48 protein-coding genes (1 of these 48 only partly in view) are annotated in these 45,253 nt (G+C 72.6%); 43 read left to right on the top strand and 5 right to left on the bottom strand.

The window, feature by feature from the left end; genetic code table 11:
* The 18 genes from ACFQPP_RS14110 to dapF form a co-directional block, all read left to right on the top strand.
* A protein-coding gene (locus ACFQPP_RS14110) for a dihydrofolate reductase (RefSeq protein ID WP_376917279.1) crosses the window boundary here: on the top strand, positions 1-340 show its 3' portion. It extends 191 nt beyond the left edge of the window; only the last 340 of its 531 coding nucleotides appear in the window; the start codon falls outside the window, past its left edge; the stop codon is at positions 338-340.
* A gap of 99 nt (positions 341-439) precedes the next feature.
* Positions 440-1,411 carry a 4-hydroxy-tetrahydrodipicolinate synthase gene (dapA, locus tag ACFQPP_RS14115; RefSeq protein WP_376917280.1) on the top strand — a complete coding sequence of 324 codons (972 nt, stop codon included), beginning with the start codon at positions 440-442 and terminating at the stop codon, positions 1,409-1,411.
* A 16-nt stretch (positions 1,412-1,427) separates the two neighbouring features.
* A complete protein-coding gene (locus ACFQPP_RS14120; RefSeq protein WP_376917281.1) occupies positions 1,428-3,101 on the top strand; it encodes a ribonuclease J in 1,674 nt (557 codons plus the stop codon).
* A 119-nt stretch (positions 3,102-3,220) separates the two neighbouring features.
* On the top strand, positions 3,221-4,465 hold the full coding sequence (locus ACFQPP_RS14125; RefSeq protein ID WP_376917282.1) for a hypothetical protein: 1,245 nt from the start codon (positions 3,221-3,223) through the stop codon (positions 4,463-4,465).
* Positions 4,462-5,166 carry an ABC transporter ATP-binding protein gene (locus ACFQPP_RS14130; RefSeq protein ID WP_376917283.1) on the top strand — a complete coding sequence of 235 codons (705 nt, stop codon included), beginning with the start codon at positions 4,462-4,464 and terminating at the stop codon, positions 5,164-5,166. The genes ACFQPP_RS14125 and ACFQPP_RS14130 overlap by 4 nt, the downstream gene beginning before the upstream one ends.
* Positions 5,163-6,371 carry an ABC transporter permease gene (locus tag ACFQPP_RS14135; RefSeq protein WP_376917284.1) on the top strand — a complete coding sequence of 403 codons (1,209 nt, stop codon included), beginning with the start codon at positions 5,163-5,165 and terminating at the stop codon, positions 6,369-6,371. Before ACFQPP_RS14130 ends, ACFQPP_RS14135 begins: the two co-directional genes overlap by 4 nt.
* A gap of 96 nt (positions 6,372-6,467) precedes the next feature.
* Positions 6,468-9,197 carry a DNA translocase FtsK gene (locus ACFQPP_RS14140; protein ID WP_376917285.1) on the top strand — a complete coding sequence of 910 codons (2,730 nt, stop codon included), beginning with the start codon at positions 6,468-6,470 and terminating at the stop codon, positions 9,195-9,197.
* A gap of 33 nt (positions 9,198-9,230) precedes the next feature.
* On the top strand, positions 9,231-9,839 hold the full coding sequence (pgsA, locus tag ACFQPP_RS14145; protein ID WP_376917286.1) for a CDP-diacylglycerol--glycerol-3-phosphate 3-phosphatidyltransferase: 609 nt from the start codon (positions 9,231-9,233) through the stop codon (positions 9,837-9,839).
* Entirely contained in the window at positions 9,836-10,348 is a 513-nt protein-coding gene (locus ACFQPP_RS14150; protein ID WP_376917287.1) for a CinA family protein, read from the top strand. The genes pgsA and ACFQPP_RS14150 overlap by 4 nt, the downstream gene beginning before the upstream one ends.
* 107 nt (positions 10,349-10,455) lie before the next feature.
* Positions 10,456-10,785, top strand: coding sequence for a helix-turn-helix domain-containing protein (locus ACFQPP_RS14155; RefSeq protein WP_376917288.1), 330 nt, complete (start codon positions 10,456-10,458; stop codon positions 10,783-10,785).
* Between the two features lie 69 nt (positions 10,786-10,854).
* Positions 10,855-11,076 carry a DUF3046 domain-containing protein gene (locus ACFQPP_RS14160; RefSeq protein WP_376917289.1) on the top strand — a complete coding sequence of 74 codons (222 nt, stop codon included), beginning with the start codon at positions 10,855-10,857 and terminating at the stop codon, positions 11,074-11,076.
* 247 nt (positions 11,077-11,323) lie between these two features.
* Positions 11,324-12,379 (top strand): recombinase RecA, encoded by a 1,056-nt coding sequence (recA, locus tag ACFQPP_RS14165; protein ID WP_376917290.1) that lies wholly within the window; start codon positions 11,324-11,326, stop codon positions 12,377-12,379.
* Between the two features lie 2 nt (positions 12,380-12,381).
* On the top strand, positions 12,382-12,888 hold the full coding sequence (locus tag ACFQPP_RS14170; protein WP_376917291.1) for a regulatory protein RecX: 507 nt from the start codon (positions 12,382-12,384) through the stop codon (positions 12,886-12,888).
* Between the two features lie 57 nt (positions 12,889-12,945).
* A complete protein-coding gene (locus ACFQPP_RS14175) occupies positions 12,946-13,392 on the top strand; it encodes a hypothetical protein (RefSeq protein WP_376917292.1) in 447 nt (148 codons plus the stop codon).
* 151 nt (positions 13,393-13,543) lie between these two features.
* Complete coding sequence (locus tag ACFQPP_RS14180; protein WP_376917293.1) at positions 13,544-14,029, top strand: hypothetical protein; 486 nt, start codon at positions 13,544-13,546, stop codon at positions 14,027-14,029.
* Between the two features lie 61 nt (positions 14,030-14,090).
* Complete coding sequence (gene miaB, locus ACFQPP_RS14185) at positions 14,091-15,551, top strand: tRNA (N6-isopentenyl adenosine(37)-C2)-methylthiotransferase MiaB (RefSeq protein ID WP_376917294.1); 1,461 nt, start codon at positions 14,091-14,093, stop codon at positions 15,549-15,551.
* Entirely contained in the window at positions 15,551-16,447 is an 897-nt protein-coding gene (gene miaA, locus ACFQPP_RS14190) for a tRNA (adenosine(37)-N6)-dimethylallyltransferase MiaA (RefSeq protein WP_376917295.1), read from the top strand. Before miaB ends, miaA begins: the two co-directional genes overlap by 1 nt.
* 39 nt (positions 16,448-16,486) lie before the next feature.
* Positions 16,487-17,335, top strand: coding sequence for a diaminopimelate epimerase (dapF, locus tag ACFQPP_RS14195; RefSeq protein WP_376917296.1), 849 nt, complete (start codon positions 16,487-16,489; stop codon positions 17,333-17,335).
* A gap of 15 nt (positions 17,336-17,350) precedes the next feature.
* On the opposite strand, the gene ACFQPP_RS14200 is transcribed toward dapF, so the two are convergent.
* Positions 17,351-17,950, bottom strand: coding sequence for a class I SAM-dependent methyltransferase (locus ACFQPP_RS14200; protein WP_376917297.1), 600 nt, complete (start codon positions 17,948-17,950; stop codon positions 17,351-17,353).
* A 26-nt stretch (positions 17,951-17,976) separates the two neighbouring features.
* Here ACFQPP_RS14200 and hflX point away from each other — a divergent pair, with 26 nt between their 5' ends.
* Positions 17,977-19,461 (top strand): GTPase HflX, encoded by a 1,485-nt coding sequence (gene hflX, locus ACFQPP_RS14205; protein ID WP_376917298.1) that lies wholly within the window; start codon positions 17,977-17,979, stop codon positions 19,459-19,461.
* Positions 19,462-19,554: 93 nt separating this feature from the next.
* Here hflX and lexA read toward each other — a convergent pair whose 3' ends face one another.
* Positions 19,555-20,184: a transcriptional repressor LexA gene (gene lexA, locus ACFQPP_RS14210; protein WP_376917299.1), complete on the bottom strand. Its 630-nt coding sequence runs from the start codon at positions 20,182-20,184 to the stop codon at positions 19,555-19,557.
* A 240-nt stretch (positions 20,185-20,424) separates the two neighbouring features.
* On the opposite strand from lexA, the gene ACFQPP_RS14215 reads away from it, so the two are divergent.
* From ACFQPP_RS14215 to ACFQPP_RS14240, 6 genes are all read left to right on the top strand, one after another.
* The gene (locus ACFQPP_RS14215; protein ID WP_376917300.1) at positions 20,425-20,787 is read left to right on the top strand and encodes a LysM peptidoglycan-binding domain-containing protein; all 363 of its coding nucleotides are present in this window, start codon (positions 20,425-20,427) and stop codon (positions 20,785-20,787) included.
* Between the two features lie 98 nt (positions 20,788-20,885).
* The gene (locus ACFQPP_RS14220) at positions 20,886-21,974 is read left to right on the top strand and encodes a histidinol-phosphate transaminase (protein WP_376917301.1); all 1,089 of its coding nucleotides are present in this window, start codon (positions 20,886-20,888) and stop codon (positions 21,972-21,974) included.
* Between the two features lie 10 nt (positions 21,975-21,984).
* Positions 21,985-22,581, top strand: coding sequence for an imidazoleglycerol-phosphate dehydratase HisB (hisB, locus tag ACFQPP_RS14225; protein WP_376917302.1), 597 nt, complete (start codon positions 21,985-21,987; stop codon positions 22,579-22,581).
* The gene (gene hisH, locus ACFQPP_RS14230; protein WP_376917339.1) at positions 22,578-23,216 is read left to right on the top strand and encodes an imidazole glycerol phosphate synthase subunit HisH; all 639 of its coding nucleotides are present in this window, start codon (positions 22,578-22,580) and stop codon (positions 23,214-23,216) included. Before hisB ends, hisH begins: the two co-directional genes overlap by 4 nt.
* A 34-nt stretch (positions 23,217-23,250) precedes the next feature.
* Positions 23,251-24,000, top strand: coding sequence for a bifunctional 1-(5-phosphoribosyl)-5-((5-phosphoribosylamino)methylideneamino)imidazole-4-carboxamide isomerase/phosphoribosylanthranilate isomerase PriA (priA, locus tag ACFQPP_RS14235; RefSeq protein ID WP_376917303.1), 750 nt, complete (start codon positions 23,251-23,253; stop codon positions 23,998-24,000).
* Positions 23,997-24,836 (top strand): SseB family protein, encoded by an 840-nt coding sequence (locus ACFQPP_RS14240; RefSeq protein WP_376917304.1) that lies wholly within the window; start codon positions 23,997-23,999, stop codon positions 24,834-24,836. Before priA ends, ACFQPP_RS14240 begins: the two co-directional genes overlap by 4 nt.
* Here ACFQPP_RS14240 and ACFQPP_RS14245 read toward each other — a convergent pair.
* On the bottom strand, positions 24,829-25,164 hold the full coding sequence (locus ACFQPP_RS14245; protein ID WP_376917305.1) for a DUF1844 domain-containing protein: 336 nt from the start codon (positions 25,162-25,164) through the stop codon (positions 24,829-24,831). The two genes, ACFQPP_RS14240 and ACFQPP_RS14245, sit on opposite strands and share 8 nt — an antisense overlap.
* A gap of 158 nt (positions 25,165-25,322) precedes the next feature.
* On the opposite strand from ACFQPP_RS14245, the gene infC reads away from it, so the two are divergent.
* The 17 genes from infC to argH all read left to right on the top strand — a co-directional run bounded on the left by infC (position 25,323) and on the right by argH (position 42,213).
* Positions 25,323-26,486 (top strand): translation initiation factor IF-3, encoded by a 1,164-nt coding sequence (infC, locus tag ACFQPP_RS14250; RefSeq protein ID WP_376917306.1) that lies wholly within the window; start codon positions 25,323-25,325, stop codon positions 26,484-26,486.
* Between the two features lie 8 nt (positions 26,487-26,494).
* Positions 26,495-26,689: a 50S ribosomal protein L35 gene (rpmI, locus tag ACFQPP_RS14255; RefSeq protein ID WP_376917307.1), complete on the top strand. Its 195-nt coding sequence runs from the start codon at positions 26,495-26,497 to the stop codon at positions 26,687-26,689.
* A gap of 25 nt (positions 26,690-26,714) precedes the next feature.
* On the top strand, positions 26,715-27,101 hold the full coding sequence (gene rplT / locus ACFQPP_RS14260; RefSeq protein WP_376917308.1) for a 50S ribosomal protein L20: 387 nt from the start codon (positions 26,715-26,717) through the stop codon (positions 27,099-27,101).
* An 8-nt stretch (positions 27,102-27,109) separates the two neighbouring features.
* Positions 27,110-27,895 (top strand): TrmH family RNA methyltransferase, encoded by a 786-nt coding sequence (locus ACFQPP_RS14265; protein WP_376917309.1) that lies wholly within the window; start codon positions 27,110-27,112, stop codon positions 27,893-27,895.
* Between the two features lie 102 nt (positions 27,896-27,997).
* Positions 27,998-28,735: an amino acid ABC transporter ATP-binding protein gene (locus ACFQPP_RS14270; protein ID WP_376917310.1), complete on the top strand. Its 738-nt coding sequence runs from the start codon at positions 27,998-28,000 to the stop codon at positions 28,733-28,735.
* 44 nt (positions 28,736-28,779) lie between these two features.
* The gene (locus ACFQPP_RS14275) at positions 28,780-29,676 is read left to right on the top strand and encodes a glutamate ABC transporter substrate-binding protein (protein ID WP_376917311.1); all 897 of its coding nucleotides are present in this window, start codon (positions 28,780-28,782) and stop codon (positions 29,674-29,676) included.
* 69 nt (positions 29,677-29,745) lie between these two features.
* Complete coding sequence (locus tag ACFQPP_RS14280; RefSeq protein ID WP_376917313.1) at positions 29,746-30,399, top strand: amino acid ABC transporter permease; 654 nt, start codon at positions 29,746-29,748, stop codon at positions 30,397-30,399.
* Complete coding sequence (locus ACFQPP_RS14285) at positions 30,396-31,343, top strand: amino acid ABC transporter permease (RefSeq protein ID WP_376917314.1); 948 nt, start codon at positions 30,396-30,398, stop codon at positions 31,341-31,343. Before ACFQPP_RS14280 ends, ACFQPP_RS14285 begins: the two co-directional genes overlap by 4 nt.
* A gap of 22 nt (positions 31,344-31,365) precedes the next feature.
* On the top strand, positions 31,366-32,400 hold the full coding sequence (gene pheS / locus ACFQPP_RS14290) for a phenylalanine--tRNA ligase subunit alpha (protein WP_376917316.1): 1,035 nt from the start codon (positions 31,366-31,368) through the stop codon (positions 32,398-32,400).
* The gene (gene pheT / locus ACFQPP_RS14295; RefSeq protein ID WP_376917317.1) at positions 32,400-34,862 is read left to right on the top strand and encodes a phenylalanine--tRNA ligase subunit beta; all 2,463 of its coding nucleotides are present in this window, start codon (positions 32,400-32,402) and stop codon (positions 34,860-34,862) included. Before pheS ends, pheT begins: the two co-directional genes overlap by 1 nt.
* Positions 34,863-34,910: 48 nt before the next feature.
* Complete coding sequence (locus ACFQPP_RS14300) at positions 34,911-35,558, top strand: SIMPL domain-containing protein (protein ID WP_376917318.1); 648 nt, start codon at positions 34,911-34,913, stop codon at positions 35,556-35,558.
* Between the two features lie 53 nt (positions 35,559-35,611).
* Entirely contained in the window at positions 35,612-36,655 is a 1,044-nt protein-coding gene (argC, locus tag ACFQPP_RS14305) for an N-acetyl-gamma-glutamyl-phosphate reductase (RefSeq protein WP_376917319.1), read from the top strand.
* Positions 36,652-37,809, top strand: coding sequence for a bifunctional glutamate N-acetyltransferase/amino-acid acetyltransferase ArgJ (gene argJ / locus ACFQPP_RS14310; protein ID WP_376917320.1), 1,158 nt, complete (start codon positions 36,652-36,654; stop codon positions 37,807-37,809). The genes argC and argJ overlap by 4 nt, the downstream gene beginning before the upstream one ends.
* Positions 37,810-37,817: 8 nt before the next feature.
* Positions 37,818-38,729 (top strand): acetylglutamate kinase, encoded by a 912-nt coding sequence (gene argB / locus ACFQPP_RS14315; RefSeq protein ID WP_376917321.1) that lies wholly within the window; start codon positions 37,818-37,820, stop codon positions 38,727-38,729.
* The gene (gene argF / locus ACFQPP_RS14320; RefSeq protein WP_376917322.1) at positions 38,726-39,649 is read left to right on the top strand and encodes an ornithine carbamoyltransferase; all 924 of its coding nucleotides are present in this window, start codon (positions 38,726-38,728) and stop codon (positions 39,647-39,649) included. The genes argB and argF overlap by 4 nt, the downstream gene beginning before the upstream one ends.
* Positions 39,650-39,717: 68 nt before the next feature.
* Positions 39,718-40,800, top strand: coding sequence for a heparan-alpha-glucosaminide N-acetyltransferase domain-containing protein (locus ACFQPP_RS14325; RefSeq protein ID WP_376917323.1), 1,083 nt, complete (start codon positions 39,718-39,720; stop codon positions 40,798-40,800).
* Between the two features lie 9 nt (positions 40,801-40,809).
* Positions 40,810-42,213, top strand: a complete 1,404-nt coding sequence (gene argH, locus ACFQPP_RS14330) for an argininosuccinate lyase (protein ID WP_376917325.1) — start codon at positions 40,810-40,812, stop codon at positions 42,211-42,213.
* Between the two features lie 57 nt (positions 42,214-42,270).
* Here the strand turns inward: argH and ACFQPP_RS14335 are convergent, their stop codons facing one another.
* Together ACFQPP_RS14335 and ACFQPP_RS14340 are read right to left on the bottom strand one after the other, a co-directional pair.
* Complete coding sequence (locus ACFQPP_RS14335; RefSeq protein ID WP_376917326.1) at positions 42,271-42,786, bottom strand: hypothetical protein; 516 nt, start codon at positions 42,784-42,786, stop codon at positions 42,271-42,273.
* On the bottom strand, positions 42,779-43,378 hold the full coding sequence (locus tag ACFQPP_RS14340) for a DNA-binding protein (RefSeq protein ID WP_376917327.1): 600 nt from the start codon (positions 43,376-43,378) through the stop codon (positions 42,779-42,781). Before ACFQPP_RS14340 ends, ACFQPP_RS14335 begins: the two co-directional genes overlap by 8 nt.
* 93 nt (positions 43,379-43,471) lie before the next feature.
* Between ACFQPP_RS14340 and tyrS the strand changes: the two genes are divergently transcribed.
* Entirely contained in the window at positions 43,472-44,806 is a 1,335-nt protein-coding gene (gene tyrS, locus ACFQPP_RS14345; protein ID WP_376917328.1) for a tyrosine--tRNA ligase, read from the top strand.
* The last annotated feature ends 447 nt before the right edge of the window (positions 44,807-45,253 follow it).

Raw genomic sequence — 45,253 nt, forward strand, 5'->3', positions numbered from 1 at the left:
GAACGTCGTCGTCACGCGCGACGCCGACTACGACGCACCGGGGGCGACCGTCGTGTCGACGCTCGAGACCGCGCTCGACGTCGCGCGCATCGTCGCGGAGGAGGACGGCGCCGAGACCGTGTGGGTCATCGGCGGCGGCGAGGTGTACCGCCAGGCGCTCGCGATGGCCGACGCCGTCGAGCTCACCGAGATCGACGCGGACCTCGAGGGCGACACGACGGCGCCCGCGCTCGGCGACGAGTGGGCGACGATCGTGCTCGACCCCGAGGCGGGGTGGCACGTCTCCGACGGTGGGCTGCGCTACCGCTACCGCACGCTCGTGCGGGTGGCAGGCGCCTGACCCGCGAAGCGTCCGAGCCGACGCGGCTCGGCAGGGCGCTCACGGCGCCCGCGACGCGGGCGGTCACGACGCCGGGGTGCCCCGGCTAGGCTGGGGGCCGTGATCCACAACCCCTTCGGCCAGGTCCTGGTCGCCCTCGTGACGCCGTTGCTGGCCGACGGCGAGGTCGACTGGCCGGGCGTCGAGCGCCTCATCGACGACGTCGTGACGCACGGGGCCGACGGCATCGTGGTCTCGGGCACGACGGGGGAGACGTCGACGCTCACCGACCCCGAGAAGATCCGCCTCGTGGAGGTCGCGAAGGACGTCGCGGGCAGCCGAGCGAAGATCATCCAGGGCGGCGGCTCGAACGAGACCGCTCACGCCATCGATCTCTACCGGCAGGCCGAGCGCGCAGGCGCCGACGGCGTCATGATCGTCACCCCGTACTACAACAAGCCCACGCAGGCGGGCCTGCTCACGCACTTCCGCATGATCGCGGACGCCACCGACCTGCCCGTCATCCTCTACGACATCCCCGGCCGCACGGGCGTGCCCATCCGGTACGAGACCATCGTGCGCGCCGCGAAGCACCCGAACATCCTCGCCGTGAAGGACGCCAAGGGCGACCTCGCCGAGGTGAGCCGCGTGCTCAACCAGACCGACCTGCTCTACTTCTCCGGCGACGACGCGATGGTGCTCCCGCACCTCGCCGTCGGAGCGGTGGGCCTCATCGGCGTGACGGCGAACATCGCCCCGCGCCCCTACCGCACGATCGTCGACGCCGTGAACGCTGGCGACCTGCACACGGCGCAGGCGCAGCACAAGGCGCTCGAGCCGCTCGTGCGGGCGACCATGACGCACGTGCCGGGCACGGTCGCGACCAAGTACATCCTGCACGCGCTCGGCCGCATCGGCAGCCCGCGCGTGCGCCTGCCGCTCGTCGGTCCCGAGGACTCCGAGGCAGCGCTCATCGAGGACGAGATCGCGCTCGTGCGCGACATCGACGGCCTCGACCTCTCCCGCTTCCGGCCCGACCGGAACGCGGCTGCGGGTGGCGCGCTGCCGAAGGTCCACGGCACGACGCGCTGACACCACGAGGAGGCCCATGACGGCCATCGCACAGCCGGCTCCGCTCGAGCCCGGCACCCTTCGCATCATCCCGCTCGGCGGCCTCGGCGAGGTCGGCCGCAACATGACGGTCTTCGAGATCGACGGCCGCCTGCTGGTCGTCGACTGCGGCGTGCTGTTCCCCGAGGAGCACCAGCCGGGCGTCGACCTGATCCTGCCCGACTTCGCGCCCATCCGGGATCGCCTGGACGACATCGAGGCCGTCGTGCTGACGCACGGTCACGAGGATCACATCGGCGCCGTCCCGTACCTGCTGAAGCTGCGGCAGGACATCCCGCTCATCGGCTCGCAGCTCACGCTCGCGCTCGTCGAGGCGAAGCTCAAGGAGCATCGCATCAAGCCGTACACGCACACGGTGCGCGAGGGCGGCGTCGAGCAGCTGGGCCCGTTCGGGCTCGAGTTCATCGCGGTGAACCACTCGATCCCGGATGCGCTGGCCGTCGCCATCCGCACCAAGGCGGGCCTCGTGCTCGCCACGGGCGACTTCAAGATGGACCAGCTGCCGCTCGACGACCGCATCACCGACCTGCGCGCCTTCGCACGGCTCGGCGAGGAGGGCGTCGACGCGTTCCTCGTCGACTCGACCAACGCCGACGTGCCGGGCTTCACGGCGCCCGAGCGCGGCATCGGGCCCGTCCTCGAGCAGGTCATCGCGAAGACCGAGGGCAAGGTCGTCGTCGCGTCGTTCTCGAGCCACGTGCACCGGGTGCAGCAGGTGCTCGACGCGGCGCACGCGCACGGTCGCCGCGTCGCGTTCATGGGTCGCTCGATGGTGCGCAACATGGGCATTGCCGCCGACCTCGGCTACCTCACGGTGCCGGAGGGCGTCCTCATCGACGCGAAGAAGGCGCACGACCTGCCCGAGTCGAAGATCGTCTTCATGTCGACGGGATCGCAGGGCGAGCCGATGGCCGTGCTGTCGCGCATCGCGAACGGCGAGCACCAGATCGTCGTCGGCGAGCGCGACACCGTCATCCTCGCCTCGAGCCTCATCCCGGGCAACGAGAACGCCGTCTTCCGCGTCATCAACGGGCTCATGAAGCTCGGCGCGAACGTCGTGCACAAGGGCAACGCCAAGGTGCACGTCTCCGGGCACGCGTCGGCCGGCGAGCTGCTGTACTGCTACAACATCCTCGGCCCGCGCAACGTGATCCCCGTGCACGGCGAGTTCCGCCACCTGCACGCCGCGGCGTCGCTCGCGCGGCAGACGGGCGTCGCGCACGAGCGGGCGTTCGTGGGCGAGAACGGCACCGTGTGGGATCTGCGGGCGGGCGACATCCGCGTGGCGGGCCAGCTCGAGATCGGCTTCGTGTACGTCGACGGCTCGTCGGTGGGTCGCATCGACGACGCCGACCTCAAGGATCGCCGGATCCTCGCCGAGGAGGGCTTCATCTCGATCTTCATCGCGATCGAGGCGCAGACCGGCAAGTGCGTCGTCGGCCCCGAGATCCATGCGCGCGGCTTCGCCGAGGACGACTCGATCTTCGACGAGATCCGCCCGAAGATCGTGCGGGCGCTCGAGGAGGCTGCCGGGCAGGGCGTGCGCGACACGCACCAGTTCTCGCAGACGGTCCGTCGCACGGTGGGTCGCTGGGTCGGCACGCGCATCCGCCGCCGCCCCATGATCGTGCCGGTCGTCATCGAGGCGTGACGACGCGGCCGTGACCGAAGCGTGACCCGACCTCGTCCATGCGGATGAGGCGGGCTCGCAGTCGTCGCGCATAGCCTCGCTCCGGGTCGACGCACGAGGTCGCCCGGAGCGAGGCGAGCATGGGCACGGACGACGGACGCATCGAGGGCGCGGAGGGTGCTGCGGCGCCCGGCGGTGGGCAGACGCCGCCCGCGCGCACGACGGCTCCGGCGACGCCCGCCCCGGATCGTCCGCAGCACGCGGCAGGAGGCGACGAGCGTCGCGCCGCCGCGGCGCAGCATCGCCTCGAGGCCGCGGAGCGCGCGGCCGCCCGGCGCGCCGAGCGGCAGTCGCGCGGCCCCGGCCCGTGGCGCACGGTCGTCTGGCCCGCGCTGCGCCTCGTGGTGTTCGCGATCATCGCCGTCGCGCTCGTGAAGCTCGCGTTCTTCCCCGACGTCGCGACCGAGGCTGCCGGCGAGCTGCCGCCGACGGCGACGATGCAGGAGCCGCTCGTGGCCGCGTCCGTCGGCACCGTGCGCAACGACCTCGCCCTCGAGGGCCAGGTGCTGCCCGACGAGCCCGTCTCGGTGCGCTCGACGCAGACGGGCACGGTCACGCGCATCCTCGCGACCGACGGCCAGGCCGTCGAGGCGGGCACCGAGCTCTACGTCGTGCGGGTCGAGACGCCCGCGACCCGACCGGCAGAGGACGGCTCGGTCCCGCCGCCGACCGTGCGGCTCTTCACGATCGCGTCGCCCGCGGCCGGGGTGCTGACGGGCTTCGAGGTGCTGCCGAACCAGGAGGTGCAGGTCGGCACGCAGACGGGGGCGGTGCAGCCCTCGACGTTCCACGTCGACGCGCCGCTCACGGCGCAGGAGCAGTACCGGCTCACGACGCAGCCCACCGAGGCGCAGGTGCAGATCCCCGGCGGCCCCGCCCCCTTCGCGTGCACGGGTCTCGCGGTGCTGCAGCCGTCGACGACCGCGCCGGGCGCACAGGGGACGGATGGCCAAGGCGCCACGGGCGTCTCGACGGCGACGATGCGATGCCAGGTGCCGGGCGACGTCCGCGTCTTCTCGGGGCTCGCCGCCGACGTGACCATCGCGGGCGGCATCGCCGAGGGCGTCCTCGTGCTGCCGACGACCGCGGTGCTCGGCAGCGCCGACACCGGCATGGTGATGCGCCAGGGTGCCGACGGGATGCAGGAGGAGGTGCAGGTCGAGCTCGGCCTCACCGACGGCCAGCAGATCGAGATCCGCTCCGGGCTCGCCGACGGCGACCAGGTGCTGCAGTTCGTGCCCGGCGGCGAGCCGCTCGGCGATCCGTGCCTCGACCCGTTCGCGCCGACCTACGACCCGATGGCGTGCGGCGAGGTGGCGCCGTGACGCTGCTGACGCTCGAGGCCGTCACCCGCCACGTCGCGCTGCCCGATCGGCCGCCGCTCGAGATCCTCCGCGGCATCGACCTCGTCGTCGACGCGGGCGACCGCGTGTCGATCGTGGGACGCTCGGGCTCCGGCAAGTCGACCCTCCTCAACATCCTCGGGCTCCTCGACCAGCCCACGACGGGCAGGATGCGCTTCGACGACGAGCCCGTGCTGCTCATGTCCGCGCGCCGCCGCGACCGCGTGCGCGCGCTCTCGGTGGGGTTCGTCTTCCAGCAGTTCCACCTCATCGAGGGGCTCTCGGCGCTCGAGAACGTGCAGATGCCGCTGCTGTACGGCTCGAGCGCGCACTTCTGGCGCCGCGAGCGGCTCGCGCGGGCGATGCTCGACCGCGTCGCGCTCGGTCACCGCGCCGACGCGCCCGTCACGACGCTCTCCGGCGGCGAGCAGCAGCGCGTCGCGATCGCGCGCGCGCTCGTGCGGTCGCCGCGCCTCATCCTCGCCGACGAGCCGACGGGTGCGCTCGACCTCGAGACGGGTGCGCGGATCATGGATCTGCTCGAGGACGTCGCGCGCGACTCGCGCGCCGCGCTCGTCACCATCACGCACGACGTGAACGTCGCGGCGCGCTCCGAGCGCATGCATCGCCTCGACGCCGGCGTGCTGGCACCCGCGGAGCACGTCGCCGAGGTCGCCGCGTGAGCCTCGTGGCGGCGACGTTCGCCGAGGCGATCTCGCAGCTGCGCATCCATCGCGTCCGTGTGCTGCTGAGCCTCGTGGGGGTCGCGGTCGCGGTCGCGGCGCTCACGGCGTCGGTCGCGCTCGGCGACATCGTGCGGCAGGCGAACGTCCTGTCGCTCGAGCAGTCGTCAGGCAGGCCCGCGACGTTCTCGTTCTCCCTGACGTCGACGACGGGCGCGCAGCCGAGCGCCGACGCCGTCATCGACGAGGCCGAGGCGATCGCCGAGCGCTACGACATCCGCTACATGAGCCCCGTGCTGTACCTCGGCGGGCAGGTCGACCTCGCGAACGTGCGCACGGAGACGCAGATCATGGGCGTCGGGCCCGACTACCTCACGATGCACCGCATGGAACTCGCCGACGGCCGGTGGTTCGTCGAGTCCGACGATGAGCGCCTCGCGCCCGCGATCGTCGTCAACCGCGACGTCATGGACCTCCTCGGGGCCTCGAGCGTGGCCGAGCATCCCACGATCACGATGGCCGACGGTCGCACGGCCGTCGTCGTCGGCGTCGTCGAGGGCGGCATGCACTCGGGGTATCCCTCGCTCTTCGCCCTGCCTGGCACCGCCATCGACCTCGCGGGGCCCGAGGCGGCCCAGTACGCGCAGCCGTCGATCGAGGTGTGGGTGCCGGAGGGGTCGGCTGCCGACGTCGAGCGCATGGTCGTGCGCGACCTGCAGGGCGCGTTCCCCGACGCGGAGGCGTCGGGCGCGCAGCAGGACTACACCGTGTACTTCGACCAGATGGGCGACCCCACCGAGCTGCTGCGCACCATCCTGCTGGGCATCTCGGGCGTCGTGCTGCTGCTCGGGGCGCTGAGCCTCGTGAACATCGCCGTCATCACGGTGCGGCATCGCGTGCGCGAGCTCGGCATCCGGCGGGCGTTCGGCGCGAGCCTGTCGCGCGTCTTCGTCGGCGTCATGCTCGAGTCGGTCGTGGGCACGGTCGTCGCGGGCGTCGTCGGCATCATGCTCGTCGTGCTGGCGTACCGCATCCTGCTCGTCGACGGCCTCGTCGACCTCGGTATGCCCGGCGACCTGCCGCCCTTCCCCGTCGCGGCCGCGATCGTGGGGCTCGTCGTCGCGACGGGCGTCGGCGCGCTCGCCGGCGTCATCCCGGCGGTCGTCGCCGTGCGCTCGAAGGTGATCGACGCCATCCGCTTCTGACGCCGTGGCCGCGGATGCCGTGCGGGGCTCCGCGAGTCCGGCGGCGGCACGGTGCGCCTGACGGGTGCGCGCGGTGGTCGCGGATACCGTGTCGGCATGGCCACCACGAAGCCGACGCGCACGCCTGCCGCGAAGCGCGCGACCTCGAAGTCGGAGGGCTCCGCGAGGGGCTCGCGCACCTCGACGTCGACGCGCGCGCAGACGAAGGTGCTGACCGCCCCCGAGGAGCAGCCGAACGCGCTCGTGCGCGGCTGGATCGGCCTCGCGCACCTCGCGGGCGGCGCCGCGCGCGTCTTCGGCCGCGAGTCGCTCGCGAAGGACGAGCGCCGCGACGGCGTGCCCTTCCTCTTCACGCTGCTCGCGGTCGCGGGCGCCGTCGTCGAGTGGATCCTGCCGTCGAGCCCCGTGAGCCAGGTCCTCTCCGACGTCACGTTCGGCGGCCTCGTCGGCCAGGTCGCCCTCGCGCTGCCCGTCGTGCTCGCGCTCCTGGCGCTGTGGATGTTCCGCCACCCGGCCTCGGTGGTCGACAACGGCCGCATCGGCGTCGGCCTCGCGATGCTGCTCGTGTCCATCGCGACGCTGTGCCACGTCATGCTCGGTCGCCCCGAGGCCTCGCAGGGCCTCGGCGCCGTCGCCACCGCGGGCGGCATCCTCGGATGGGTGCTGGGCGCGCCGCTGTCGGCGCTCATCACGCCCGTCGGCGCCGGCATCGTCGCGGGCCTCCTCGTGGTCGTCGCGCTCCTCGTCCTCACGGCGACGCCGCCCAACCGCATCGTGCAGCGCGTCGGCGACCTCTACCGCTACCTCTTCGGCCTCGATCCCGAGACCGAGGAGGATCGCGCGCGGCGTCGCGCCGACCGCGACGCGGCGAGGGCCGAGCGAGCCGACGAGGGCGAGGGCGACGAGTCGCTGCCGTTCTGGCGTCGCAACGCCACGGGTCGCGAGGTCGACCCTGCGTACGACACCCCCGTGCTCGTCGACCACGACGACGCACCCGCCGCGACGGCCACGGGCCCCGCCCCGATCGCGGCGTCCGACGACGCGACGAGCGTGCTCGAGCAGTGGGCCGACCAGGACGCCTACGAGACCGAGGTGCTCGGCCACCTCGAGCACGCCGAGGAGGCCGTGCGCCGCATCACGGGGGAGGCGCCCGCGCTCGAGCCCGAGCCGGTCGAGCCCGAGGGCATGCAGCCCCTCGCGGGGCCGCCGACCGACCGCCCCTACCGGCTGCCGAGCATCCAGTCGCTCAACCAGGGGGAGCCGGGCAAGGCCCGCTCGCAGGCGAACGACGACATGGTCGCCGCCATCACCGGCGTGCTCGACAACTTCAAGGTCGACGCCCGGGTGACGGGCTTCAGCCGCGGCCCCACCGTCACCCGCTACGAGATCGAGGTCGGCCAGGGCGTCAAGGTCGAGCGGGTCACGGCGCTGTCGAACAACCTCGCCTACGCCGTCGCGTCGAACGAGGTCCGCATCCTCGCGCCCATCCCCGGCAAGAGCGCGATCGGCGTCGAGATCCCGAACCCCGACCGCGAGACGGTGAAGCTCGGCGACGTGCTGCGCTCGAAGCGCGCGACGCAGTCGACGCACCCGATGACGATCGGCATCGGCAAGGACGTCGAGGGCGGCTACGTCGTCGCGAACCTCGCGAAGATGCCCCACCTCCTCGTCGCCGGCTCGACGGGCTCCGGCAAGTCGTCGTTCGTGAACTCGATGATCACGAGCCTGCTGATGCGCGCGAAGCCGTCGGAGGTGCGCATGGTGCTCGTCGACCCCAAGCGCGTCGAGCTCACGGCGTACCAGGGCGTGCCGCACCTCATCACGCCCATCATCACGAACCCGAAGAAGGCGGCCGAGGCGCTGCAGTGGGTCGTGAAGGAGATGGACATGCGGTACGACGACCTCGCGTCGTTCGGCTTCCGCCACATCGACGACTTCAACGCCGCCGTGCGCGAGGGCACGCTCGCGCTGCCTCCCGGCAGCGAGCGCACCCTGAAGCCGTATCCGTACCTGCTCGTCGTCGTCGACGAGCTCGCCGACCTCATGATGGTCGCGCCGCGCGACGTCGAGGACTCGATCGTGCGCATCACGCAGCTCGCCCGCGCCGCCGGCATCCACCTCGTGCTCGCGACGCAGCGTCCGTCGGTCGACGTCGTCACGGGTCTCATCAAGGCCAACGTGCCCTCGCGGTTCGCGTTCGCCGTCTCGTCGGTCACCGACTCGCGCGTCATCCTCGACCAGCCGGGCGCCGACAAGCTCATCGGCCAGGGCGACGGCCTCTTCCTGCCGATGGGCTCGTCGAAGGCCATGCGCGTGCAGGGCGCGTGGGTCGACGAGGCCGAGATCGCACGGGTCGTGCAGCACGTCACGGGGCAGGCGCAGCCCGAGTACCGGCCGGACGTCGCGGAGGTGGCGGCGAAGAAGGAGATCGACGCCGACATCGGCGACGACCTCGACGACCTGTGCGCCGCCGCCGAGCTCGTCATCACGACGCAGTTCGGGTCGACGTCGATGCTGCAGCGCAAGCTGCGCGTGGGCTTCGCGAAGGCCGGCCGGCTCATGGACCTCATGGAGAGCCGCGAGATCGTCGGTCCGTCCGAGGGGTCGAAGGCGCGCGACGTGCTCGTGCCGCCGGATGGCCTCGCGGCCGTGCTCGCGTCGTTGCGCGGCGAGACGCCGCCCGCGGCCTCCGCGCCCGCGCCCTCCGCGCCCGCGCCGCAGCGCGACCTCGTCGCCGAGGCGGAGGCGGAGGCGAACCGCGGGCTCGAGGTCGTCGACGCCGACGGCGACGGCGAGGACGCATGGGGGCTCACGGGTCGGGACTGATCCGCGCGCGACCGACGCGGGTAGCCTGAGGGCATGAGCATCCTGAGCCCGTGGCGCGGACGCGTGTGGGCTCGCGGCGAGACGCCGGCGTCGGTCGCGAGCGTCCCGAACGTCATCTCGGTCGTCCGCGTCGTGCTGACGCCCGTGTTCGTCTGGCTCGTGCTCGTCGACGGCGGCGAGATGGGCGCGACGCGAGTCGTGGCCGCCGTCCTCTTCATGGTCCTCATCGCGACCGACTTCGTCGACGGCTGGATCGCCCGCAGCCGCAACCTCGTCACCGACTTCGGCAAGCTCTTCGATCCGATCGCCGACAAGGCGATCACGGGAGCCGGCCTCGTCGTGCTGTCGATCCTCGGCGAGCTGCCCTGGTGGGTCACGATCCTCGTGCTCGTGCGCGAGATCGGCATCACGGTGCACCGTCTGGCGATCGCGAGCGACGTCGTCATCCCGGCGACCTGGCCCGGCAAGGCGAAGACGTGGGCGCAGGCCGTGGCGCTGTCGGCCGCGCTCCTGCCGCTGTCGGCGTGGATCGGTGCGGACGCCGCGGGCGTCCTGCACGTCGCGACGATGACGATCGCCGTGATCCTCACGATCGTGTCGGGCCTCGAGTACCTCTGGCACGTGCGGCCGCGCCGCCGATGACGGCGGCCGAGGTCGTGCGCGTCGCGCGCGAGACGGGCGCGACGATCGCCGTCGCGGAGTCGCTCACGGGCGGCGCGCTCGCGAGCGCCATCGTCGACGTGCCGGGTGCCTCCGCCGTGCTGCGTCTCGGCGTCGTCGCCTACGACACCGCCATGAAGGCCTCGGTGCTGGGGGTGGACTCGCGGCTGCTCGCCGAGCGCGGCCCCGTCGACGCGGAGGTCGCACGGCGCATGGCCGAGGGCGTGCGCACGCTGGCCGTGACCGATGGCCCTGCGACGCTCGGCGTCGCGACGACGGGGGTGGCGGGGCCGAGCCCGCAGGGTGGGCACGCCGTGGGCGAGGTGCATGTGGGGATCGCGACGGCCGCCGGCGCGCGGTCGGTCCGCCTCGACCTCGACGGCGATCGTGCGAGCATCCGTGCGCAGGCGGTGCAGGCGGCGCTCGCCGAGGCGCTCGCGACGCTGGCGCGCGCAGCCGAGGCCCCGTCCGCAACCACAGGCCATCCATAGGTGGCGAGGGGTCCGAACTGGAATACGAGATGTGACGCTTGCGTTGTCAGATCTTGGCGGCGCAGCAGCAGTAGGCTGGTGGCCCGCCGAGGGTGAAGGGGGATCCCATGGTGTTGCTGAGACAGGAGCTGGGCGACGTGCTGCGCGACGTACGCCTGCAGCAGGGGCGCACGCTGCGCCAGGTCGCGTCGCGCGCTTCGGTGGCGCTCGGCTACCTCTCCGAGGTGGAGCGCGGCCAGAAGGAGGCGTCGAGCGAGATCCTCGCCGCCGTGGCAGAGGCGCTCGAGGTGTCGCTGTCGAGCATCCTGCGAGAGGTGGGGGACCGTCTCGCCGTGCTCGAGGGCATCGACGTGCCGGCGCTCGACCCGGCGCTGCAGCGCATCCCGGACGCCGTGCCGGACGAGCTCGTGCGCGAGCTGTCGACCATGTCGCGCTGAGCGCGCTCGATCAGACCGACCCGACGAGGGGCCGCAGGTGCGGCCCCTCGTCGCATATCGTGAGGGACCATGCGCACGAGCGAGCTGCAGCGAGCGGTCGACGAGGAGTTCGGCGGCATGGGTGCCGTGCTGCTCGCCGATCAGGTGCTGCCCGGGCTCGATGGCCGCACGGGCGCCGAGGCCCTCGCAGACGGCGTGCCGCCGCGCGCGGTGTGGCTCGCGCTCTGCGAGGCGCAGGAGGTGCCGCAGGCCAGGCGCCACGGCGCCGGCCGCAGAGCGCCGCTGCGCTGACGCCGACGCTCGCGGCGTCCGCGACACGCCGCATGCGCGTTCGAAGATGCGTTCGAACCCGGCGTACGCTGGCCGCGCAGCGTTCCACAGCCCGGCGCTCTGCACAGGCGGTGCCGAGATCGACCCCGTGTCGGTGGTCCCGCCTAGCGTGAGCCGGGTCAGGAACGCCGCCGGTCACCGGTGGTGGACGCGCCCGGCCAGTCATGGCTGCCTGTGGGCGAGTGGTCACGAAACGAAGGGTTCCAGCATGCCTACGCAAGCAGATCGCGAGAAGTCGCTCGAGGCGGCGCTCGCTCAGATCGACAAGCAGTTCGGCAAGGGCACGGTCATGCGGCTCGGCAGCGACGAGCGCGCGCCGGTCGCCGTCATCCAGACGGGCTCGATCGCCCTCGACGTCGCGCTCGGCATCGGCGGGCTCCCGCGTGGCCGCATCATCGAGATCTACGGGCCGGAGTCGTCCGGCAAGACGACGCTGACGCTCCATGCCATCGCCAACGCGCAGCGCAACGGCGGCATCGCGGCGTTCATCGACGCCGAGCACGCGCTCGACCCCGAGTACGCCAAGAAGCTCGGCGTCGACATCGACGCCCTGCTCGTGTCGCAGCCCGACACGGGTGAGCAGGCCCTCGAGATCGCCGACATGCTCGTGCGCTCGGGCTCGATCGACCTCGTCGTCATCGACTCCGTCGCGGCGCTCGTGCCGCGTGCCGAGATCGAGGGCGAGATGGGCGACAGCCACGTCGGCCTCCAGGCCCGCCTCATGTCGCAGGCGCTCCGCAAGCTCACGGGTGGCCTGAACCAGACGCAGACGACGATGATCTTCATCAACCAGCTGCGCGAGAAGATCGGCGTGTTCTTCGGCAGCCCCGAGACCACCGCCGGTGGCAAGGCGCTCAAGTTCTACGCGTCGGTGCGACTCGACATCCGTCGCATCGAGACCCTGAAGGACGGCACGGACGCCGTCGGCAACCGCACGCGCGTCAAGGTCGTGAAGAACAAGATGGCGCCGCCCTTCAAGCAGGCCGAGTTCGACATCCTGTACGGCGTCGGCATCTCGCGCGAGGGCAGCCTCATCGACTTCGGCGTCGATCACGGCATCGTGAAGAAGTCGGGCGCCTGGTACACGTACGACGGCGACCAGCTCGGGCAGGGCAAGGAGAAGGCGCGCGAGTTCCTGCGCACCAACCCCGACGTCGCTGCCGAGATCGAGGGCAAGATCCTCACGAAGCTCGGCGTCGGCCGAGCCGGTGCAGCGCCCGTCGAGTCGCTCGACGAGCGTCGCGCGGAGCGCAAGGGCGCGTAGGGATGCGTGTCGTCGACCTCGCCGAGGTGCGCGCCGCGAAGGAGCTCGCCTCGGCCGAGGCGCTCGACGTCGCCCGTCGCGCGCTCGGGCGTCGCGCCCTCAGCCGGGCAGAGGTCGCGCGTCGGCTCGACGAGCACGGCGTCGAGGCGCAGGATCGTGACGCCGCGCTCGACCGGCTCGAGGAGGAGGGCGCGATCGACGATCGCGCCCTCGCCGAGTCGGTCGCGGAGCGCGTGCGCAGCCGCCGCAAGGCGGGCGCACGCGTCGTCGAGCAGGAGCTCGCGCGCCGCGGCATCGCCGACGAGCACCGCACGCCTGCGCCGTCCGACGACGACGAGCTCGAGCGCGCGGTCGGCCTCGCCGAGCAGCGTCTGCGGCGCGCGCCGATCGACGAGGGCGCCGAGCGTCGCGTGGCCGGCATGCTGGCGCGCCGCGGCTTCGCCTCGGGCATCTGTCGCCGTGCCATCGAGGCGGCGAAGGCTCGGCTCGACGGCTCCGACGAGGGCTGAGCCCGGATTCAGCGCGCGTCCACCGGACGCGCGGGATCCCGGGTCTATGGTTGCCCCATGAAGACCTCGCGCCTCCTTGCGGTCCCCGCCATCGCGGCTGCCGCGCTGCTGACCATGACCGGCTGCTTCCAGCTGCCCGGGGCACCCACCACGAATCCCGGCACGACGACGGCGCCCACCTCCGATGGTGGCAGCGGTGGCGGCGGCGAGCAGGCGGGCGTCGAGCTCTCCGGCACGAGCTGGAGCGGTTCGGACGGGTTCAACTCGATGTCGTTCACGCTCAACGCCGACGGCACGATCGACTTCACCGAGTGGAACGAGCAGGGCGGCTTCGACGTGCCCGAGGACACCTGGGCCGTGTCGGGCTCCGAGGTGACCATGACGATCACCACGACCGACGGCGACCTCGTGTTCACGGGTCCCGCAGCGACCGGCAGCATGAGCCTGCCGGGCACGGGCGGCCCCGCGGTCGGGCAGACGCTCTCCATCACGCAGGACTCCTGATCCAGGGCTGACGCGCCACGGGACGGCGGCTGACGGCCGCCCTCTCGTGGCGCGTTCGCATGTCACCTGCGCGTCGTCAGCCTGCGGCGAGTCCAGCGGCCATCCACTCCGCTTCCAGGCTGAGCCGTCCGGTCGGGCGTACGCTCGATGCATGACGACCTCTCGCATCGCAGGCGCAGCCGCCGCCGGCATCGCAGCGATCCTCGCCCTGACGGGATGCATCCAGCTGCCGAGCCCTGGCCAGCCGCAGAGCCCCGGGCAGCCGCAGACCCCCACGGCCACGCAGCCGCAGAGCCCTGCCACGAGCGAGCCGGCCGCGAGCGAGGGCGACGAGCTCATCGACACGCAGTGGACGGGCACGGTCGAGGGCCCCGAGCTCTTCATCGATCTCGAGTTCACGTTCGAGGCCGACGGCACCCTCTACATCACGCGCTGGAGCGACGAGACGGGCGTGCCGTTCGACGTCGCGAGCGACACGTGGTCCGTCTCGGGCGGCACGCTCTCGATGACCCTCTCCGACATCCAGGAGATCGAGCGCATCGATCTGTCGGGGCCGGTCTCGACGGGCACGCTCACGCTCAGCGGCTCCGACGGCGTCGGCACCGCCGGCTACGCGGTCACCTTCACGCAGGGCTGACGGCCCGCGGCACGACGGGGACGGCGCGAGGCGCCGTCCCCGTCGTCGTACCCTGGACGGCATGACCAGGACGTTCGAGGTGCGCACCTTCGGCTGCCAGATGAACGTGCACGACTCCGAGCGTCTGCGCGGCTCGCTGCTGGACGCGGGCTACGCCGAGGCCGAGGGCGACGAGCCGGACCTCATCGTGATCAACACGTGCGCGGTGCGCGAGAACGCCGACTCGCGCCTCTACGGCACGCTCGGCCACCTCGCGAAGACGAAGCGCGAGCGCGACGGGTTCCAGATCGCCGTCGGAGGCTGCCTGGCGCAGAAGGATCGCGGCACCATCCTCGACAGGGCGCCATGGGTCGACGTCGTCTTCGGCACGCACAACCTCGGCTCGCTGCCGACCCTGCTGGAGCGCGCACGGCACAACGACGCCGCGCAGGTCGAGATCCTCGAGTCGCTCGAGACCTTCCCGTCGACGCTGCCCACGAAGCGCGAGTCGACCTACTCGGGCTGGGTCTCGATCTCGGTCGGCTGCAACAACACGTGCACGTTCTGCATCGTGCCTGCCCTGCGCGGCAAGGAGCGCGACCGGAGGCCGGGCGAGATCCTCGCCGAGCTCGAGGCGCTCGCCGCCGAGGGCGTCATGGAGGTGACGCTCCTCGGCCAGAACGTGAACTCGTACGGCGTCGAGTTCGGCGACCGCCTCGCGTTCGGCAAGCTGCTGCGGGCGGCGGGGGAGATCGACGGCATCGAGCGCATCCGGTTCACGAGCCCCCACCCCGCTGCGTTCACCGACGACGTCATCGACGCGATGGCCGAGACCGACGCCGTCATGCCGCAGCTGCACATGCCGCTGCAGTCGGGCTCGGACCGCATCCTGAAGGCGATGCGCCGCTCGTACCGCTCGGCGCGCTTCCTCGGGATCCTCGACCGGGTGCGCGACCGCATCCCGGACGCTGCGATCACCACCGACATCATCGTGGGCTTCCCCGGCGAGACCGACGAGGACTTCGAGGACACGCTGCGCGTCGTCGAGCAGTCGCGGTTCTCGTCGGCCTTCACGTTCCAGTACTCGATCCGGCCCGGCACGCCTGCGGCGACGATGCCCGACCAGGTGCCGAAGGCCGTCGTGCAGGAGCGCTTCGAGCGTCTCGTCGCGGTGCAGGACCGCATCTCGGCGGAGGAGAACCAGCGGCAGGTGGGTCGCACGGTCGACGTGCTCGTCGCGTCGGGCGAGGGCAGGAAGGATGCGGAGACCCATCGCGTCTCCGGTCGCGCGCCGGACCATCGGCTCGTGCACCTGGCTCCGGGCGAGCACGCCCTGCGCCCGGGCGACGTCGCCACCGTGACGATCACGCGTGCAGCGGCCTTCCATCTCGAGGCGGACGCCGGGCCCGTCGCGGTGCGACGCACGCGCGCGGGCGACGCGTGGGATCTCGCGCAGGCGGAGTCGTGCGGGGTCCCTGTGAGCCCCGGCACCCCGCGCGACGCCGTGCCTGTGCGCCTCGGCATGCCGACGCTGCGCGCCTGATGCTCGCGATCGTCGGCGCGACGGGCACCGGCAAGTCGCAGCTCGCGCTCGACGTCGCCGCGGCGCTCGCCGAGGGCGGTCGCGCGGCCGAGGTCGTGAACGCCGACGCCATGCAGCTCTACCGGGGCATGGACGTCGGCACCGCGAAGCTGTCGCTCGCCGAGCGCCAGGGCGTGCCGCATCACCTCATGGACGTGCTCGACGTCACGGACGATGCGAGCGTCGCGTGGTACCAGCCGCGGGCGCGCGCGGCGGTGACGGCGATCGAGGCGCGCGGCGCCGTGCCGATCCTGGTCGGCGGCAGCGGCCTGTACGCCTCGAGCGTGCTCGGGCCGCTCGACTTCCCCGGCACCGATGAGCGGCTGCGCGCGGCGCTCGAGGCCGATCTCGAGCGCGATGGCGCCGCGGCGATGCATGCGCGGCTCGCGGCCGTCGACGCGCGCGCCGCCGAGGCGATCGGTCCGTGGAACGGTCGCAGGCTCGTGCGCGCGCTCGAGGTGGTGACGTCGACGGGCGAGCCCTTCCCCGTCGGCCTGCCGGACGTCGCGCCCGGCACGACGATCGTGCACGTGCGGCGCGAGCGAGCGACGCTCGTGGAGGCCCTCGACGCGCGGGTCGAGGGGATGTGGCAGCGCGGCATGCTCGACGAGGTGCGCGCGCTCGTCGACGCCGGGCTCGAGCGCGGCACGACGGCGCAGGCGGCGATCGGCTACCGGCAGGCGCTCGACCAGCTGCACGGCCGCGTCGATCGCGACGCCGCGGTCGCCGAGACGCAGCGGCTCACGCGCCGCTACGCACGCAGGCAGGTGTCGTGGTTCCAGCGCTATCCCGCGATCGACGTCGATGGGCCCGTGGGCGCGGAGCGCATCGCGGCGGGGCTCCTCGCCGACGGCTGAGCGCGTCGCCGGGCGGCGTGCGCGGCTACGCTCGTCACCATGGTGGCGTTCGCGAAGGGTCATGGCACGGGCAACGACTTCGTGCTGATCGTCGACCCCGACGGCGAGCTGCAGCCCACGCCGGAGCAGGTGGCGGCGCTGTGCGATCGTCGGTTCGGCATCGGTGGCGACGGCCTCATCCTCGCGACGCGCACGGCGGCGATGCCGGAGCGCGAGCGCGCCCTCGGCCGCGGCGCCGAGTGGTTCATGGACTACCGCAACGCCGACGGCAGCATCGCCGAGATGTGCGGCAACGGCGTGCGCGTGTTCGCGCGGCTGCTCGAGGAGGAGGGGCTCGCCGACGTTCGCGAGCTCGTCGTCGGCACCCGCGCAGGCATCCGCCGCGTCCGCTCGATCGACGGCGGCTTCTCGGCGGATCTCGGCGCCGTGCGGCTCGTCGAGGGCGAGCCCCTCGTGCGTGCGCGCGGCCTCGAGGTGCCCCGGCCGGGCCAGCGCGTCGACGTCGGCAACCCCCACGTGGTCGTCGCGGTCGCCGACGACGACGAGCTCGCGGGCATCGACCTGCACGAGGCTCCCGTGCTCGAGCCCGTGGCCCCCGACGGCGCGAACGTCGAGCTCGTCGTCCCTCAGGGCATCTCCGGCGACGAGGGGCGCATCCGCATGCGCGTCCACGAGCGCGGATCGGGCGAGACCCTCTCGTGCGGCACGGGCGCGGTCGCCGCGGCGTTCGCCACGCGGCACTGGGCGGGTGGCGCGCCCGACCGCTGGCGCGTCGAGGTCCCGGGCGGCGTCGTGCACGTCGACGTCGACGTGCAGGCTGGCGGCGAGCACGCGTGGCTCTCCGGTCCTGCCGAGATCGTCTTCCGCGGGCAGACCGCGATCGTCTGACGATCGCCCGCCGCGTCAGTCCTCGACGCGCGTGACCTGCAGGATGCGGAACGTCTTCTTCGAGGTCCACCGCTCGGCGGCGAGACCCTCCTGCTCGTCGAGCCAGCGCAGCAGCGAGTCCGAGCCCAGGTGCTTCTGCACGACGAGCCATGCCGAGCAGCCGATCTCGAGCCGGGGGAGCCACTCGAGCAGCAGCGCGTGCAGGGCGGGCTTGCCGATGCGGATGGGCGGATTCGACCAGATCCCCTGGAAGCGAACGCCGGGCATCTCGTCGGGCAGCGACGCGGTCACGTTTGCTACGCTGACACGCTCGGCATTGCGCCGGACGAGGTCGACCGCCCTCGGATTCACATCCACCGCCCACACTCGCGCATCCGGTGCGCGGAGCGCGAGCGAGAGGGCGATCGGGCCCCAGCCGGCGCCGAGGTCGAGCAGGTCGCCGGACTGCGGTGGCTGCGGCGTCTCGTCGAGCAGCACGCTCGTGCCGACGTCGAGGCCGTCGCCGGAGAACACCCCGGGTGCCGTGAGCAGCGAGCGCTCGGCGCCGGCGAGCGCCACGCGCACCTCGCGCGTGGGGGCGTCGCCCTCGGCGGCGGAGAAGTAGTGGTCGGTCACGCACCGACCGTAGTGGAGGGAACAGCATGGCTGACGGCACCTCGCGCGTGGACCGCATCCTCGAGTGGGCGGATCCCGGTGACGAGCGGCTGCTCGAGCGCTCGGCGCAGGCGCTGCAGGCGGACGGCGCCGACGGCGAGTTCGACGGCGAGCAGCTCGACCGCGCCGACCGCGCCGCGCTGCGACGCGTCGGCGGCCTCCGCACCGAGCTCGAGGACGTCACCGAGGTCGAGTACCGGCAGCTGCGACTCGAGAACGTCGTGCTGGTGGGCGTGCACGCGGGTGGCGTCGTCGACGCCGAGAACTCGATGCGCGAGCTCGCGGCGCTCGCCGAGACCGCGGGCGCCGTGGTGCTCGACGGCGTGCTGCAGCGCAGGCCGACGCCCGACCCGGCGACGTACGTGGGGCGCGGCAAGGCTCAGGAGCTCGCCGCGCTCGTGCAGGAGACCGGCGCCGACACCGTCATCGCCGACACCGAGCTGGCGCCGAGCCAGCGCCGTGCCCTCGAGGACGTCGTGAAGGTCAAGGTCATCGACCGCACGGCCGTCATCCTCGACATCTTCAGCCAGCATGCGAAGAGCCGCGAGGGCAAGGCGCAGGTCGAGCTCGCGCAGCTCGAGTACCTGCTGCCGCGCCTGCGAGGCTGGGGCGAGTCGATGTCGCGCCAGGCGGGCGGTCAGGTCGGTGGCCAGGGTGCCGGCATGGGCTCGCGCGGACCGGGTGAGACGAAGATCGAGCTCGATCGTCGCCGCATCCGCAACCGCATGGCGCGCCTGCGCACGCAGATCAAGGGCTTCGCGCCGGCGCGACAGGCGAAGCGCGCGAATCGCGACCGCTTCGAGGTGCCGTCGGTCGCGATCGCCGGCTACACGAACGCCGGCAAGTCGAGCCTGCTCAATCGCCTGACGAACGCGGGCGTGCTCGTCGAGAACGCGCTGTTCGCGACGCTCGACGCGACCGTGCGTCGCACCGAGACCCCGGACGGCCGCCTGTACACGCTCGCCGACACCGTCGGCTTCGTGCGCAACCTGCCGCACCAGCTGGTCGAGGCGTTCCGCTCGACGCTCGAGGAGGTCGCGGAGTCGGACGTCATCGTGCACGTCGTCGACGCGAGCCACCCCGACCCGGCAGCCCAGCTCGCGACGGTGCGCGAGGTGATCGGCGAGACCGGGGCGCGCGACATCCCGGAGATCGTCGCCTTCAACAAGGCCGACCTCGTCTCGGACGACGACCTGCTCGTGCTGCGCGGTCTCGTGCCGACGGCGGTGTTCGTCTCGGCGCGCACGGGCATGGGCATCGACGAGCTGCGCGCGCGCATCGCCGAGGTGCTGCCGCGTCCGAGCGTGGCGATGTCGCTGCTCGTGCCCTTCGACCGCGGCGACGTCGTCTCGCGGCTGCACGACCGCTTCACGGTCGAGCACGAGCGCTACGAGGCCGAGGGGACGCGGCTCGACGTGCTCGTGACGCCGGACGTCGTCGACGGCCTCGAGGAGTTCTCGGTCGCCGGGTGAGGGCCGTCGCCGGGTGGGGCGACGCGACGCACGACGAGAGGGCCGCGCCCGGGACGAGTCCCCGGCGCGGCCCTCTCGCGTGGCGGCGGCAGATCAGACGGAGCGGAGCACGGCGACGACGCGACCGAGGACGACGGCCTGGTCGCCGAGGATGGGCTCGAAGGCCGAGTTGCGCGGCAGCAGCCACGTGTGGCCGTCGCGCTGCCGGAAGACCTTGACCGTCGCCTCCTCGTCGAGCATTGCGGCGACGATGTCGCCGTTCTCGGCGGTGGCCTGCTGGCGGACGACGACCCAGTCGCCGTCGCAGATGGCCGCGTCGATCATCGACTCGCCGACGACCCGCAGCATGAAGAGGTCGTCGCCGCCGCCGACGAGCGAGCGGGGGAGGGGGAAGACCTCCTCGACCTGCTGCTCGGCCGTGATGGGCACGCCGGCGGCGATGCGACCGACGAGGGGCACGTAGGCGGCGGCGTCGGTGTTGGCGGCGTCCGCGGGGTCGTCGGACTCGACGAGCACCTCGATGGCGCGGGGGCGCGCGGGGTCTCGACGGATGGCGCCCGCGAGCTCGAGCTGCCCGAGCTGGTGCGTGACGCTCGAGAGCGACGAGAGGCCGACGGCGTCGCCGATCTCGCGGTAGCTCGGCGGGTAGCCGCGCTGCTTCACGGACTGCTGGATGCAGCGCAGGATCGATGCCTGCTTCTCGGTGAGCTGTCGCTGTGCCATCGCCATCGTCCTCTCAACGGGACCGTGTCGGTGGTCACCGGTTGACTCTGTCCTGTTCGAAAGCGTATCCGACGGAGTCCTCCGAGGGGTACGAGTGTTCGAGCGTGTCGTCCGTGCTTTCGGGGCCATTGGGCCTCTTGACGAACGGATGATCCGAAGGTACGTTCGAATCATGGAACGCGGGTGCGACGCTCCCGGCCGAGCGCCGCACCCGCGATCCGATCCGAGAGGAACGAAGTCATGACCGCGATCGCCATGCATGTCCCGGCAGCCCGCTCGATGCCCGCCGTCGGTGCGAGCCGCCTCCGCCTCACCGTGCGCGGCCGCCGCGCCCTCGCCGTGCTCGTCGCAGCCCCCGTGCTCGCGCTCGGCGCGCTGGGCGTGCTGCAGTCGGCGACCGCGACCGCGGGCCAGCAGTCCGCGCCCGTCTCGTACGAGACGGTCGTGGTGCAGCCGGGCGAGACCCTCTGGTCCATCGCAGCCGTCGTCGCCCCCGAGATCGACCCGCGCGAGGTCATCGCCGACATCCAGCAGCTCAACGGCGTGGGCGGGGCGATCCAGCCCGGGCAGCAGCTCACGATCCCGGCCGAGTACACCCGCTGACGCCGAGCCCATCCGCTCCCGAGCGCCCCACCCCGTGCAGGGGTGGGGCGTTCGTCGTCTCGTCCGCGCGCACGCGTGCGCGCGCCTAGGCTTGACGCGTGGCCTCGCTCGACGACCTCCCGCTCCGCGCCGACCTCGTCGGACGCGTCCCGTACGGTGCCCCGCAGCTCGACGTGCCCGTGCGTCTCAACGTCAACGAGAACGCCTTCCCCGTCGATGACGCGGTGCTCGAGGACGTCGTCGCCTCGGTGCGTCGCGCGCTCGGCGACGTGCACCGCTACCCCGACCGCGAGTTCACCGAGCTGCGCGAGGCCTTCGCCGCGTACCTGGGCCACGGGCTCGGCCCGGAGTCGATCTGGGCTGCGAACGGGTCGAACGAGGTGCTGCAGAACGTGCTGCAGGCGTTCGGCGGCCCCGGCCGCTCGCTGCTGTCGTTCGCGCCCACCTACTCGATGTACCCGCTGCTCGCGCAGGGCGTGGGTGCGCACTACGTCGCGGAGCCCCGCGCCGCCGACTTCACCCTCGATGCCGAGACGGTCGTGCGCGCGATCGAGGAGCACGACCCCGACGTCGTGTTCCTCTGCGCCCCGAACAACCCGACGGGCACGTCGCTCGCCCTCGACGTCGTCGACGCCGCGTGCGAGGCGGCGCGCGGCATGGTGCTCGTCGACGAGGCGTACGCGGAGTTCGCGCACGACCGGTCGCAGACGGCGCTCGGCCTGCTCCCGCGCCACGACCGCCTCATCGTCTCGCGCACCATGAGCAAGGCCTTCGCGTACGCGGGCGTGCGGGTGGGCTACCTCGCCGCCGACCCCGCGGTCGTCGACGCGCTGCGGCTCGTGCGGCTGCCCTACCACCTGTCGGCGCTCACGCAGGCCGCCGCCCTCGCGGCGTTGCGCCACGCGCCGACCATGCTCGCGCGCGTCGACGAGCTCCGCGCGCAGCGCGATCGCATCGTCGCCGAGCTCTCGGCGATGGGGTTCGAGCCGTACCCCTCCGATGCGAACTTCGTCCTGTTCGGCGGGCTCGAGGATCCGCACGCCGCGTTCGAGGGGATGCTCGCCGACGGCGTGCTCGTCCGCGACGTCGGCATCCCGCACACCCTGCGCGTGACGGCGGGCACGCCGGCCGAGACCGACGCGTTCCTCGCCTCCGTGGTGCGCTTCGCGCCCTCCGCGCGACCGTAGGATCGTAGGCATGCGCACCGCACGCATCGCTCGCACGACGAGCGAGTCCTCCATCGAGCTCGAGCTCGACCTCGACGGCACGGGCACGAGCGAGATCTCGACCACCGTGCCGTTCTACGACCATCTGCTGACGGCCCTGTCGAAGCACTCGCTCATCGACCTGCGCGTCACCGCCTCGGGCGACACCGACATCGACGCCCACCACACCGTCGAGGACACCGCGATCTGCCTGGGCCTCGCGCTCGGCGAGGCGCTCGGCGACAAGGCGGGCATCCGCCGCTACGGCGACGCGACGGTGCCGCTCGACGAGGCGCTCGCGCGCGCGGTGGTCGACCTCTCGGGTCGACCGTTCCTCGTGCACTCGGGCGAGCCCGCCGGGTTCGAGCTGCACCGCATCGGCGGGCACTTCACCGGCTCGCTCGTGCGGCACGTCTTCGAGGCCATCGCCTTCAACGCCCGCATCACGATGCACGTCGAGGCGCTCGGCGGCCGCGACCCGCACCACGTCGCCGAGGCCGAGTTCAAGGCGGTCGCGCGCGCGTTGCGCGTCGCGGTCGAGCCCGACCCGCGCGTCTCGGGCATCCCCTCCACCAAGGGGGCGCTCTGAACCCCTCGGTCGCCCTGCTCGACTACGGCATGGGCAACGTGCACTCCGCCGCGAAGGCCCTCGAGGCCGCAGGTGCACGGGTGACCCTCACGGCGGACCGCGCGACGATCATGGAGGCCGATGGGCTCGTCGTGCCGGGCGTCGGCTCGATCGCGTCGTGCATGGCGGGCATCGATGCCGTGCGCGGTGGCGAGCTCGTCGGCAGGCGCCTGTCCGGGGGACGCCCGGTGCTGGGCATCTGCGTCGGCATGCAGGTGCTGTTCGAGACCGGTCTCGAGGGCGGTCAGGAGACGCAGGCGCTCGGCGAGTGGCCGGGCACGGTGCGCAGGCTCGAGGCCGACGTGCTGCCGCACATGGGCTGGAACACCGTCGAGGCGGGGGAGGGCTCGCAGCTGTTCGCGGGCATCGAGCACGAGCGGTTCTACTTCGTGCACTCCTACGCAGCGACGGAGTGGCTCATCGACCCGCATCCGCGCATCCGGCGTCCGATCACGACGTGGGCCGAGCACGGCGAGCGCTTCCTCGCGGCCGTCGAGAACGGCCCGCTGACGGCGACCCAGTTCCATCCCGAGAAGTCGGGCGAGGCGGGCGCGCGCCTGCTCGCGAACTGGGTGCGCACGCTCGGCAGCGAGTAGCATCCACGCGTCGCACGACCTACGAAAGCGAGCCATGACCGACTTCTCCCAGGCACCTCACCTGACGCTGCTCCCCGCCGTCGACGTCGCGGGCGGCAAGGCCGTGCGCCTCACGCAGGGCAAGGCGGGCACCGAGCAGTCGTTCGGCAGCCCCGTCGACGCCGCGCTCGACTGGGTGCGCCAGGGTGCCGAGTGGATCCATCTCGTCGACCTCGACGCCGCATTCGGCCGCGGCGAGAACCGAGCGTCGATCCGCAAGGTGATCAAGGCCGTGCGCGGCGACGCGCAGATCGAGCTGTCGGGCGGCATCCGCGACGACCGCTCGCTCGAGGCGGCGCTCGCCACCGGTGCGAAGCGCATCAACCTCGGCACCGCGGCGCTCGAGAACCCGGAGTGGACGGCGCACGTCATCGCCGAGTACGGCGACCAGATCGCCGTCGGCCTCGACGTCCGCGGCACGACGCTCGCCGCGCGCGGCTGGACGCAGGACTCGGGTGACCTCTGGGAGGTGCTCGAGCGTCTCGAGGAGGCCGGCTGCAGCCGCTACGTCGTGACCGACGTCACGAAGGACGGCATGCTGAACGGCCCGAACGTCGCGCTGCTCCAGCAGATCGCCGAGCGCACCGATCGGCCGATCGTCGCCTCCGGCGGCGTCTCGAGCCTCGACGACATCGCCGCGCTGCGCGAGCTCGTGCCGGTGGGGATCGAGGGCGCCATCGTCGGCAAGGCGCTCTACGCGGGCAACTTCACGCTCGCCGCGGCGCTCGACGTCGCCGGGAAGTGACGCCCGAGGGCGACTCCGCCGGGCGGCCGTGGGCCGGCCGCACGTTCCAGCATCACGACACGGCGTACGCGGGCGACGACGGCAGCGCACCTGAGGTGTTCCTCGCGGCGTCGGCGGCGCTGCGAGACGGCTCGGGCGATCTCGCGGGCGTCGTCGAGGCGCTGCGCGGGTCGCGCCTGCTCGTGCCGCTCGTGGCCGAGGCGGGGGAGACCGGCGTCGTCGACGGCCGCACCGTCGACAAGAGCCAGGAGCTCTCGATCGTGGCCGTCGCGGGCCCGGACGGCGCGCCCATCCTGCCGATGACGTCGAGCGCCGACGCCATGCGGGCGTGGCGCCCGGACGCGAGGCCCGTGCCGGCCTCCATCGAGCGCTGCGCGGCCGCGGCGCTCGAGGATGCGGGCCGCGTCGTCGTCGATCCCGGGTCGCCGACCGAGGTGGTGCTGCGTCGCAGCGCGCTCGCGGCGCTCCTGTCGGGTGAGGCGTGGATCGCGCCGCACCGGCATCCGCTCGTGCAGGCCGAGCTCGTCGCGCCGCTGCTGGCGATCGGCGGCGTCGAGGCCGTGGCGCTCGCCGACGCCGACCCCACGGCGAGGCTGCTCGGTCGTGAGCTCGAGGTGCGCGCGGTCGCGTCGCCCGGCGTGGACAGGGCGGCGGTGCAGGCCGCGTTCGAGCGCGTGGTCGCCGGCATCGGCGCGCGCCGGGATGCGTGGCAGGACGCCGTGACCGACGTCGCGATCGAGGTGGTGTGGCTCGCGCAGCCCACGCGCATCGCGTCGGGGCCTCATGTCGCGGTGTACCGGGCGCATCGACCTGCGCCCGGCGCGCCCATCAGGTGACGGGGCCGGTGTAGCGCTCGCCCGGGCCCTTGCCGGGCGCGTCGGGGATGGTGGAGGCCTCGCGGAAGGCGAGCTGCACCGAGCGCAGGCCGTCGCGCAGGGGGGCCGCGTGCACGCCGCCCACCTCGGGTGCCGCAGCGGTGACGAGGCCGGCGAGGGCGTTGATGAGCTTCCGCGCCTCGTCGAGGTCGAGCTCCCGCGCCGCGTCCGGGCCGTCGCCGAGCCCCAGCTTGACCGCGGCCGCGCTCAGCAGGTGGATCGCCACCGTGTTGATGAGCTCGACGGCGGGCACCTCTGCGATGTCGCGCGTCAGGTCGTCGTCCTGCACCGATGGTCTCCCTCGTGATGGAGGGCCCGTCGAGGACGGGCCTCTGCTATGCTGGCGGTTGGTCTGGGTTCGCCCAGGCCCATGGAAGTGGAGTCTCTCCCACCCGCAGCCGACTTCGAGGCTATCGGGTCCAGGTGCCCCGCCGGTGACGGCCGTGGGTGCCGAGCCGGTGCGCATGCGCGTTCCGAAGGCTCCTCCTCCGTGCCATCGATTCGAGCACCCAGGAGCTTCACATCAGCGATCCCCGCATCAACGAGCGCATCCGCGTCCCCGAGGTCCGACTCGTCGGCCCCAACGGCGAGCAGGTGGGCATCGTCGGCGTCGACGCAGCGCTGCGCCTCGCGCGGGAGGCGGACCTCGACCTGGTCGAGGTCGCTCCCGAGGCACGGCCGCCCGTCGCGAAGATCATGGACTTCGGCAAGTTCAGGTACGAGCAGGCGCAGAAGGCCAAGGAGGCGCGTCGCAACCAGGCGAACACGGTCCTCAAGGAGGTCCGCTTCCGCCTGAAGATCGACGAGCACGACTACGAGACCAAGCGCAAGCGCGCCGAGGGCTTCCTGCAGGACGGCGACAAGGTCAAGGCCATGATCCTGTTCCGCGGTCGCGAGCAGTCGCGTCCCGAGATGGGCGTGCGTCTGCTGCAGCGCTTCGCGGAGGACATCGCCGAGTGGGGCACCGTCGAGAACCGTCCGACGCAGGACGGCCGCAACATGACGATGATCGTCGGTCCGGTGCGGTCGAAGTCCGACGCGAAGGCCGAGCAGAACCAGGCCCGCCAGGAGCTCCGTCAGGCCGAGCAGGAGAAGCGTCGCGCCGCGGCCGAGGAGCAGGCTGCGCACCAGGCTGCCATCGAGGCGGCGCGTCCGGCTCGCGCTGTGGAGCCGGTGCGCGAGACGCGCGCCGCGCGCATCGCCAACCAGCAGGCTGCGTCGCGTCCGTCGCGCGGTCGTGACCGCGATCGCGATCGCGACGATCGTCCGCCGCGTCGCGACCGCGAGGACCGCGAGCAGCGGTCGTCCGAGCCGCGCGAGCCCCGCCCGCCCCGTTCGGGCTCGGGGGCGCCGGCGAGCGCGCCGCGCACGCCCGCTGCACGTCCGGGTGCCGCAGCCTCGGCTGCTGCCCGCATGCTCGCGGCGAAGCCCGCATCCGCTCCGGCAGCCACGCCGGACAGCGACTCCGCCGCTGCCAAGCCGGCAGCGGCCAAGAAGCCAGCCGCGACCCCTGCGAAGCCCGCAGGCCCCGCGGCGAAGCCGGCAGCGCCCGCTGCCGCCAAGCCCGCGGCCAAGCCGGCATCCCCTGCCGCCAAGCCCGCATCGAAGTAGGAGCATCCATGCCCAAGCAGAAGACGCACTCCGGTGCGAAGAAGCGCTTCAAGGTCACCGGCAGCGGCAAGATCCGCAAGCAGCAGGCCGGCATGCGCCACAACCTCGAGGTGAAGTCGTCGGTCCAGACGCGCCGCCTCAACAAGGACAAGGTGCTGGCGCCGGCCGACGCCAAGGTCATCAAGAAGCTGCTCGGCAACTGAGCCGGAAGACCCAAGGAGAACAGCAATGGCACGTGTCAAGCGGGCAGTCAACGCCCACAAGAAGCGTCGGGTCATCCTCGAGCGCGCCGAGGGCTACCGCGGCCAGCGGTCGCGGCTCTACCGCAAGGCGAAGGAGCAGGTCACCCACTCCCTCGTCTACTCGTACCGCGACCGTCGCGCCAAGAAGGGCGAGTTCCGTCGCCTCTGGATCCAGCGCATCAACGCCGCGTCGCGCCAGAACGGCCTCACGTACAACCGCCTCATCCAGGGTCTGAACCTGGCGGGCGTCGAGGTCGACCGCCGCATCCTCGCCGACCTCGCGGTCAACGAGCCGGCGACGTTCGCGTCGCTCGTCGCGACGGCGAAGGCGGCCCTGCCGGCCGACACGTCGGCTGCGAAGACGGCCGAGTAGACACCGACGTGATCGAGAGTCCGCGCCACGAGCGAGTGCGTGCGGCGTCGAGACTCCAGCAGCGAGCAGCCCGGTCCGAGACCGGGCTGTTCCTGTTGGAGGGCCCGAACGCCCTGCGCGAGGCGATCGCGGCGGATGCCGTCGTCGAGGCATTCGCGACCGAGGCGTTCATCGCGCGCCACCCGGAGCTCGTCGACGCCCTCGGCGCCGCGCTCGAGCCGGTGGGGGAGCGGGCGCTCGCCGCGATGAGCGACACCGTGCGGCCGCAGGGGGTCGTGGCGGTGTGCAGGCAGCAGCCGGCCTCGCTCGAGCGCGTGCTCGCGGGGGCATCCCTCGTCGCGATCCTCCACGAGGTGCAGGATCCCGGCAACCTCGGCACGATCCTGCGCGTCGCGGACGCCGCGGGTGCGGACGCCGTGGTCGTGACGCGCTCGAGCGTCGACCCCTACAACCCGAAGGTCGTGCGCGCGACGACGGGCTCGATCCTGCACGTCCCGCACGCGGTGGGCGTCACGACGGAGGATGCCGTGGCCGCGGCGCGCATCGCCGGCCTGCAGGTGCTCGCCGCCGACGTCTCGGGCGACGAGCTGACGTCGCCGGCGATCGCCGGGCGCCTGGGCGAGCCGACGGCGTGGCTGTTCGGCAACGAGGCACGCGGTCTCGACGACGCGACGCTCGCGCTCGCCGATGCCGCGGTGCGCGTGCCGATCTTCGGCCGCGCGGAGTCGATGAACCTCGCGACGGCTGCGTCTGTGTGTCTCTACCAGTCGGCCTTCGCTCGCCCTCGCGGCTGATCGGGCACGGCCGCCGCACGGCATGCAACGAAATCATCACCTTTCGGTGACGATCGCTCGCCTGCGTCCTGGGCGGTGCGTGGCGTGCGCTTGACTGAGTGCATGCAGCCCCTGGTCGAGATCGAGCACGTCGACAAGCACTACGGCGAGTTCCACGCGCTCAAGGACATCACCCTCACGGTCGACAAGGGCCAGGTCGTCGTCGTCATCGGCCCCTCGGGCTCCGGCAAGTCGACCCTGTGCCGCACGATCAACCGCCTCGAGACGATCACGTCCGGCGACATCCGCATCGACGGCACCACGCTGCCGAAGGAGGGCAAGGCCCTCGCGGCGCTGCGCTCCGACGTCGGCATGGTCTTCCAGTCCTTCAACCTCTTCGCGCACATGACGATCCTCGAGAACGTCACGCTCGGGCCCATCAAGGTCCGCAAGGTCGCGCGCAAGCAGGCCGAGGAGGAGGCGATGGCGCTGCTCGACCGCGTGGGCGTCGCGCACCAGGCCTCGAAGTACCCGGCGCAGCTCTCCGGCGGTCAGCAGCAGCGCGTCGCGATCGCACGCGCCCTCGCGATGAAGCCCAAGGTCATGCTCTTCGACGAGCCGACGTCGGCGCTCGACCCCGAGATGATCAACGAGGTCCTCGACGTCATGATCGGCCTCGCGAAGGACGGCATGACGATGATCGTCGTCACGCACGAGATGGGCTTCGCCCGCAAGGCCGCCGACCGCGTCGTGTTCATGGCCGACGGCGAGGTGCTCGAGGACCGCACGCCCGAGGAGTTCTTCACGAACCCGCAGACGGATCGTGCGAAGGACTTCCTCTCCAAGCTCATCACCCACTGACACCCCCTCGTACCACGCACCACGAAACAGCAAGGAGACGCGCCATGCGCATGACTCGCACCACGTCCGTGCTCGCCCTGACGGCAGCCGCGGCGATGCTCGTCGGCTGTGCCTCGGGCACGCCGGACAACCCCGGAGGATCGGGCGACGAGGGCGACGCACCGCTCTTCGAGGTCGCGGAGTCGGTCGAGCTCGAGGGCTCGCCCACGTACGACGCCATGGTCGAGGCCGGCGGCATCACCATCGGCGTCAAGGAGGACCAGCCCGGTCTCGGCTACCTCGACCCCGCGTCGGGCGAGCGCACGGGCTTCGACGTCGACATGGCCCGCTGGATCGCGGCGTCGCTCGGCTTCTCGGAGGACGAGATCACGTTCGAGTCCATCGCCTCCGCGAACCGCGAGCAGGCGATCGTGAACGGCGACATCGACTACTACGTCGGCACGTACTCGATCACCGACTCCCGCAAGGAGCAGATCGACTTCGCCGGCCCGTACTTCGTCACGGGCCAGGGCCTCCTCGTCGGCGCCGACTCGGAGGCGACGAGCATCGACGACCTCGAGGACGGCTCGACGGTGTGCTCGGCGACCGGCTCGACGCCGATCCAGAACATCCGCGACAACTACCCGCAGTTCGAGACGACCGAGTTCGACACGTACTCGCAGTGCGTCGAGGCGCTCATCAACGGCCAGGTCGACGCGGTCACCACCGACGAGGCCATCCTCATCGGCTACGCCGCGCAGGACCCCGACAACCTCCAGGTCGTCGGCGAGCCCTTCAGCGAGGAGCGCTACGGCATCGGCCTGCCCCTCGGCGACGACGCGCTGCGCACGTTCATCAACGACCTGCTCGAGGAGAACCCCGACACGTGGCAGGGGATCTACGACGCGAACCTGGGTGAGTCGGGCGTCGAGGGCGAGCAGCCCGAGGTCGACCGCTACTGATCCGAGTCGTGCGGCGGCGGGTGCGTCCCGCCGCCGCACGATCCATCCTGCGAACGAAGGGAGCTCGGCATGCTCGACGCCCTCACCGGCAACCTCGACCTCTGGGGCGAGGCACTGCTGGGCACCCTCATCCTCTTCCTCGGCGGCGGGGCCATCGCCCTGGTGCTCGGCTTCGTGGTGGGCGCGATGCGCGTCTCGCCGGTGCCGATCGCACGCGCCGTCGGCACGGTCTACGTCAACACGGTGCGCAACACCCCGCTGACGCTCGTCTTCTTCGTCTTCGCGTTCGCGGTGCCGCCGCTCTTCGGCATCCGCGGCGCCGACTACCTCGCGCTCGCCGTCGTGGCGCTCGGCCTGTACACGGCGACCTACGTCGCCGAGACGCTGCGGTCCGGCATCAACACCGTGCCCGTCGGCCAGGCGGAGGCCGCGCGCGCCATCGGCCTGCCCTTCGGCCAGGTCATGACGCTCGTCGTGCTGCCGCAGGCCGCACGCGCCGTCGTCCCGCCGATGATGAGCGTGCTCATCGCCCTGCTGAAGAACACCACGGTGGCAGCGGGCTTCTCGGTCCTCAACCTGGGCTCGATCCGCAGCTACCTCTCCGAGCGCGGCGAGAACGCGCTCGACGTGCTGCTCTGGGTCGCCCTGTTCTTCGTCGCGCTCGTGCTGCTGCTCTCGTGGCTGCAGCAGGCGCTCGAGCGTCGCTGGAAGGTCGCACGATGACCCAGACCTCCGTCCTCTACGACGTCCCGGGCCCGAAGGCCCGGGCGCGCAACGCGGTCCTCGGCGTCGCGACGATCGCCGTCGTGCTGGTGCTGCTCGGCTTCCTGGTGTACCGCCTCTTCGCGACGGGGCAGTTCGAGGCGTCGAAGTGGGAGATCTTCGGCTACCAGGGCATCTGGCAGCGCATCCTCAGCGGGCTCGGGAGCACGCTGGCTGCGTTCGCCTTCGCCGCGATCGGCGCGCTCGTGCTCGGCTTCGTGCTCGCGATCGCCCGCCTGTCCGACCATGCGGCCATCCGCGTGCCCGCCGCGATCGTGACCGAGCTGCTGCGAGCCGTGCCCGTGCTCGTCTTCATGCTGCTGCTGTACTACGCGCTGCCGGTCATCGACATCCGCTTCTCGCCGTTCCAGGCGGTCGTCATCGCGCTCGTCGCGTACAACGGCTCGGTGCTCGCTGAGGTCATCCGCGCCGGCATCGAGTCGCTGCCGAGCGGCCAGAAGGAGGCGGGCTACGCCATCGGCCTGGGCAAGGCTGGCGTCATGCGCCTCATCCTCATGCCGCAGGCGATCCGCGCGATGCTGCCCGTCATCATCGCGCAGCTCGTGGTGGCGCTGAAGGACACGGCGCTCGGCTTCATCATCACGTACCAGGAGCTGCTCTACGTCGCGCGTCAGCTCGGCACCGCGGCCACGTACGATCGCCCGATCATCCCCGCGACGATCGTGATCGGCGCCGTCTACATCGCGCTGTGCCTCCTGCTGTCGTGGCTCGCGATCGTGGCCGAGCGGCGACTGGGCAAGGGCCCGCGCGCCGGTGGGCGCGCTCCGAAGGCCAACGCCGCGGGCGAGACGACGACGACAAAGCTCATCGCGATCCAGTCGAACGCCGACCTCGCGTCGGGTACCGATCGCAGCGGCGGCACGCAGGAGCCCGGAGGGCGCTGAGCCGCGGATACGATGGACGACTGTGTCCATCCCCGATCTGACGACGAGGCTCGAGGCCGCCGTGACGGCGGCGCTCGAGGCCATCGCCGGCGCGACCACGGTCGCCGAGCTGCAGTCCGCCAAGACGACGCACAACGGGCAGGGGAGCGAGCTCGCCTCGCTCAACGGCTCGCTGCGCGACCTCGCACCCGAGCTGCGCAAGGAGGCAGGCGCCGCCATCGGGCAGGCGCGCGGCCGCGTCGCGCAGGCGATCGAGGCCCGCCAGGGCGAGCTCGCCGTCGCCGAGGAGCAGGCGCGCCTGCAGTCGGAGGCCGTCGACGTCACGGCGCTGCCGACGCACCAGCGCCCGGGCTCGCGGCATCCGCTCACCCTGCTCATGGACGAGATGGCCGACATCTTCACCGGCATGGGCTGGGAGGTCGCGGAGGGCCCCGAGCTCGAGCACGAGTGGTACAACTTCGACGCGCTGAACGTCGACCAGGATCACCCGGCACGCGGTGAGTCCGACACGTTCTACGTCGAGCCCGCGTCGAAGCACCTCGTGCTGCGCACGCAGACGAGCCCCGTGCAGGTGCGCTCGCTGCTCACGCGCGACCTGCCCGTCTACGTCGTCGCGCCCGGCCGCACCTACCGCACCGACGAGATCGACGCGACGCACCTGCCGGTCTTCACGCAGATCGAGGGCCTCGCGGTCGACGAGGGCATCACGATGGCGCACCTGCGCGGCACGCTCGAGCACCTCGCTCGTGCGATGTTCGGCGAGGATGCGCGCATCCGCCTGCGCCCGAACCACTTCCCGTTCACCGAGCCGAGCGCCGAGATGGACGTGTGGCACCCCGGGATGCGGGGAGGCCCGCGCTGGGTCGAGTGGGGTGGCTGCGGCATGGTGCATCCGAACGTGCTGCGCTCGGCGGGGGTCGACCCCGACCGGTACTCGGGCTTCGCCTTCGGCATGGGCATCGAGCGCACCCTGCAGTTCCGCTACCAGCTCGACGACATGCGCGACATGATCGAGGGCGACGTCCGCTTCTCCGAGCAGTTCGGGATGGTCATCTGATGCGCGCCCCCATGTCCTGGCTCGCCGAGCACGTCGACGTCCCCGCGGGCACGACGGGCGACGACGTCCACGCCGCGCTCGTGCGCGTCGGCCTCGAGGAGGAGGCGCTGCACGGCGGCGACGTGACGGGTCCGCTCGTCGTGGGCCGCGTGCTCTCGTTCGAGGCCGAGGTGCACAAGAACGGCAAGACGATCCGCTGGGTGCAGGTCGACGTCGGCGAGGCCGAGCCTCGCGGCATCGTGTGCGGTGCGGGCAACTTCCTCGTCGACGACCTCGTGGTCGTCTCGCTGCCGGGGGCCGTGCTGCCCGGCGGCTTCGAGATCTCCGCGCGGAAGACCTACGGGCACGTCTCCGACGGCATGATCGCCTCCGAGCGCGAGCTCGGCCTCGGCGACGACCACGACGGCATCCTGCGCCTGAACGCCAAGGGCTTCGACGCGCAGCCCGGCGACGATGCGCTCGCGCTGCTCGGCCTCGACGACATCGCGGTCGAGGTCAACGTCACGCCCGACCGTGGCTACGTGCTGTCGATCCGCGGCATGGCTCGCGAGCTGTCGCTCTCGACGGGCTGGGCGTTCCGCGACCCCGCCGCGATCGATGCGGGCGAGGGATCGGGCTTCCCGATCGCGATCGCCGACGACGCGCCCATCCGCGGCGTCGTCGGCTGCGGCGCCTTCGTGGCGCGCGCCGTGCGCGGCATCGACGCGACGCGGCCGACGCCGCGGTGGATGCAGCAGCGGCTGACGCTCGCCGGCATGCGACCGATCTCGATCGCCGTCGACGTCACGAACTACGTCATGCTCGAGCTGGGCCAGCCCATCCACGGCTACGACCTCGGTCTCCTCCAGGGCGGCATCACGGTGCGCCGTGCGACGCCCGGCGAGACGCTCACGACCCTCGACGACGTGACGCGCACGCTCTCGGCCGAGGATCTGCTGATCTGCGACGACGCCGGCCCCGTCGGCCTCGCGGGCGTCATGGGTGGCGACCGCACCGAGATGTCGGCGTCGACCACCGACGTGCTCGTCGAGTCGGCATGGTTCCACGGGGTGTCGGTCGCGCGGACGGCTCGCAGGCACCGCCTGTGGAGCGAGGCGTCGAAGCGCTTCGAGCGCGGCGTCGACCCCGCGCTGCAGGCCGCGGCCGCGCAGCGCGTCGTCGATCTGCTCGTCGAGCTCGCAGGGGGCACGGCCGATCCGCTCGGCGGCGCCGTCGGGCGGACGCCCGCGATGCCGACGATCGCGTTCGCGCCGCAGGATGCCGCGCGCGTCACGGGTGCCGACTACGCCGACGACGAGACGCGCCGCGCGCTCGTCGCGATCGGTGCGACGGTCGTCGAGGGCACGGGCGGCACGTGGCTCGTGACGCCGCCGACGTGGCGGCCCGACCTCGCCGAGCGCGTCGACCTCGTCGAGGAGGCCGCCCGCGTCGTCGGCTACGACCGCATCCCGTCGGTGCTGCCCTCGCCGCCCTCGGGTCGCGGGCTCACGCGTCCGCAGCGGCTGCGTCGCGCCGTGTCGAACGCGCTCGCGTCGAGCGGTCTCACCGAGGTGCTCGTCGCACCGTTCCAGGCCGAGGCCGATGCGCGCCGCGTCGGTGCCGAGCCCGTGCGGCTCACGAACCCGCTCGACGAGCGACGCCCGTTCCTGCGCACCTCGCTGGTGCCCGGCCTGGTCGAGACGGCGCAGCGCAACGTCGGCCGCGGTCTCACCGACCTCGCGCTCTTCGAGGTCGGCGCGGTCTTCCGCATCGAGGGCGAGCACGGCACGGATGCGGTGCCCGCCGGCGCCGCGCGGCCCGACGCGCAGGTGCTCGCGACCCTCGACGCGCTGCCGACGCAGCCGCGCCATGTCGGTGCACTGCTGCTCGGCGCCCGCGTCGCGAAGCAGCCCGGCCAGGCCCGGGAGGCGTTCGGCGTCGCCGACGCGATCGACGTCGCCCGGCGTGCCGCTCGCGCGGTCGGCCTCGCGATCGAGGTGCGTCAGGCGCAGCGCGACTGGCTGCACCCCGGTCGCACGGCCGAGGTGCTCGTGGGCGACCGGGTCGTGGGCGTCGCCGGCGAGCTGCTGCCGTCGCTCGCGACCGACGCCGACCTGCCGCGGCAGGTCGCGATCGTCGAGCTCGACCTCGACGCGCTCGTCGACCTCGCTCGCGTCGGCCTCGACACCGCCGTCATCGGGGCGACGCCCGCTGCGACGCAGGATCTCTCGGTCGTCGTCGACGCCTCCGTGCCCGCCGGCGACGTGCTCGCCGCGGTGCGCGAGGGCGCCGGCCCGCTGCTCGAGCATGTCGCGCTCGTCGACGACTTCCGCGGCGGCGACCTCGACGGCGCGAAGTCGCTGACGTTCGCGCTGCGCTTCCGCGACGCCGAGCGCACGCTCACGGCGGCGCAGGCGACCGAGGCGAAGCTCGCGGGTCTCGCCCTCGCGACCGAGCGCACGGGTGCTGCGCTGCGAGACTGACGGCCGACCCTGGGTCATGGCTCGGATGCCGCGGGTAGCATCCGGGCCATGACCCAGATCATCGTGTCCGGCACCGGCATCCAGCGCGCGCCCGCGGAGCGCGCGAGCGTCGTCGTCTCGACGCAGCACCGCGCCGCCCATCCCGAGGAGGCGATCCGCGTCGTCGCGGAGGCCCACGCCACGATCGCCGCGCAGGCGCGCGGCTTCGTCGAGGGTGGGCAGGCGGAGCGGTGGCACGCCGACCGCGTCTGGGTGAGCCACCACGAGCAGTGGGTGGGCGACGGCAAGCGTCGCGACCTCGTGTTCGACGCCGCGGCGAGCGTGCATGTGACGTTCGTCGACTTCGAGGCGCTCGGCACGTGGATCGGCGCCGTCGCGACGATGCCCGTGCATCAGGTGGGCGGCATCCAGTGGTCGCTGTCGGATGCGACGGAGCACGAGCTCGGATCCACGGCGCGCGCGGATGCGATCGCCGACGCGCAGCGCAAGGCGGCCGACTTCGCGGCCGCCGCGGGCCTGGCGACGCCGCGCATCGCGAGCATCCAGGAGGCGGGCCTCGCCGAGGCTCCCACGTTCAAGGCCCGCCCGATGGCGACGGGGATGCGCGCGGGTGCCGCGGCACCGGAGCCGTCGCTCGACCTCCAGGGCAGCGACATCGAGGTCACGAGCGAGGTGCGCGTCGAGCTCGAGGCATGAGGGGCGTGCGAGCGTGACCCGCGAGGGCGCGCGGCCCGAGTAGCCTGGAGGGCATGTCTGTCTCCGTCGCCGTGGCAGGCGCGAGTGGCTACGCCGGTGGCGAGCTCCTCCGTCTGCTCGCCCAGCATCCGGAGCTCGAGGTCGCCACCGTCACGGCGCACTCGAACGCCGGCCAGCCGCTCCTCGCCGTCCACCCGCATCTGCGTTCGCTCGCGGGCCTCTCGTTCGTCGAGACGACGGCTGCGCAGCTGCTGGGTCACGACGTCGTCTTCCTCGCGCTGCCGCACGGCCAGAGCGCCGCCATCGCCGCGCAGCTGCCGGACGACGTGCTCGTCGTCGACTGCGGCGCCGACCATCGCCTCGCATCCGAGGCCGACTGGGAGGCGTTCTACGGCGAGGGATGGGGCGGATCGTGGCCGTACGGCATGCCCGAGCTGCCGGTGGGCGACGGCCTGCAGCGCCGCAGCCTGCGCGGCGTGCGACGGATCGCGGTGCCCGGCTGCAACGTGACCGCCGTGACCCTCGCGCTCGCCCCGGGCGTGCAGGCGGGGCTCGTGGATGCGACGGACGTCGTCGCCGTGCTGGCCGTCGGGCCGAGCGGTGCGGGCCGGGCGCTGAAGCCGAACCTGCTCGCGTCCGAGCTGCTGGGCAACGCGCAGGCCTACGCCGTGGGCGGCACGCACCGCCACATCCCCGAGATCCGTCAGAACCTGCGCTGGGCGGGCGCCGACGACGTGCGCATCTCGTTCACCCCCGTGCTCGTGCCCATGGCGCGCGGCATCCTCGCGACGGTCACGGCGCCCATCGCATCGGGCGCGACGGTCGACGAGGTGCTGTCCGCCTGGCATTCGGCGTACGCCGACGAGCGGTTCGTGCACGTGCTGCCGCACGGCGAGACGCCGCGCGTGAGCGACGTCGTCGGCTCGAACGCGGCGGTCATGGGCGTGACGGTCGACGAGGCCGCCGGCCGCGTCGTCGTCGTGTGCGCCATCGACAACCTCGGCAAGGGCACCGCGGGTGCCGCGATCCAGTCGGCGAACATCGCGCTCGGCCTCGACGAGCACCTGGGCCTCGGCGTCGACGGGGTCGCGCCGTGAGCGTCACGGCGCCGCGGGGGTTCCGCGCCGCGGGCGTCGCCGCAGGGCTGAAGTCGAGCGGTGCGCGCGACGTCGCGCTCGTCGTCAACGACGGGCCGCTCGACGCCGCCGCCGCCGTGTTCACGTCGAATCGAGCGAAGGCCAATCCCATCCTCTGGAGCGAGCGGGCCATCGCCGACGGCCGTGCGCGTGCCGTCGCGCTGAACTCGGGGGGCGCGAACTGCTTCACGGGATCGTTCGGCTTCCAGACGACGCATCAGACCGCCGAGCGCGTCGCCGAGCTCGTCGGCGTCGACGCGCAGGACGTCGTCGTCTGCTCGACGGGCCTCATCGGCGTGGGCGACGCGACGTTCCGCGCCGGCGTGCTGCAGGGCATGACGGATGCGGCCGCCGCGCTGAGCGAGTCGGGCGGCGACGACGCCGCGCACGCGATCATGACGACCGACTCGGTCGCGAAGCAGGTCGTCGTCGAGCGGGAGGGCTGGCGCGTCGGCGGCATGGCGAAGGGCGCGGGGATGCTGGCGCCGGGGCTCGCGACGATGCTCGTCGTGCTCACGACGGATGCCGTCGCCGATGCCGCGACCCTCGATGCGGCGCTGCGCGCCGCGACGCGCGTCACGTTCGACCGGCTCGACTCCGATGGCTGCATGTCGACGAACGACACCGTCGTGCTGCTCGCCTCCGGCGCGTCGGGCGTCGCGCCGACGCCCGAGGAGCTCGCCGCCGCCGTCACGGCCGCGAGCGACGATCTCGCCGCGCGCCTGCAGGGCGACGCGGAGGGCGCGAGCCACGACATCGCGATCGAGGTCGTCGGCGCGGCGAGCGAGGACGACGCGGTCGTCGTCGGCCGCTCCATCGCGCGCAACAACCTCTTCAAGGCCGCGATCTTCGGCGAGGACCCCAACTGGGGTCGCGTGCTCGCCGCGATCGGCACGACCGACGCGGCCTTCGACCCCTACGACGTCGACGTGTCGTTCAACGGCGTGCGGGTCTGCCACGCGGGAGGGCCCGACCGGCCGCGCGAGGAGGTCGACCTCGCGCCGCGCGCGACGCGCATCCTCGTCGACCTGCGCGTCGGCGACGCGACCGCCACGATCCGCACGAACGACCTCACGCACGACTACGTGCACGAGAACTCCGCCTACGCGAGCTGAGGGCCAGCATGACGACGCACGACATGCCGGACGCCACGCCCGCTGCGAAGGCCGCGACCCTCATCGAGTCGCTGCCGTGGCTGCAGCGCTTCCGGGGCGCCACGATGGTCATCAAGTACGGCGGCAACGCCATGGTCAACGAGCAGCTGCAGCGCTCGTTCGCGCAGGACGTCGTCTACCTGCACCACGTGGGCATCAAGCCGGTCGTCGTGCACGGCGGCGGGCCGCAGATCTCGGCCGAGCTCGAGCGGCACGGCATCGCGAGCGAGTTCGTCGGCGGCTACCGCGTCACGAGCGCGGAGGCGATGAAGGTCGTGCGCATGGTGCTCACCGGCGAGGTGTCGCGCACGCTGGTCTCGCTCGTCAACGAGCACGGCCCGCATGCCGCGAGCCTGTCGGGGGAGGACGCCGGGCTCTTCCAGGCCGTGCGCCGCGGCGTGCTCGTCGACGGCGAGGAGGTCGACCTCGGCCACGTCGGCGACGTCGTCGCCGTCGACCCGCGCGCCGTGCAGCGCCTGCTCGACGACGACGTCATCCCCGTCGTCTCGTCCGTGGCGCCCGATCGCGACCGGCCGGGGGAGTCGCTCAACGTCAACGCCGACGCCGCCGCGGCCGCGCTCGCGATCGCGCTGCGCGCCGAGAAGCTCGTCGTGCTCACCGACGTCGCGGGCCTCTACCGCGACTGGCCGGACACCGACTCGCTCGTGTCGTCGATCGGCGTGGGCGAGCTGCGCACGCTCGTGCCGAGCCTCGCGAGCGGCATGATCCCGAAGATGCAGGCCTGCCTCGACGCCGTCGAGGGCGGCGTCGCGAAGGCGGCCATCGTCGACGGGCGGGAGCCGCACGCCGTGCTGCTCGAGATCTTCACCGACTCCGGCTCCGGCACGGAGGTCCACCCCGACACCGAAGGACACGCATGACCCGCCACCTCCTGCGCGACGACGATCTGAGCCCTGCGGAGCAGTCGGCGGTCCTCGACCGCGCGGCGCGCATGAAGGCCGACCGCTTCGGCGAGCAGCCGCTCGCCGGCCCCCAGACGGTCGCCGTCATCTTCGACAAGTCGTCGACGCGCACGCGCGTGTCCTTCGCGGTGGGCATCGCCGACCTCGGTGGCGTGCCGCTCGTGATCTCGACGGCGTCGAGCCAGCTCGGCGGCAAGGAGACCGCGAGCGACACGGCGCGCGTCCTCGAGCGGCAGGTCGCGGCCATCGCGTGGCGCACGTACGCGCAGTCCGGCCTCGAGGAGATGGCGGCAGGCACGCGCGTGCCCGTCGTCAACGCGCTGAGCGACGACTTCCACCCGTGCCAGCTGCTCGCCGACCTGCTGACGATCCGCGAGCACAAGGGCGAGCTCGCGGGCCTCACGGTCGCGTTCGTGGGCGACGGCGGCGACAACATGCTGCAGTCGTACCTGCTCGCGTGCGCGACGGCGGGCATCCACCTGCGCGTCGCGCATCCCGTCGCCTACGGCCCGCGCCAGGACGTCGTCGACGACGCCATGCGCATCGCCGCGACGACCGGCGGCTCGATCACGCTGCTGCACGACCCGGCCGCGGCCGTCGACGCTGCGGACGTCGTGGTGACGGACACGTGGGTGTCGATGGGCCGCGAGGAGCAGAAGGCCGCGCGCATCGCGGCGTTCGGCGGCTACCGGGTGACCCGCGATCTCATGGGGAAGGCGAAGGGCGACGCGATCTTCCTGCACTGCCTGCCCGCCGATCGTGGGTTCGAGGTCGAGGCGGAGGTCATCGACGGCCCGCAGAGCGTCATCTGGGACGAGGCGGAGAACCGCCTGCACGCCCAGAAGGCGCTCCTGACCTGGCTGCTCGAGCAGGCATGATCGCGGATGCGCGGGCGGCGACGGAGGCGCCCGCGCACCGAGCGACGCGACCGTGGGTCGTGCATCGCATGCGCGACCTCGTGGGCGACGAGGGCCGCATCGCAGGGCTCGACCTCGCTCGGGGGCTCGCGGTGCTCGGCATGGTCGCCGTGCACACCGGCGTCATCGCGCCGGAGCTCCGCGCGCTCGAGCCCGCGACGTGGAGCGAGCTCGCATGGGGCAACGCCTCGGCGACGTTCGCCGTGCTCGCGGGCGTGGCCGTCGCGATCGTCGCGGGCCGCACGCGCATCCCCGATGGCGTGCCGCTGCTGCAGGCGCGCATGCGCATCCTCGTGCGGGCGGCGCTGCTCTTCGTCGTCGGCGGCATCGTGGTCGCGCTCGGCACCGAGCTCGTCGTGATCCTCGAGGCGTACGCGCTGCTGCTCGCGATGAGCCTGCCGTTCCTGCGACTGCGGTGGTGGCACCTCGCGGCGATCGGGTCGGGGTGGATCGCGCTGATGCCGACGGTGCGGCTGCTGCTCGAGGAGGGCATCGTCGCCGCGCAGCTGCAGCGCAGCGCCGTCGTCGAGCTGGCGGTGACGGGCTTCTACCCGGCGCTCACGTGGTTCGGCTACGCGCTCGTGGGCATGGCCGTCGGCCGTGCGCCGATCGAGCGATGGCGCGTGCGGCTCGGGATCCTGGGCGCGGGTGCCGTGGCGATCGCGATCGCGAACCTGCTGCCCCTCGCGTACGCGCCCTCGCTCGACGTGCTGCGATCGGGGCAGCGCGGCGAGGTGGGCCTCGCGGTCGCGGGCATGCTCGACCCCGAGGGGCACACGGGCTCGAGCCTCGACCTGCTCGGGTCGACGGGCGTGGCGCTCGTCGTCATCGCGCTGTGCCTGCTCGCGCAGCGGTGGGCGCGCTTCGTGCTCCTCCCGGTCGCGGCGATCGGCTCGATGAGCCTCACGGCGTACGTCGCGCATGCCGTGGCGTTCCTGCTCGTCGACGGGCTCTCGTCGGATCCGTGGTCGTGGGTGCGGCTGTCGGTCGGCCTCGCGATCGGCTGCACGATCTGGCGCGCGCTGCTGCCTCGCGGGCCGCTCGAGTGGGCGCTGTCGGCGGCGTCGCGGGCCGCGAGCGACGTGTCGATCCGGGCCGGCGCGGGCCGATAGCCTCGAGGCATGGTGGGAACGCGCGAGGGATCGCTGTGGGGTGGGCGCTTCGCCGACGGACCGAGCCCGGAGCTCGTGGCGCTGTCGCGCTCGACGCACTTCGACTGGCGGCTCGCGCAGCACGACATCCGCGGCTCGAAGGCGCACGCGACCGCGCTCCATGCCGCCGGCCATCTCACCGACGACGAGCTGGCAGGCATGCGCTCGGCGCTCGACGAGCTGGCGGCGCAGGTCGCCGACGGCCGCTTCGTCGCGGCCGAGTCCGACGAGGACGTCCACGGCGCCCTCGAGCGGGGCCTGATCGCCATCGCCGGCCCCGACCTCGGTGGCCGCATCCGCGCCGGGCGCAGTCGCAACGACCAGATCGCCACGCTCGTGCGCATGTGGATGCTCGAGTCGTCCGAGCGCATCGAGCGCGGCGTCCTGGCCGTGATCGCGGCCCTCGTCGAGCAGGCCGAGGCGCATCCGAGCGCGCCGATGCCGGGCCGCACCCACCTGCAGCACGCGCAGCCCGTGCTGCTCTCGCATCACCTGCTGGCGCATGCGTGGCCGCTCGTGCGCGACCTCGAGCGCCTCGCGCAGTGGCGGGTGCGCGCCAGCGCGTCGCCGTACGGCGCCGGGGCGCTCGCCGGGTCGTCGCTCGGCCTCGACCCTGCGCTCGTCGCCCGCGAGCTCGGCCTGTCCGGCCCCACCGAGAACTCCCTCGACGCGACGAGCGCGCGCGACGTGGTCGCCGAGCTCGCGTTCATCGGCACGCTCGTCGCGACGAACGTCTCGCGGCTGTCGGAGGAGATCATCCTCTGGTCGACGCGCGAGTTCGGCTTCGTCCGACTGCACGACGCCTTCTCGACCGGCTCGTCGATCATGCCGCAGAAGAAGAACCCCGACGTGGCCGAGCTCGCGCGAGGCAAGGCGGGGCGCATCCTCGGCGACCTGACGGGCCTGCTGGCGACGCTGAAGGCGCTGCCGCTCGCGTACAACCGCGACCTGCAGGAGGACAAGGAGCCGATCTTCGACATCGTCGACCAGCTCGACCTCGTGCTGCCCGCGTTCGCCGGGCTCGTCGCGACGCTGACGTTCGACGAGCAGCGGATGCGCTCGCTCGCGCCCGAGGGCTTCGCGCTCGCGACCGACGTGGCCGAGTGGCTCGTGCGGGAGCGCGTGCCGTTCCGCGAGGCGCATGAGATCGCAGGCGCGCTCGTGCAGCACTGCGAGGAGCGCGGCATCGAGCTGCATGAGCCGAGCGACGCCGACTACGCGGCGATCGACCCCAGGCTCACGGCCGGCGTGCGCTCGGTGCTCGACGTCGACGGCGCCATCGCCAGCCGGTCGGGCGTCGGTGGCACGGCACCCTCGGCGGTCGCGACGCAGCTCGACACGTTGCGCGCGCGCCTGGCGGCGCTGCGCGCCTGACGAGCGGCGGGCCGCAGCCTCGGCCGCCTGAGGGACGGCGGGCTCGCGATCGCGGCGTCAGCGCACGAGCGCCCACGCCGCGACGCCCCACAGCCCTGCGACGCCGAGGCTCGCGAGCGAGCCGACGAGGAACCGCTCGCGCATGCGCGCTGCGGCGCCGTCCGACTCGCCGGCGAGCTCCGCGAAGCGGCCCACGGCCTTGATCGCGACGATGCCGGCGATGATCGTGGGCTCTGCGAGCGCGACCGAGAGGATGGTCGCAGCGCGCTCGAGCACCCCGATCATCGTGCCGCCGCGCATGGAGTTCGTCGGCGGGGCGAGATCGGGCTGAGGACGCGGGGCGGATCCGGGCGCGTCGAGTCGTGACCGCGGCGGATCGGCGATGCGGAACACGATGGGCACGACCGCGGCGCCGTGAGCCGTGCCGGCGGCGACGAGCAGCGCCACGACGCCGACCTGCATCCACGGCTCGGCGATCGTGATCGAGAGCCCGACGACCGCGAGGGCGCCGACGGCGAGCGTGCCGACGACGGCTGCCGAGCCCAGCAGCGCGATCGTCGTCCTGTCACGCATCCCGACCTCCCACGAGCCTTGCGAGCATGCCCTCGACGGTAGCGACACCCGCCGACTCGACCCGGATGCCGGCGGCGACGGCACGTGCCGAGACGGCGCTCGCCGAGATGCCGAGCTCGTCGGCGACCTCCCGCTGCGTCGCGAGCCGCTCGAGCAGGTCGGCGACCTCCCAGCCCTCCTTCGTGCGTCGGTCGCGCAGCGCGACGAGCAGCCAGAGCACGGCCTCGAGGTCGTCGGCGCCGAGCGCGAGCGCGTCGTCGTCGACCTCGACGGCGACGCGACCCGGTGCGTGCTTCGCCCGATCGACGGCGCGGCGGGCCGCGAAGAACGCGGGGCCGGTGGATGCGGCGGGGTCGCTCGCCAGCGTCGCGACGCCGATGCCGACGCCCACGCTCCAGTCGCGCGAGCGAGCGAGGTCGAGCACCATGCGCACGCTCGCGACGGGGTCGGTGGAGACGAGCTGCAGCTCGTCGCCCGCGAAGCGTGCGATGGGGGAGCGCAGGGCGCGACCCCATCGTCGCTCGAGGGCCGCGCGGGTCTCGTCGACGTCGTCGGCATGCGTGCGCGAGCCGCGGCGGTCGATCGTGAGCACGATGGCATCCACTCGGCACCTCCAGCCTCAGGACTGTTCCCGTCGACATCAAGGCTACAGGCTTGATCCGTCCGCGACAAGCCTCGAGGCTTGATGTCGACGCCCGCCGATCCGCGCCCGGTGGCTACGCTGGAGGGCGTGGAAGCAGCACCAATCCGACTCGATCCGACGTTCGACAACGTCTGGGACGAGCTCGTGTATCGCGGCTCCGTGCACGTCTCGACCGATGCGGATGCCCTGCGCACCGCCCTCGGCGGCGAGCCCATCACGTTCTACTGCGGCTTCGACCCGACCGCCCCGAGCCTGCACCTGGGCAACCTCGCGCAGCTCGTCGTCATGCGGCGTCTGCAGCTCGCCGGGCACCACCCCCTGGGCCTCGTCGGCGGCTCGACGGGCCTCATCGGCGACCCGAAGCCCACGAGCGAGCGGCAGCTGAACGCGCGCGAGACCGTCGCCGAGTGGGTCTCGTACCTGCAGGGGCAGGTGTCGCGGTTCCTCGTCGCCGATGGCGACAACCCCGTGCGGCTCGTCGACAACCTCGACTGGACGGCTCCGCTCTCGACCGTCGACTTCCTGCGCGACGTCGGCAAGCACTTCCGCGTCGGCACGATGCTGAAGAAGGACGCCGTGGCTGCGCGCATGGACTCCGACGAGGGCATCTCGTACGCCGAGTTCAGCTACCAGGTGCTGCAGGGCATGGACTACCTCGAGCTCTTCCGCTCGTACGGCTGCACGCTGCAGACCGGTGGCTCCGACCAGTGGGGCAACCTCACGGCGGGCACCGAGCTCATCCGGAAGGCCGAGGGCGCGCACGTGCACGCGATCGGCACGCCGCTCATCACCGAGGCCGACGGCCGCAAGTTCGGCAAGAGCGAGGGCAACGCGGTGTGGCTCGACGCCAACCTCACGACCCCGTACGCGATGTACCAGTTCTGGCTCAACCAGGACGACGCGATCGTCGTGCAGCTGCTGAAGTCCTTCACGTTCCTGACCCGGGAGCGCATCGACGAGCTCGAGACGGCGGTCGCCGAGGCCCCCTTCCGTCGCGAGGCGCAGCGCGTGCTCGCGGCCGAGGTCACGGCCTACGTCCACGGTGCCGACACGACGCAGCAGGCGATGGATGCCTCGGCTGCGCTGTTCGGCTCCGGCGACCTGACCGCGCTCGAGCCGGACACGCTCGCCGCGGCGATCGCGTCGCTCGAGACCGTGACGGCGACGCCCGACGCCCCTGTGCTGCTCCTGCTGCAGGAGGCGGGTCTCGTCGACTCGCTCTCGGAAGGTCGACGAGCGATCGCCCAGGGCGGCGTCTCGGTGAACAACGAGCGCATCGACGACGAGGGTGCGACGCTCGAGGGCAGGCTGCTGCACGATCGGTTCGCCATCCTGCGGCGAGGCAAGAAGACGCTCGCCGGCGTCGACGTCGGCTGACGCAGCACGACCGAGGGGGCTCCGCATCGCGCGGGGCCCCTTCGTCGTTCCTGGGAATCCGCTGCGACACGCCCGGGATCGCTCCGATTTGGGGGAGGGCCGGGCGCACGCCGTAAGGTTCTAACTCGTCACCCCAAAGGTGCCGGCCCCGGAAGGGATCGGGCCTCAAGCGGGGACGACCTCCACGAAGAAGCCGGCACGCAGGTCTTGCGCCTCGCAGCCGCCGTGCGTACCGTGGAGAGCCACTCGACTCGCGTCGCAGTACCACCCGGTTCGCCGGATGGGGGCCGACGCGCCGGACTTGCTCCGGATCGAATCGAGATGCTAGCCTTCACAGGTTGCCATCTCGCGGAGAGTCGCGTGGCACGGCAGGGCCTCGATGCAAACCCCTTGGTGGGGTGCGGTCGAGAGCGCCCGATCCTTGAGAACTCAACAGCGTGCACAATG

The sequence above is a fragment of the Agrococcus sp. GCM10030265 genome (assembly GCF_042666675.1).
Lineage (GTDB): Bacteria > Actinomycetota > Actinomycetes > Actinomycetales > Microbacteriaceae > Agrococcus.

Bases quoted from the DNA above. Each gene is read 5' to 3' on its own strand.
- ACFQPP_RS14120 (WP_376917281.1), top strand. From the start codon at position 1,428: ATGACGGCCATCGCACAGCCGGCTCCGCTCGAGCCCGGCACCCTTCGC.
- ACFQPP_RS14125 (WP_376917282.1), top strand. From the start codon at position 3,221: ATGGGCACGGACGACGGACGCATCGAGGGCGCGGAGGGTGCTGCGGCG.
- ACFQPP_RS14140 (WP_376917285.1), top strand. From the start codon at position 6,468: ATGGCCACCACGAAGCCGACGCGCACGCCTGCCGCGAAGCGCGCGACC.
- pgsA (WP_376917286.1), top strand. From the start codon at position 9,231: ATGAGCATCCTGAGCCCGTGGCGCGGACGCGTGTGGGCTCGCGGCGAG.
- ACFQPP_RS14150 (WP_376917287.1), top strand. From the start codon at position 9,836: ATGACGGCGGCCGAGGTCGTGCGCGTCGCGCGCGAGACGGGCGCGACG.
- ACFQPP_RS14155 (WP_376917288.1), top strand. From the start codon at position 10,456: ATGGTGTTGCTGAGACAGGAGCTGGGCGACGTGCTGCGCGACGTACGC.
- ACFQPP_RS14160 (WP_376917289.1), top strand. From the start codon at position 10,855: ATGCGCACGAGCGAGCTGCAGCGAGCGGTCGACGAGGAGTTCGGCGGC.
- recA (WP_376917290.1), top strand. From the start codon at position 11,324: ATGCCTACGCAAGCAGATCGCGAGAAGTCGCTCGAGGCGGCGCTCGCT.
- ACFQPP_RS14170 (WP_376917291.1), top strand. From the start codon at position 12,382: ATGCGTGTCGTCGACCTCGCCGAGGTGCGCGCCGCGAAGGAGCTCGCC.
- ACFQPP_RS14175 (WP_376917292.1), top strand. From the start codon at position 12,946: ATGAAGACCTCGCGCCTCCTTGCGGTCCCCGCCATCGCGGCTGCCGCG.
- ACFQPP_RS14180 (WP_376917293.1), top strand. From the start codon at position 13,544: ATGACGACCTCTCGCATCGCAGGCGCAGCCGCCGCCGGCATCGCAGCG.
- miaB (WP_376917294.1), top strand. From the start codon at position 14,091: ATGACCAGGACGTTCGAGGTGCGCACCTTCGGCTGCCAGATGAACGTG.
- miaA (WP_376917295.1), top strand. From the start codon at position 15,551: ATGCTCGCGATCGTCGGCGCGACGGGCACCGGCAAGTCGCAGCTCGCG.
- dapF (WP_376917296.1), top strand. From the start codon at position 16,487: ATGGTGGCGTTCGCGAAGGGTCATGGCACGGGCAACGACTTCGTGCTG.
- hflX (WP_376917298.1), top strand. From the start codon at position 17,977: ATGGCTGACGGCACCTCGCGCGTGGACCGCATCCTCGAGTGGGCGGAT.
- lexA (WP_376917299.1), bottom strand. From the start codon at position 20,184: ATGGCACAGCGACAGCTCACCGAGAAGCAGGCATCGATCCTGCGCTGC.
- ACFQPP_RS14215 (WP_376917300.1), top strand. From the start codon at position 20,425: ATGACCGCGATCGCCATGCATGTCCCGGCAGCCCGCTCGATGCCCGCC.
- hisB (WP_376917302.1), top strand. From the start codon at position 21,985: ATGCGCACCGCACGCATCGCTCGCACGACGAGCGAGTCCTCCATCGAG.
- priA (WP_376917303.1), top strand. From the start codon at position 23,251: ATGACCGACTTCTCCCAGGCACCTCACCTGACGCTGCTCCCCGCCGTC.
- rpmI (WP_376917307.1), top strand. From the start codon at position 26,495: ATGCCCAAGCAGAAGACGCACTCCGGTGCGAAGAAGCGCTTCAAGGTC.
- rplT (WP_376917308.1), top strand. From the start codon at position 26,715: ATGGCACGTGTCAAGCGGGCAGTCAACGCCCACAAGAAGCGTCGGGTC.
- ACFQPP_RS14270 (WP_376917310.1), top strand. From the start codon at position 27,998: ATGCAGCCCCTGGTCGAGATCGAGCACGTCGACAAGCACTACGGCGAG.
- ACFQPP_RS14275 (WP_376917311.1), top strand. From the start codon at position 28,780: ATGCGCATGACTCGCACCACGTCCGTGCTCGCCCTGACGGCAGCCGCG.
- ACFQPP_RS14280 (WP_376917313.1), top strand. From the start codon at position 29,746: ATGCTCGACGCCCTCACCGGCAACCTCGACCTCTGGGGCGAGGCACTG.
- ACFQPP_RS14285 (WP_376917314.1), top strand. From the start codon at position 30,396: ATGACCCAGACCTCCGTCCTCTACGACGTCCCGGGCCCGAAGGCCCGG.
- pheT (WP_376917317.1), top strand. From the start codon at position 32,400: ATGCGCGCCCCCATGTCCTGGCTCGCCGAGCACGTCGACGTCCCCGCG.
- ACFQPP_RS14300 (WP_376917318.1), top strand. From the start codon at position 34,911: ATGACCCAGATCATCGTGTCCGGCACCGGCATCCAGCGCGCGCCCGCG.
- argC (WP_376917319.1), top strand. From the start codon at position 35,612: ATGTCTGTCTCCGTCGCCGTGGCAGGCGCGAGTGGCTACGCCGGTGGC.
- argB (WP_376917321.1), top strand. From the start codon at position 37,818: ATGACGACGCACGACATGCCGGACGCCACGCCCGCTGCGAAGGCCGCG.
- argF (WP_376917322.1), top strand. From the start codon at position 38,726: ATGACCCGCCACCTCCTGCGCGACGACGATCTGAGCCCTGCGGAGCAG.
- ACFQPP_RS14325 (WP_376917323.1), top strand. From the start codon at position 39,718: ATGCGCGACCTCGTGGGCGACGAGGGCCGCATCGCAGGGCTCGACCTC.
- argH (WP_376917325.1), top strand. From the start codon at position 40,810: ATGGTGGGAACGCGCGAGGGATCGCTGTGGGGTGGGCGCTTCGCCGAC.
- ACFQPP_RS14335 (WP_376917326.1), bottom strand. From the start codon at position 42,786: ATGCGTGACAGGACGACGATCGCGCTGCTGGGCTCGGCAGCCGTCGTC.
- tyrS (WP_376917328.1), top strand. From the start codon at position 43,472: ATGTCGACGCCCGCCGATCCGCGCCCGGTGGCTACGCTGGAGGGCGTG.